Origin of the sequence: Pantoea vagans (assembly GCF_004792415.1) — a bacterium.
Lineage (GTDB): Bacteria > Pseudomonadota > Gammaproteobacteria > Enterobacterales > Enterobacteriaceae > Pantoea > Pantoea vagans.
On the sequence record NZ_CP038855.1, the window covers coordinates 115,343 to 173,013 of the forward strand.

At 51.5% G+C, this 57,671-nt stretch carries 48 protein-coding genes and 1 pseudogene (1 of these 49 cut by a window edge); 28 read left to right on the plus strand and 21 right to left on the minus strand.

All coding sequences use genetic code 11. The features are described from left to right. The 6 genes from EGO56_RS21985 to EGO56_RS22010 all read left to right on the plus strand — a co-directional run. Positions 1–1,447, plus strand: the 3' portion of a protein-coding gene (locus tag EGO56_RS21985; RefSeq protein ID WP_135911174.1) for an MFS transporter. The gene continues 14 nt to the left of window position 1, outside the view; 1,447 of the gene's 1,461 nt are visible here — the last part of the coding sequence; its start codon lies off the left edge, out of view; the stop codon is at positions 1,445–1,447. Next, complete coding sequence (locus EGO56_RS21990) at positions 1,440–2,651, plus strand: acyl-CoA dehydrogenase family protein (protein ID WP_135911136.1); 1,212 nt, start codon at positions 1,440–1,442, stop codon at positions 2,649–2,651. The genes EGO56_RS21985 and EGO56_RS21990 overlap by 8 nt, the downstream gene beginning before the upstream one ends. A 1,245-nt stretch (positions 2,652–3,896) precedes the next feature. Further along, positions 3,897–5,627 (plus strand): type I secretion system permease/ATPase, encoded by a 1,731-nt coding sequence (locus EGO56_RS21995; RefSeq protein WP_135911137.1) that lies wholly within the window; start codon positions 3,897–3,899, stop codon positions 5,625–5,627. After that, entirely contained in the window at positions 5,614–6,933 is a 1,320-nt protein-coding gene (locus EGO56_RS22000) for an HlyD family type I secretion periplasmic adaptor subunit (protein ID WP_238349053.1), read from the plus strand. The genes EGO56_RS21995 and EGO56_RS22000 overlap by 14 nt, the downstream gene beginning before the upstream one ends. Before the next feature lie 2 nt (positions 6,934–6,935). After that, on the plus strand, positions 6,936–8,294 hold the full coding sequence (locus EGO56_RS22005; RefSeq protein WP_135911138.1) for a TolC family outer membrane protein: 1,359 nt from the start codon (positions 6,936–6,938) through the stop codon (positions 8,292–8,294). Positions 8,295–8,322: 28 nt separating this feature from the next. Next, positions 8,323–10,056 (plus strand): polyurethane esterase, encoded by a 1,734-nt coding sequence (locus EGO56_RS22010; protein WP_135911139.1) that lies wholly within the window; start codon positions 8,323–8,325, stop codon positions 10,054–10,056. 57 nt (positions 10,057–10,113) lie between these two features. On the opposite strand, the gene EGO56_RS22015 is transcribed toward EGO56_RS22010, so the two are convergent. Further along, complete coding sequence (locus EGO56_RS22015) at positions 10,114–10,587, minus strand: SgcJ/EcaC family oxidoreductase (RefSeq protein WP_135911140.1); 474 nt, start codon at positions 10,585–10,587, stop codon at positions 10,114–10,116. Positions 10,588–11,474: 887 nt separating this feature from the next. Between EGO56_RS22015 and EGO56_RS22020 the strand changes: the two genes are divergently transcribed. After that, entirely contained in the window at positions 11,475–12,512 is a 1,038-nt protein-coding gene (locus EGO56_RS22020) for a tyrosine-type recombinase/integrase (protein WP_135911141.1), read from the plus strand. Between the two features lie 356 nt (positions 12,513–12,868). Here the strand turns inward: EGO56_RS22020 and feoB are convergent, their stop codons facing one another. Beyond that, complete coding sequence (gene feoB / locus EGO56_RS22025; protein WP_135911142.1) at positions 12,869–15,196, minus strand: Fe(2+) transporter permease subunit FeoB; 2,328 nt, start codon at positions 15,194–15,196, stop codon at positions 12,869–12,871. Continuing rightward, positions 15,196–15,420 (minus strand): FeoA domain-containing protein, encoded by a 225-nt coding sequence (locus tag EGO56_RS22030; protein WP_135911143.1) that lies wholly within the window; start codon positions 15,418–15,420, stop codon positions 15,196–15,198. Before EGO56_RS22030 ends, feoB begins: the two co-directional genes overlap by 1 nt. A 607-nt stretch (positions 15,421–16,027) precedes the next feature. Between EGO56_RS22030 and EGO56_RS22035 the strand changes: the two genes are divergently transcribed. Beyond that, on the plus strand, positions 16,028–16,309 hold the full coding sequence (locus tag EGO56_RS22035) for a hypothetical protein (protein WP_135911144.1): 282 nt from the start codon (positions 16,028–16,030) through the stop codon (positions 16,307–16,309). Positions 16,310–17,020: 711 nt separating this feature from the next. Here the strand turns inward: EGO56_RS22035 and EGO56_RS22040 are convergent. Then, a complete protein-coding gene (locus tag EGO56_RS22040; protein WP_135911145.1) occupies positions 17,021–17,401 on the minus strand; it encodes a YgiW/YdeI family stress tolerance OB fold protein in 381 nt (126 codons plus the stop codon). 656 nt (positions 17,402–18,057) lie between these two features. Beyond that, on the minus strand, positions 18,058–18,483 hold the full coding sequence (locus tag EGO56_RS22045) for a DUF1090 family protein (RefSeq protein WP_135911146.1): 426 nt from the start codon (positions 18,481–18,483) through the stop codon (positions 18,058–18,060). Between the two features lie 376 nt (positions 18,484–18,859). On the opposite strand from EGO56_RS22045, the gene EGO56_RS22050 reads away from it, so the two are divergent. The 3 genes from EGO56_RS22050 (at position 18,860) to EGO56_RS22060 (ending at position 20,118) form a co-directional block, all read left to right on the plus strand. Further along, positions 18,860–19,096: a YgdI/YgdR family lipoprotein gene (locus tag EGO56_RS22050; RefSeq protein ID WP_081939994.1), complete on the plus strand. Its 237-nt coding sequence runs from the start codon at positions 18,860–18,862 to the stop codon at positions 19,094–19,096. Positions 19,097–19,159: 63 nt separating this feature from the next. Next, on the plus strand, positions 19,160–19,702 hold the full coding sequence (locus tag EGO56_RS22055) for a YfaZ family outer membrane protein (protein WP_135911147.1): 543 nt from the start codon (positions 19,160–19,162) through the stop codon (positions 19,700–19,702). 110 nt (positions 19,703–19,812) lie between these two features. Further along, a complete protein-coding gene (locus EGO56_RS22060; protein ID WP_033735082.1) occupies positions 19,813–20,118 on the plus strand; it encodes a hypothetical protein in 306 nt (101 codons plus the stop codon). Between the two features lie 44 nt (positions 20,119–20,162). On the opposite strand, the gene EGO56_RS22065 is transcribed toward EGO56_RS22060, so the two are convergent. Next, complete coding sequence (locus EGO56_RS22065; protein WP_135911148.1) at positions 20,163–20,348, minus strand: DUF2256 domain-containing protein; 186 nt, start codon at positions 20,346–20,348, stop codon at positions 20,163–20,165. Positions 20,349–21,559: 1,211 nt separating this feature from the next. On the opposite strand from EGO56_RS22065, the gene EGO56_RS22070 reads away from it, so the two are divergent. Next, positions 21,560–21,961, plus strand: a complete 402-nt coding sequence (locus EGO56_RS22070) for an H-NS family histone-like protein (protein ID WP_098049800.1) — start codon at positions 21,560–21,562, stop codon at positions 21,959–21,961. A 217-nt stretch (positions 21,962–22,178) separates the two neighbouring features. Here the strand turns inward: EGO56_RS22070 and EGO56_RS22580 are convergent. Both EGO56_RS22580 and EGO56_RS22080 read right to left on the minus strand, forming a co-directional pair. Next, positions 22,179–22,614: pseudogene (locus EGO56_RS22580) on the minus strand (VOC family protein). Between the two features lie 57 nt (positions 22,615–22,671). Next, the gene (locus EGO56_RS22080) at positions 22,672–24,243 is read right to left on the minus strand and encodes a sensor domain-containing diguanylate cyclase (protein ID WP_135911149.1); all 1,572 of its coding nucleotides are present in this window, start codon (positions 24,241–24,243) and stop codon (positions 22,672–22,674) included. A 274-nt stretch (positions 24,244–24,517) separates the two neighbouring features. On the opposite strand from EGO56_RS22080, the gene EGO56_RS22085 reads away from it, so the two are divergent. Then, complete coding sequence (locus EGO56_RS22085; RefSeq protein WP_135911150.1) at positions 24,518–24,919, plus strand: H-NS family histone-like protein; 402 nt, start codon at positions 24,518–24,520, stop codon at positions 24,917–24,919. Between the two features lie 91 nt (positions 24,920–25,010). Here EGO56_RS22085 and EGO56_RS22090 read toward each other — a convergent pair whose 3' ends face one another. From EGO56_RS22090 to EGO56_RS22110, 5 genes are all read right to left on the minus strand, one after another. After that, positions 25,011–25,994 carry a GlxA family transcriptional regulator gene (locus EGO56_RS22090; RefSeq protein ID WP_135911151.1) on the minus strand — a complete coding sequence of 328 codons (984 nt, stop codon included), beginning with the start codon at positions 25,992–25,994 and terminating at the stop codon, positions 25,011–25,013. Positions 25,995–26,065: 71 nt separating this feature from the next. Further along, entirely contained in the window at positions 26,066–26,845 is a 780-nt protein-coding gene (locus EGO56_RS22095; RefSeq protein WP_135911152.1) for an MBL fold metallo-hydrolase, read from the minus strand. A gap of 272 nt (positions 26,846–27,117) precedes the next feature. After that, entirely contained in the window at positions 27,118–28,134 is a 1,017-nt protein-coding gene (gene ahr / locus EGO56_RS22100; RefSeq protein WP_135911153.1) for an NADPH-dependent aldehyde reductase Ahr, read from the minus strand. A 104-nt stretch (positions 28,135–28,238) separates the two neighbouring features. Then, complete coding sequence (locus EGO56_RS22105) at positions 28,239–30,212, minus strand: methyl-accepting chemotaxis protein (protein WP_135911154.1); 1,974 nt, start codon at positions 30,210–30,212, stop codon at positions 28,239–28,241. A 435-nt stretch (positions 30,213–30,647) separates the two neighbouring features. After that, on the minus strand, positions 30,648–30,941 hold the full coding sequence (locus EGO56_RS22110) for a hypothetical protein (RefSeq protein WP_135911155.1): 294 nt from the start codon (positions 30,939–30,941) through the stop codon (positions 30,648–30,650). A gap of 201 nt (positions 30,942–31,142) precedes the next feature. On the opposite strand from EGO56_RS22110, the gene EGO56_RS22115 reads away from it, so the two are divergent. After that, positions 31,143–31,319 (plus strand): con-10 family general stress protein, encoded by a 177-nt coding sequence (locus EGO56_RS22115; protein ID WP_009093122.1) that lies wholly within the window; start codon positions 31,143–31,145, stop codon positions 31,317–31,319. 227 nt (positions 31,320–31,546) lie between these two features. On the opposite strand, the gene EGO56_RS22120 is transcribed toward EGO56_RS22115, so the two are convergent. Beyond that, a complete protein-coding gene (locus tag EGO56_RS22120) occupies positions 31,547–34,651 on the minus strand; it encodes an efflux RND transporter permease subunit (protein WP_135911156.1) in 3,105 nt (1,034 codons plus the stop codon). A gap of 77 nt (positions 34,652–34,728) precedes the next feature. Then, on the minus strand, positions 34,729–34,893 hold the full coding sequence (locus EGO56_RS22400; protein WP_167493469.1) for a hypothetical protein: 165 nt from the start codon (positions 34,891–34,893) through the stop codon (positions 34,729–34,731). Positions 34,894–34,936: 43 nt separating this feature from the next. On the opposite strand from EGO56_RS22400, the gene EGO56_RS22405 reads away from it, so the two are divergent. From EGO56_RS22405 to yajD, 3 genes are all read left to right on the plus strand, one after another. Next, positions 34,937–35,104: a hypothetical protein gene (locus tag EGO56_RS22405; RefSeq protein ID WP_167493470.1), complete on the plus strand. Its 168-nt coding sequence runs from the start codon at positions 34,937–34,939 to the stop codon at positions 35,102–35,104. A 170-nt stretch (positions 35,105–35,274) separates the two neighbouring features. Further along, entirely contained in the window at positions 35,275–35,556 is a 282-nt protein-coding gene (locus EGO56_RS22125; protein WP_185948894.1) for a helix-turn-helix domain-containing protein, read from the plus strand. A 117-nt stretch (positions 35,557–35,673) separates the two neighbouring features. Next, complete coding sequence (yajD, locus tag EGO56_RS22130) at positions 35,674–36,021, plus strand: HNH nuclease YajD (protein WP_013356513.1); 348 nt, start codon at positions 35,674–35,676, stop codon at positions 36,019–36,021. 44 nt (positions 36,022–36,065) lie between these two features. Here the strand turns inward: yajD and EGO56_RS22135 are convergent, their stop codons facing one another. Then, on the minus strand, positions 36,066–36,803 hold the full coding sequence (locus EGO56_RS22135; protein WP_135911157.1) for a 2-phosphosulfolactate phosphatase: 738 nt from the start codon (positions 36,801–36,803) through the stop codon (positions 36,066–36,068). Between the two features lie 201 nt (positions 36,804–37,004). On the opposite strand from EGO56_RS22135, the gene EGO56_RS22140 reads away from it, so the two are divergent. From EGO56_RS22140 to EGO56_RS22155, 4 genes are all read left to right on the plus strand, one after another. Beyond that, positions 37,005–37,343, plus strand: coding sequence for a cupin domain-containing protein (locus tag EGO56_RS22140; RefSeq protein ID WP_033785317.1), 339 nt, complete (start codon positions 37,005–37,007; stop codon positions 37,341–37,343). Positions 37,344–37,871: 528 nt separating this feature from the next. Next, positions 37,872–40,199, plus strand: a complete 2,328-nt coding sequence (locus EGO56_RS22145; RefSeq protein WP_135911158.1) for an FdhF/YdeP family oxidoreductase — start codon at positions 37,872–37,874, stop codon at positions 40,197–40,199. A gap of 238 nt (positions 40,200–40,437) precedes the next feature. Continuing rightward, positions 40,438–41,553, plus strand: a complete 1,116-nt coding sequence (locus EGO56_RS22150; RefSeq protein ID WP_135911159.1) for a metallophosphoesterase — start codon at positions 40,438–40,440, stop codon at positions 41,551–41,553. A gap of 75 nt (positions 41,554–41,628) precedes the next feature. Beyond that, complete coding sequence (locus EGO56_RS22155; RefSeq protein WP_135911160.1) at positions 41,629–42,429, plus strand: MBL fold metallo-hydrolase; 801 nt, start codon at positions 41,629–41,631, stop codon at positions 42,427–42,429. Positions 42,430–42,481: 52 nt separating this feature from the next. Here the strand turns inward: EGO56_RS22155 and EGO56_RS22160 are convergent, their stop codons facing one another. Continuing rightward, complete coding sequence (locus EGO56_RS22160; protein WP_135911161.1) at positions 42,482–44,407, minus strand: methyl-accepting chemotaxis protein; 1,926 nt, start codon at positions 44,405–44,407, stop codon at positions 42,482–42,484. A 615-nt stretch (positions 44,408–45,022) separates the two neighbouring features. Next, entirely contained in the window at positions 45,023–46,681 is a 1,659-nt protein-coding gene (locus EGO56_RS22165; RefSeq protein WP_135911162.1) for a methyl-accepting chemotaxis protein, read from the minus strand. A 630-nt stretch (positions 46,682–47,311) separates the two neighbouring features. Between EGO56_RS22165 and EGO56_RS22170 the strand changes: the two genes are divergently transcribed. Then, positions 47,312–47,641, plus strand: a complete 330-nt coding sequence (locus EGO56_RS22170) for a hypothetical protein (protein WP_135911163.1) — start codon at positions 47,312–47,314, stop codon at positions 47,639–47,641. Between the two features lie 80 nt (positions 47,642–47,721). On the opposite strand, the gene EGO56_RS22175 is transcribed toward EGO56_RS22170, so the two are convergent. Continuing rightward, entirely contained in the window at positions 47,722–47,955 is a 234-nt protein-coding gene (locus EGO56_RS22175) for a DNA polymerase V subunit (RefSeq protein WP_095708319.1), read from the minus strand. Between the two features lie 941 nt (positions 47,956–48,896). Between EGO56_RS22175 and EGO56_RS22180 the strand changes: the two genes are divergently transcribed. The 3 genes from EGO56_RS22180 (at position 48,897) to EGO56_RS22190 (ending at position 51,460) form a co-directional block, all read left to right on the plus strand. Continuing rightward, positions 48,897–50,111, plus strand: a complete 1,215-nt coding sequence (locus EGO56_RS22180; RefSeq protein WP_135911164.1) for a diguanylate phosphodiesterase — start codon at positions 48,897–48,899, stop codon at positions 50,109–50,111. A 173-nt stretch (positions 50,112–50,284) separates the two neighbouring features. Beyond that, on the plus strand, positions 50,285–50,494 hold the full coding sequence (locus EGO56_RS22185) for a CsbD family protein (RefSeq protein WP_010256969.1): 210 nt from the start codon (positions 50,285–50,287) through the stop codon (positions 50,492–50,494). Between the two features lie 201 nt (positions 50,495–50,695). Further along, on the plus strand, positions 50,696–51,460 hold the full coding sequence (locus EGO56_RS22190; protein ID WP_135911165.1) for a MerR family transcriptional regulator: 765 nt from the start codon (positions 50,696–50,698) through the stop codon (positions 51,458–51,460). Positions 51,461–51,532: 72 nt separating this feature from the next. On the opposite strand, the gene EGO56_RS22195 is transcribed toward EGO56_RS22190, so the two are convergent. After that, positions 51,533–52,021, minus strand: coding sequence for an Hsp20 family protein (locus EGO56_RS22195; RefSeq protein ID WP_135911166.1), 489 nt, complete (start codon positions 52,019–52,021; stop codon positions 51,533–51,535). A gap of 175 nt (positions 52,022–52,196) precedes the next feature. Then, the gene (locus tag EGO56_RS22200; protein WP_013356499.1) at positions 52,197–52,436 is read right to left on the minus strand and encodes a hypothetical protein; all 240 of its coding nucleotides are present in this window, start codon (positions 52,434–52,436) and stop codon (positions 52,197–52,199) included. 371 nt (positions 52,437–52,807) lie between these two features. On the opposite strand from EGO56_RS22200, the gene EGO56_RS22205 reads away from it, so the two are divergent. The 3 genes from EGO56_RS22205 to EGO56_RS22215 all read left to right on the plus strand — a co-directional run bounded on the left by EGO56_RS22205 (position 52,808) and on the right by EGO56_RS22215 (position 56,820). Further along, positions 52,808–53,032, plus strand: a complete 225-nt coding sequence (locus tag EGO56_RS22205) for a DUF3606 domain-containing protein (protein ID WP_013356498.1) — start codon at positions 52,808–52,810, stop codon at positions 53,030–53,032. 509 nt (positions 53,033–53,541) lie between these two features. Continuing rightward, entirely contained in the window at positions 53,542–55,326 is a 1,785-nt protein-coding gene (locus tag EGO56_RS22210) for a GGDEF domain-containing phosphodiesterase (protein ID WP_135911167.1), read from the plus strand. A gap of 306 nt (positions 55,327–55,632) precedes the next feature. Beyond that, positions 55,633–56,820 (plus strand): diguanylate phosphodiesterase, encoded by a 1,188-nt coding sequence (locus EGO56_RS22215; RefSeq protein WP_135911168.1) that lies wholly within the window; start codon positions 55,633–55,635, stop codon positions 56,818–56,820. The last annotated feature ends 851 nt before the right edge of the window (positions 56,821–57,671 follow it).

Sequence of the window (57,671 nt, forward strand, 5' to 3'; positions counted from 1 at the left end):
GATTGACAACACCCTGACCACTCCGCCGCCCCACTCCACGCCGGTTCGTTCGGTGAGTGATGTGGCCCGGCTAATCAACAGTAATACCGAGAAAAACAGCTACGCCCGCTGGATTGTGTTCCTGGCGCTGGGCGGTGTATTTCTTGATGCCTACGATCTCACCACGCTCTCCTATGGTATTGACGATGTGGTGAAAGAGTTTGGCTTAACCCCGGTGCTGACCGGGCTGGTGACCTCTTCAATTATGATCGGCACCATCGTCGGCAATCTGGTCGGCGGCTGGCTCACCGACAAATATGGCCGCTACTCGGTGTTTATGGCGGACATGCTGTTCTTCGTGGTCTCGGCGATAGCTGCCGGTCTGGCGCCCAACGTCTGGGTATTGATTGGCGCGCGTTTTCTGATGGGGGTCGGGGTCGGGATCGATCTGCCGGTTGCCATGGCCTACCTGGCGGAGTTCTCTAAGTTCTCCGGCAAAGGCAATAAAGCGTCGCGCCTCGCGGCCTGGTGCCCGATGTGGTATGCCGCGTCATCTGCCTGCTTCTTTATTATTTTTGCGCTCTATTTCCTGCTGCCTGCCGAACACATCGACTGGTTGTGGCGCGCCTCGCTGCTGTTTGGCGCGGTACCGGCTCTGCTCATTATCGCGGTGCGCAGCAAGTTCATGAATGAGTCACCGCTGTGGGCCGCCAATCAGGGAGACCTGAGCGGTGCAGTTCGTATCCTGCGCGACTCCTACGGCATTATTGCGCATGAAGAGCAGCCCGAAAAAACCGAAACCGTGAAAGCGGCCCCGAAAGTGAGTTTCCGCGTGCTGTTTCAGAAGCCTTACCTCGAACGCACGATCGTCAGCGCAGTAATGAACGTCTGTATCGCATTTGAGTACACCGCCATTGCTTTCTTCCTGCCCTCTATCCTGGCGCAGTTCCTGGGCGCGGGCGTGTTTGAAACCATCTCCGCCTCACTGGGGCTGAACGCGCTGTTCGCCTTTACCGGCGGTCTGCTGGGGATGCGGCTGGCATGGAAGTTCCCTTCCAGGCATGTGGCGATTGCGGGTTTTGCCCTGCAGTTTATTGCGCTTATCTCGCTGGCGCTGATCGGTCATCCACAGGCCACTGCTGGCGTGGTGTTTGCCGTGCTGATGCTGGGACTCTGGCTGTTTGCCGAAGGGTTCGGCCCCGGCGCGCAGTTGATGATCTATCCGGCGCTTTCTTATCCGACCCACATTCGCGCGACCGGTGTTGGCTTCAGTCGCTCGCTCTCTGGTATCGGCAGTGCGCTGGCGCTGTTTATCCTGCCCATTCTGCAGGCCCGTTATGGCACCAACATGTTCTGGATCGTCTCTCTCGCCGCCCTTATTCCGATTATTTTCCTGTTGATTATCCGGTTTGAACCGACCCGACAGGACATTGATGAACAACCTGCAACAGGAGAAGATCATGTCTGAATTAACCCGTACTGAATTTGCCGCGCTGACCGAACAGTTCCGGCCACTCTTTAACCGTATTGCTGAAGGCGCCGCCGCGCGTGAAATCGATCGCACTCTGCTGCATGAGCCGATCCGCTGGCTGAAAGAGGCGCGGTTCGGCACCCTGCGCATCCCCAAAGAAGAAGGTGGCTTCGGCGTCTCGCTGCCGCAGCTCTTTTCCCTGCTGATCGCGCTGGCCGAAGCGGATTCGAATCTGCCGCAGGCGCTGCGCGCGCACTTTGCCTTTATCGAGGATCGCCTGAACCAGCCGGAGAGTGAGGATCGGCGGCGCTGGTTCCGCCGTTTTGTGGATGGCGAGCTGGTGGGCAGTGGCTGGAGTGAAATCGGGGCGGTTAAGCTGGGAGAGGTCAACACTCAGGTCTCACCCGATGCGGGAGAATGGCGGATCAGCGGTGAGAAGTTTTACAGCACCGGCACGCTCTATGCGGACTGGATTGATGTCTATGCGCAGCGCACGGACAACGGCCGCGACGTCATCGCGCTGGTGAACACACATCAGAATGAGGTGGAACGTGACGACGACTGGGATGGTTTCGGGCAGCGGCTGACCGGCAGTGGCACCACACGCTTTCATAATGCCCGTGTGGAGCAGCCACACGTTTATGATTTCAGTGAGCGCTTTCGCTATCAGACTGCATTTTATCAGCATGTGTTATTAGCCACGCTGGCGGGTATAGGCCGGGCCGTGGTGCGCGATGCGTCACAGGGGGTTGCGCAGCGTAAACGGATTTACAGCCACGGCAATGCGCCTCAGGTTAAGCAGGATGTGCAGGTGCTGCAGGTGGTCGGTCAGATCAGCAGCTGGACCTGGGCCGCTGAAGCCGCCGTTGATCGGGCGACCCACTCACTGCAGCGGGCATTTGAACTGCAACTGAGCGGTGCCAATGAAGCGGAGCTTCACGCAGCGAACGTTCAGGCAGAGGTGGAGTCTGCCCGGGCGCAGGTAGTCGCGGTGGAGTTAGTGACGCGAGCTGCCACGGAGTTCTTCAATGCGCTGGGCGCGTCCGATACCCGCGTCAGCAAGGCGCTGGACCGACACTGGCGCAACGCCCGCACGGTGTCATCGCATAACCCGGTGATCTACAAAATCCGCAATGTGGGTGACTGGGAGGTAAATGGCAACGATCCGACGTTTATCTGGCAGATCGGCAACGGCACCTGAAGCGTTTAGCAAATCTGGCTGGGTCATTCCGGCCAGACTCAGATTTTCCCGGTTATGTCTGGCTGGGTACGTACTGGCCTGGTTTCCGCAGAAGGAAAATCAGGGTTTATTCCGTTTTTGAATTCAGGCGCTGAAGGGGTTTTAATAGCTGTTCTGACCTGTCAGGCGCTTAAACCTGAATTACGCCAGACAGCTTTAATTACTGTGTTATAAACGGTTACTTTCAGGTAATCACCAGTGGGTTACAGGCAGCGTCAAACCTGAAGATCCTGTCGTCAATATTCATGACATGTGCGGGAATAAAAGATAAGGCTGGCTCTGCGGATTGAAATGATTGCTGACAATGACTTCTTTATGCGCAATTTTTTATTGGGCCTGACAAAAGAGTGAAAGATGTCATGCGCGGTGTTGTTCCTGAAAAAGGAGCCGTTTCTGCTTATTAATGGTGAATCCAGAAAGCTGAGTGGCTTAATCCATGTATGACAGATCCTGCACGTTTTACTACAGACGTAAGAAAAAGTCGTATTTTTTTAAGAGTGGATTAAAAAGGCAGGCAATCCTCCTTTGCTTAATGAGTCAGAGATAAGTGTAATCCCGGAATGCATGTTGAATACAAATATGTCACTGCTCCGGTTATTCATTTGTCGGGTGCTCGCGGATTTTTTATGAGGTTTTACTTCCTGATGCCGTCGTCAGGTGTTCTTTTCAGAAAACGTTATCTCTGCCAGCAGTGAATGATAAGTAAACTGACAGGCTATCCTGGGTTCCATACCCGCGGCAAATTCAGTAACGGATACCAGCTGACACCACACTGGCCCTGTGACCTTAAGCTATGGACACGTATACTGATAATCCCTGGTTTAACACTCTCTGGCTGTCTTAAACGCTAAGCCTTACTGGCTTCGTCTGAATTATAGGATGGCTCATTTTAAATGGCAGTATGCTGACTTTAATGTCAGCCTGATCATTCGTTCTCATTATGCTTTGTAAGTAGATTAATTGTTAATTCCCTTGGGCCAGGTTAATGCGCTAACAGCGGCAAGTAACTTGTCAATGTGCTGCTTTTTGTAATATATTCCCACGCCAATTAAGGGCTGTCAGCTTCCCGTTCAGTATATTAATGGTTCGGGGCGATAGTTGAAAATAACATTGCCATCTTAACTCTGAAAGTGCGGGTATAACACGCTGCGCTGTCAGGTTTGAGCATTATTTAATTGCGGTACTTGTTGTGTCGGGGATAGGGAAATGAAAGCGCCCGGAAATATTATTAATACCTTTATTCGTAAAAATATGCGCGTTTTTACGATGGTTGCCCTGTTTTCATCGGTCATAAATTTGCTGATGCTCTCGCCCTCGCTTTACATGTTGCAGGTCTACGACAGAGCGCTCACTTCGGGAAACATCACAACGCTGCTGATGCTGACATTACTGGTGCTGTTCATGTTCAGTGTCATGTCATTAATGGATTATGCGCGAAGCATGGTAGTGATCCGGTTAGGCAATCAGTTTGATCAGGCGATATCCCCCGCGCTCTATACGGCCGCCTGCGAAAGTCATCTTCATCAAAAAAGCCTGAACGCTGGTCAGGAGATCGGTGATTTAACGACCGTACGGCAGTTTGTGACCGGCACGGCGCTGTTTGCGCTGTTCGATGCAGTCTGGTTTCCGGTTTATATCGGCGTCATTTTTCTTTTCAATCCCTGGCTCGGTTGTTTCTCTCTGATGGGCGCTCTGTTATTGCTTGGGCTGGCGGTGATCAACGAGAAGATTACCCGGCAGTGGCTCAGCGAGGCGGGGAGCCTGGCCATGTTCTCTCATCATCAGGCCAGCAACACACTGCAGCGCGCTGATGTATTACGGGCGCTGGGAATGATCGATAACGTCAGGGCGCGCTGGTCACGGCTGCATCAACAATTTTTGCAGCGTCAGAGCGCTGCCAGTGAACGGGCTGCCCTGATGTCCGCCATCACTAAATCTGCTCGTATGGCGCTTCAGTCGCTGATGCTTGGCCTTGGCTGCTGGCTGGCAATAAGAGGCGATATATCACCCGGTAGGATGATCGCGGGTTCCATATTGCTGGGAAGAGCGCTGTCGCCTGTTGAACAGCTTATCGGTATCGCGCGCAGCTACCGGACAGCGCGTCAGGCGTGGCAACGTATCAATTGCCTGCTTACCGATTTTCCCGCGCCGGAAGCTGGCCTTACTCTGCCACCCGCTAAAGGGCTGCTGACCGTGGATAACCTGGTGCTATTTTCCCCGGATAACCGACAGAAGCCATTACTGAAAAACATCAGCCTGCAGGTTAATCCCGGCGAGGTTCTGGGCATTATGGGAGCCAGCGCTTCAGGTAAATCCTCACTGGCTAAGGTGCTGTGCGGCATCTGGCCCGCTTCAAAAGGTGATGTCCGACTGGATGGTGCAGATATTTACCACTGGACACGACAGACTACCGGGCCAGCTATCGGCTATCTTCCGCAGGATACTGCTCTTTTCAGCGGCACCATTGCGGAAAACATTGGGCACTTTGGCGACGTTGATGCGGAAAAGGTGGTCGCCGCGGCTGAGATGGCGGGTATTCACGGGATGATCCTGCGGATGTCTGGCGGCTACAACACCCTGATTGGTGAACAGGGCTCCACGCTGTCTGGAGGGCAGAAGCAGCGCATCGGACTCGCACGCGCACTGTATAGCAATCCGGCTTTGCTGGTGCTTGATGAGCCAAACGCCAGCCTTGATGACGTTGGTGAGCAGGCGTTGCAGCAGACGATTCATCATCTCCGGCAACAGAAAAAAAGTGTGGTCATTATCTCGCATCGTCCCAGGATTTTGCCGCTGACGACACATCTTCTGCTGCTTGAAGAAGGCAACTGCCGTGTCTTTGGCCCGACGGCTCAGGTGTTAAAGGAGATATCGCGCCAGGCCGCCCCGGGTAAACAAACGACTGTACGCCAGGACGGTGTGAATGATGCCAAATAATCGTGATCTGACCGCGCCGGATATGAATGTCCGCCCTTTTCTGCGTCTGGGCTTGATTGTGCTGCTGGCTGGGCTGGGCAGTTTTCTGCTCTGGTCGGCATTCGCCCCGCTGGAAAAAGGCGTGATCTCAGCCGGAACGGTGATGGTTGATGGTTACCGGAAGGTCATTCAGTCACCTTCTGAGGGTGTGGTGGCAAAGATAGCGGTGAAGGAGGGACAGCAGGTCATGAAAGGCGACACCCTGGTGCTGCTGAGCCAGCGGAGCCAGCTGGCCTTACTTGAGGCTGCCCGCCAGCGTTATCTTGCTGCGCTCATCAGCGAACGGCGATTACAGGCGGAGCTGGCAGGCAACACCAGCGTGACGCCGCCAGAAAGTCTGTCTGACGCAGAGAACGCCGGGGAAGAGCTGAGTCTGACGTTGCTCCGGCAAAATCAGCTGCTTCAGGCCCGACAGCAGGCGTTGCAACAGGCTCAGGAAAATGACACACGAACCATTGCCGGACTCATCCGCCAGCGCGAATCACTGCTTTCAGTCAGCCAGAGTAAACAAAAAAGCCTGTCCCTGCTTAGACGCCAGTTAACCGATCTCAGGCCGTTGATGCAGGAAGGCTATTATCCCCGTAATCGTTACCTTGATGCTGAACGGCAGCTGGCCTCGCTGAGCGCAGAGAACGGTGAAATGCGAAGTCGTATTGTTGATCTGGACAACCAGATCGGGCAGTTACAGCGAACGGTGCAGCAGCGTCTGGTGGATAACCGCAAGGATATCGAAACGCAGCTTGACGCATTGCGCCTGCAAATCAGCGAAAGTAAAAAGCAACTGACGCTTTCCGAGGTTGATTTAGCTCTGACCCGCATCACAGCACCACAGGATGGTGTGGTGATGAATCTGGCACTGGTTAATGAAGAGGCGGTAGTCCGCGCCGGAGAACAGCTCATGGAGGTTGTTCCGCAAACGCCAGCTCTGATTGTTGAGTCGCGGCTTGATGTTGCCATGATCGACCGGGTAAGCGCGGGTATGCCTGTCACATTGATGTTTACCGCACTGAATCAGCAGCAGACGCCCAAAATTCCGGGTGCTGTGACGCTGGTATCTGCCGATCGTCAGACCGATCCCTCAACCCGTCAGCCCTACTACAAGATACAGGTTGCTGTTACTCCACAGGGCATGGCGATGCTGAAAAATAAAGAGATAAAACCGGGTATGCCCGTGGAGGTCTTTATCCGGGATGGTGAGCGTTCACTGCTGAACTATCTGTTAAAACCGATTGTGGATCGTGCATCGCGGTCATTCACGGAGGAGTAACCATGCTATCAGGACGATTAACGGCGGTGCTGTGTGGTCTGATTTTACTGCTGCCGCTACCCGCCGGTGCGTTAACACTGGCGCAGGCATGGTTTATGGCACTGGATAACGATCCTGTCTATCTTGCCGCCGTCAAAGAACAGCTGGCGGGTGAAGAATATATTCCGATAGGGCGAGCCGGCTTGTTACCTAAAGTCAGTGTGAGTTATCAGCGGGCGCCACGTAACTGGCAAAGACAGCAGTACAGTCAGAGAACGGCTTCAGGGGAAAAGACTGACATTATTCAGCATCAGCAATATGACAGCTATTCAGGCTCTGTAATGCTGACTCAGCCACTTTTTGACTATGAAGCGTATGCACGATATCGCATTGGCATTATGCAAAAACTGCAATCAGATCAACATTATCGAAGCAGCCTGATGGATCTTCAGAATCGTCTGGTGAATGCCTGGCTGGAACTGACTGAGGCACAGCAGAAGCTCAGGCTTGCTACTCTGCACATGAACGCTCTGGAAGCGCAAAAGACGTTGACTCAGCGGCAATTTGAAGCAGGAGAGATGTCGATCACCGACATTACTGAAACGAAATCGGCACTGAATATGGCCACGTCAGATGTTTTAGATGCACGTGACACGCTCGACTCAGCAATTATCGCGCTATCTGCTATTACCGGCACAACCCTTTCTGATACAGATGCACTGCCGACCCTGACGGATAACGCGTTAAAGCTGCCACTGGCCTCAAAAGATTATCGATACTGGGAAAAGAAAGCCACTGCACATAATCCTGACATTCTGGCTGCAGGGCATAATGTTGAATTAAAGCATTATGAAGTCGAAAGTAGCCGCGCAGGCGCTTACCCCCGGGTGCAGCTCTATGCCATGCACTCTGAAAACGATTCCGGTAATGATAATACAGTAAATCAGAAATACCGTACTCAGAGCGTTGGCCTGCGTGTAAGTATGGATATCTTTTCTGGTGGCGGTGTTTCAGCGTCAACGCGACAGGCCGCCGCCAGATATGAACAGGCTCAATATCTGCATGATGCACAACGCCTGAAAACCTTCAGTGAAATAAAAAAGTCGTTGAATACATGTCTGCATGGGCCTGAACGGATTAACGCCTATCGCTCAGCGGTAGAATCAGCAAAGCTAAATATTATATCAACCCGGAAAAGCATTCTGGCAGGTCAGCGTATGACAGTGGATATGTTAAACGCGGAACAGGATTTTTATAAAACCGAAGTTGAGCTTACTGCAGTTAAACATGCCGTCATTAAGGCATGGTTCAGTTTGCTCGCGCAGGCTGGTGAGATAAACAATGACAACTTCTTGTTACTTGATTCCTATTTCTCCAGGTAAATTGTTAATGTAATAAAAGGAAGATATTATGCCGGTTTTTGATTATCAGGGTGAAAAAAATACTCAGCTGATTACGGATGCCCTGAATATTGAAAGTATAAATTTTGGGGCCGCGACCTACGCTGACTATACTTACAGTGAAGTGGACGGCTGGAAGATTCTGGATGGTTCAGTACTTAACTATGATGGCTGTGCTAATCCTTACGGCGCCTTCTACGGAGAGTCATTGTTGTTTGGAGGCGCGGAATGCAATGTGCTGGGAAAATATGATGCACAGGGAAACCTGGTTAATATCGGTGTGAGTTTCTGGGGGACAGGTACTTATGCTAATGCGTCGTTAATTGAATCTGTAGTCAATTCCGGACTCGATATTGTCAACGATCTCTCCGCGGCTTTGTTTGGCAGATTTGCTGATGACTATGTCATGAATGCGTATAAAAACCTGATGAGTTCCGTTGCTGCATTCGCCACATCCAATGGCCTGACGGGAAGTGACGTTATTGTTAGCGGACATAGCCTGGGTGGTCTGGCAGTCAACAGTCTTGCTACCTTGTCCGCAGAGGGAGAGTGGGATGGATTTTTCCAGGATTCCAGCTATGTTGCTTTTGCATCTCCAACGCAAAATCAACTTAACGACAATGTACTGAATATTGGGTATGAAAACGATCCTGTTTTCCGGGTTCTTAACGGCGATAAGCTGAGCGTAGACAGTTTATTCAATCATGACACTCCACTGGAAACCTGTACTAATAACATTGTGACGTTTAACGACTATTATGCAGGCCTGACAAATAGCTGGGATCTCTTTTCCATTCTGAATCTCTCTTCATGGGCAGGACATTCGGGGCCCGGCTATACCGATGGTGTTTTGCGTATAATGAACTCAGAGATTTATGATTTGACCCATCAGAACTCCAACATAATTGTCTCTAATCTCTCTGAGTCATACCGGGCTACCACCTGGGTTTCAGATCTCAATAAATCTGTCACTCACACGGGCTCAACATTTATTGTTGGTACCGAAACTAATGACTTACTGCAGGGTGGACAAGGCAATGATTATCTCTGCGGCGGAGCCGGCGACGACAGCTTTAAAGATCACAACGGTTACAATGTAATTTACGGCGGTTCAGGAACGAATACTTACGTGACTGAATGTAATGTTTCTGATTTTAACTTCAGCCATGATGCAGATGGTAATCTGTTCTTCAAATTCTCAACGGGTGATGTCACTCGTGCAGAGGATATTCAGTATGTCAATGCTGACTATACCCTGTTTAGTTTCCTGGGTATTGATTTTAACTCAAATCAGACATGGTCAGTCACTGATAATGGGCTGGAGAATGGCAATAATATCGTGAGTTACGCAGACAGCTATTACGCAGACAGCGTGAACAATTTTACCATTTCTACAGCGAGCAACGACAGCTGGTTCTATTCCGGTGCCAATGATAGTGATATCAGTGTCATGGGGAATAACAACAACATCGTTTCTGGTTACGGTAATGACATTATTAATCTTAGCGGTAATGACAATACGCTCATGTTCTACGGTGATTTTGGAAATGATATCGTCTATAACCTCACCAGCAGCGATAGCCTGATATTCATGGCTAATCAGTTCATTGCTGAAAACGACAACTATCTGAACCACCTCTCCTTTGACGGTGATAGCGCCTTGCTGACATATGGTGATAGCAGCGTCACGCTGGTTGGCGTCAGTGCAGACACACTTTCAGAAATGCATATTGCGGTAGCATAAGAAAACCCCGCAGCGAAGGCTGCGGGGTTTTTTATCGGTCATGCGTAACGCGTCAGATTATTGTGGCTGGCTGACCGTTTCTGGCATAGCTGAAGAGTGATGGGTTGAGATTTTCCAGCCCTTGCCATCCCAGACGTAAGTGAAGGTATAACGTGCAGTGACGTGCGTATTATCTTTAAAGGTAAAGGTATAGACGCCGGCATCAATCGCTTTATTACAGCCAATCCGGATGGTGCGGGAATCAATTTTACCGCTAGGACCTTTTTTCAGGAAGTCTTTGAAATAGTCAATACGTTCCTGGTCTGTCAGGCGAACATGGTTTGAAATAGTAGGCAGCAGCACGGCATCGCTGACATATAATTCAGAGACTTTAGTGGCATCGCCGGTTGCCAGCGTATTATTCCAGGTATCAAACAGGCTGGCTACATCCTGCTCAGACGCTTTGACACAGGTAACCGGCTGTTGTGCCAGTGTAATAGCCGGCGCGCAGGAAAGACCTAAAAGACACAGCGATAATAAACTTTTCTTCATGAAAAAATCCTCTTTTTACCCTGATGAATGCCGGTGTGACTTCAGACGCCGGCATAAAAATGCGCATAATTAGTGAGTTCTCAATGATCCCAATATCATCTGATTCATTATTAATCTGCTTCGGTCAGTAAATTAACTGTCCATCTTATTTTGATTAAAAGCGGATAAAAGGGTGTCATTGCTACTCATATTCAGGAATGCAGGATAGCGGTTTGTCTTTGCTGGGTGATATTTAAATCTTTAAAATATTGATATTTAGTTTTTTGTTCTGATATATTCGTTCAGAACGCCTTTTGGTAGAGGGAATGAGAGGTTATCTGTTCGTGACAATAAAGACAATGGTGGGAGAATCTCCTCAACTTACAGGCTGGCAATAAATAATGTTCATTCACTGCCGGAACGTGAATGTCATTTGGGATCTTTTCTGGTTTATTTCAGGCGAGCTTCGTGTTTGATCATGCATAAACTATTAATGCGCGTCTTATCAATTCAATTCACTATTGTCATTATTTAAATGAGTCATTTTATTAAGCTGAAGTTGAGAAGCTTTATTCAGACGTCTGGTTCAAATCTCATGCTCTGCACAGCCTGAGCCCTTGAGCTATCGCAACCGGTAATGCGTGGTGATGATGACTCCCTGCCCCACCCGATTCTGCACCAGACCGGTCGGCAAAGATCTTGCCGAAAGGCTATGGATTTATAACTTCGTATAATTGTTCTTATACGAAGTCATGACACAGGAAAGTTGGCGGGTTATGATAATGGGCAGCAAAGATGATGCTGCAAAGTGGCAACGCTACGTAAATTCTGACCGGTAATCCCCCTGCTGAGTTCTCAGAATTCACGTAGCGCGATCATCGCGTTTTCTGATTAATAAGCGAGCAAAGATGAGTGAGATAGTGCCGTTAACCCGTCTGACGGTGACCCGGAACAGTGATATCACCGAACGGCTCAGACAGTTCGTCCAGGACAAAGAGGCCTTTTCCCCCAATACCTGGCGACAGCTGCTTAGCGTCATGCGAATCTGCAATCAGTGGTCAGAAGATAACCAGCGTACATTTCTGCCGATGAGCGCAGAGGATTTGCGTGACTATCTCTCTTTTCTGGCTGAAAGCGGACGGGCTTCTTCGACCGTCACGTCCCATGCAGCGTTGATTTCGATGTTACACCGTAACGCCGGGTTGCCTGTGCCGAATGTTTCTCCGCTGGTTTTCCGTACCATGAAGAAGATTAACCGGGTTGCCGTTGTGAATGGCGAGCGTGCAGGCCAGGCCGTGCCCTTCAGGCTGACAGACCTGATGGTGCTGGATAAACAGTGGTCTGGTTCTGGTAATCTCCAGGTGCTTCGTGATCTGGCTTTTTTGCATGTCGCCTATGCAACGCTACTGCGTATCAGTGAACTGTCACGGTTGCGGGTGCGTGATGTGATGCGTGCCGGTGATGGTCGTATCATTCTGGATGTGGCGTGGACAAAAACGATTGTGCAGACCGGCGGATTGATCAAAGCGCTCAGCGCTCATTCAACCCGGCGACTTGAAGAGTGGATTGAGGCGTCCGGCCTTTCCGGTCAGCCTGATGCCCGGCTGTTCAATGCCGTACACCGCTCAGGGCGGGTACTGATTACAGAAAAACCAATGAGTACCCGGGCACTGGAACAGATTTTTAATCGTGCCTGGCGAACGGCTGGAAAAGGCAGCGCAATAAAGGCCAACAAGAATCGCTATACCGGCTGGAGTGGCCACAGTGCCAGGGTGGGCGCAGCTCAGGATATGGCTGATAAAGGCTATCCTGTCGCCCGGATCATGCAGGAAGGGACCTGGAAAAAACCGGAGACACTGATGCGTTATATCCGTCATGTGGATGCGCATAAAGGCGCTATGGTGGAGTTCATGGAACAATATGCTGAACCCGATATTCCCGGCTGATGGCTTCATCAAGCGCGAGTGTGGTCGGTTTTCAGGCCAGAGTTATCCACAGAAAAAGTGGACAGCCTGTGTGTAAGCCGGTACGGATTATCGCTGATGTAAGTCTGTGTCGGGTGCAGGCGGCTGATTTCATTGCTTTCTTGGTGCTGCCATACCACCGGCTGCGAATCTGTCTCTCTGACACAGCAGCTGCCAGTTTAAAAGGAAGGGCCGAAACGCGCGGTGTGCCTGGCGATGTTAACCAATGTCTTTCACTGATGTTTCTGATTTATCACTGTCAGCAACAGGCCGTCGCGTGACTATCCGCTGCGGCGCTGATAAATCAGCATCGCAACGGATACCATTGGTGCTTATCGTTACTGCGCGAAGCCTTTCTGTTTATCACAGCTTCCGTGGCAGCCGCGACAACCCCTCTTTTCCTCGGTGAGCATAACCGGTATTGCCTGCACCCTGTTTCCCACTTTACGCAGTGTCAGCAGGATGATTCCATTCAGCAACAGAACGCTTATCAGGCAGACTGCACTGAATGCTGGATGCTCATTAAACGTGACGATCTGATAAAAGAGTGTCGCCATGGTATAGGCGATATTAAGCCCCCAGAAGAATGAGAACATCATCCATTTTTTCCCGGCCTCTCGCGCGATCGCACCCATGACTGAGACACAGGGAACGTAGAGCAGGACAAAGATTAAGTAGCTGTAAGCGGCAAAGCCGCTGCCAAATTTGGCTGACATCACGCCCATCGAACCGGATGCCATCTCACCATCGCCTTTGCTGGCATCGATGGGATGGGCCAGCGCATCAATTCTGAATGCAGCCGTCAGGCCCGCCCAGGTCTCCGTCAGCGCCTCTTTCAATTCGTCCGCCAGGCTGAAAGCCTGCGGATCAAACACACTGCTCTGAATCGCCTCCGTGGTGTAAAGGCTGTTAAGCGTACCAACCACGACCTCTTTTGCCATAATGCCGCTCACCAGCCCCACTGTCGCCTGCCAGTTATCCTGCGTCACTCCAATTGGCAGAAGCACAGGCGTGATAGCTTTACTGGTTGCCGCCAGCGCAGAGTGGTTTATGTCATCAACCAGCTGGCCATTGAATGCAAAGCTGCTCAGCACACCAATCAGCATACTTACCAGGATGATGACCTGACCGGCACGCACCACAAACATTTTCAACCGTTGCCAGGTCTGCAGCAGCAGGCTTTTAAGATGAGGCCGGTGATAGACCGGCAACTCCATGATAAACGGCGAAGCTTCGCCACCCAGCAGGGTATGCTTGAGCACCAGTCCGGTCGCAATCGCCACTACAATGCCCAGCAGATAGAGGGAGAATACCAGGCTGGAACTGTGAGCATCGAAGAATGCCGCGGCGAATACCGCAAAGATTGCCAGCCGCGCGCCGCAGGACATAAAAGGCGCTATCAGAACTGTAAGCAGACGCTCACGTGGCGTGTCCAGCGTCCTTGTACCCATCACCGCCGGCACATTACAGCCAAAGCCGACAATCAGGGGTACAAAAGATTTTCCCGGCAGGCCCAGTGACTGCATCAGCCGATCCATCACAAAGGCGGCGCGCGCCATATAACCTGAATCCTCAAGGAAAGAGAGGAACAGGAACATCAGGCCAATCTGTGGAATGATTGGCAGTACGGTATTAATGCCGGCGCCGAGACCCTGCGCCAGAAACACCGTCAGCCAGGCCGGGAAGTGACAGACATATCCCAGCCATTGTGCGCCGTGAATGAATATCGCCACCGAACTGCCGTCGAACAGCGGCTGAAGTGCGGCTCCAATATTAATTGAGAGCACGAACATTACATACATCACTGCCAGTAATATCGGAATGCCCAGCCAGCGGTCCAGCACAATGTTATCAATCTGGCGGGTAAGACTGGCCGGGATGGCCTGATGAATGTTACTGACGGCTGCGCAGACCGCGTTAATGGCACGATAGCGATAATCGGCAATCTGTACACCCGTATCGCCACCCGCCCGCTGCATAATCTCAGGCAGGTATGGAAGCAGTTCCGGGCAAAGTTTCTGGCTGTTGATATCGCCTTCAAGCAACTGCAATGCCAGCCAGTATCTTTTCTGCGGAGCCAGCGTCGCGGACATCTGCAGGCTGAGCTGCTCAATCGCAGTTTCAATCGCGGCGGGATATTGCACCCTTTCCGGAGCGCGATAAATATGCGGCTGGTCAATCAGTGCTTTTAGCTGAGCGATACCGTCGCCTTTGGTTGAGGTCAGTGAAACCACCGGACATCCCAGGCGGGCTGACAGCGCTGCGGCATCAATAGTGATGTTCTGACTTGCGGCAATATCCTGCATGTTCAGGGCGACAACACAGGGTACCCCGAGCTCAAGCAGCTGAAAGGTCAGGAACAGGTTACTTTCCAGACTGGAGGCATCAACGACGTTAATCACCACATCGGCGTGATCCTGATAGAGATACTGACAGGCGATGCTCTCATCAATCGAGCTTTCAGCGGATAGCGTAGTCAGAGAGCGAGTGCCAGGCAGGTCGATGAGCCGGACGTCAGACTGTGCAGTAAAGAACTGGCCCTCTTTACGTTCAACCGTGACGCCAGCCCAGTTACCGACCCGCTGGCGGGCACCGGTCAGCTGATTAAACAGCGTGGTTTTGCCGGTATTGGGGTTACCAATCAATCCGATGGTAATCTTTTTCATCAGACGATTTCCTCCAGAATGATGTCGGCCAGATCACGCTGTCGCACCGCCAGGCTGACACGGCGGGTACGAATATGAACCGGATCGCTCATAGGTGCCACGCGAATAACCTCCACCACAGCCCCAGGCAGCATGCCCATTGTCAGTAATTTCTGCCGCCAGGCGGAATTTACCGATGGCTGATAACCAAGAATCCGGTAAGTGCTACCCATGTTAATTGCCATACGACGCTCTGCCTCTGATAAAGAAGCTATGATTTTATAAATGATAAGCGTTTCGATTCTTGATCTGGGATCGCACAGGCAGGGGAAAACCGCAGTTATGGTCAACAGCAACTCAACAGGTCATTAAATCGTGGATGACATACAGGGGCTCAGTAAAGAAAGGTAGGCTGAATGCCTCCGTCGCCCCTTTTTGTCAGGTGATTATGAGATGGTCACAAATGTGGCTTCATAATGTCACCGCTCTCGAAAAATGACTTCGTGGTCTGACACCTTGCCTGCTCGCAGGATACAATCGCTGATTAAAAGAAAGCAGCTCAGCAGAAAAGATGTCTTCCGCATGCCCGGTTGGAATAGCCTTGCAGCAGAGGCTATTAGGCTAAAACAAATACTCAGAACCAGGCATGACGTTAAGCACCGCTGTGCAGCTATATAGCGAAAATCGCTTTAAATGCTATAGAAATAAATTCATTTTTTTACCCGAGATATTACTATCTTAAAGTCATATGATAATGATAATTTTCCATCACGCTATCTGCACGCGCAGGAATATATTGTTAGAATTACCGCAGTTTCATTACTATAACTTAACGTATTACAAGGAGTTGAAATGCGTCAATTAAATGCAGCAGAATTGAATGCAGTTAGCGGTGCTGATATTGGTTACTCTGATCTTCTGGGAATGTGGAATGATGCTGGCCTGAACTCTCAGGGTTACTTTGACTATAATCGGGCTGCCAAAGATATTAATGCCAAAGGTTTTGCCAGCGCTACAGAGAACAAGGACTGGAATAACTCATCCATTGGAGAAGCCGGCTGGATGATTAACGGTGCGGGCGAAAAAATTACCTGGTTCAACAACGGTGTCTTAATGGCGTTCAAAATTGGCTGATTTTTACGCGGACTACGCGGTCAATTGACTAACGTTAACCGCAAAAGATAAAGGTTTCTGAGGCAGACTTGCTTCGGAAACCTTTCTAACTCTGACCTTCACTTCTTACTTTCCAGGTTTGCATAGTAGTAATATTCCCCTCCGGGTTACGCTTAATACTCTCTGAATCATCTATATCGAACAGCAGGTAATGTAGTTGCACTGTGTGAGCAATATTCGTTTCTGAAGCATGAGCATTACCTGTAAATAAAAATATCCCCTCCTGTATTGCGTAAAGCACATTTTTTAACAACACAGTGAAATTAATCAGTCATTGCTTAGTTACATCATTCATCTGTGTTGAATAACAACTACGGCCCTTCGGGCCGTGCGGGGCGGCTTGTCAATGAGCACTCGGATTTTCAGAACGGCTCGGTTAGATTTGGCCAAAAACCTGCACATTTTACAGGGAGGTCCCCAGTTCAGCTATTCACGCGCAAGTGTGTTGTAACTAATTTATATCTGTTTCAGGACTGATTCAGCACCATCATTTTACGTTGTGAATGCACTGCCTCATCCGGTGTTAAGCCTTGAATTTTTATCATCGCTATCTTGCCAGACAGGCTCCGTGAATATTTATCGCTAACCTTAGAATATCCATCAGGATACGTACCAATAAAAAATGGCAGTGGCCCGGCTTCAGGTCACTGCCATTTCAGTGGTAAATACTGGTTACTTCAGAACACGGACAGTTTTCACATCAATTTCAACACTGTTCCAGTCTTTATCGACTTCACCTTCGATACGGACTTTATCTGTCGGTGACAGAGATTGGCCCATCCAGCGCTTGTCGTCGATATCGACGTAAATCGTTCCGGTGGCATCTTTAAATTCATAAAGTTCATGACCTACCTGTCTGATAATATTACCTTCCAGAACAACCCATGCATCATCCCGCAATGTTTTAGCCTGGGTCACTGAAGCGACACCCGGTGTCGGGCCTTTAAAACCGCCCTGTGAAGAACCCTGCCCTGCCGGAGCAACAAATCCCTCCTGCGCAGAAACGCCCAGACTCATACCTGCTAATAACACCGCCAACATAATCTTTTTCATATTTTTATCTCCGTTAAATTTCAAGGGTAATTTACATCGCAGATCTTAACGGGATCTTAAGAAGTTTTCTTGTCTGCACGTGTTTTGAAAATGTCATCAGTGATGACGCACGCACTATAAACACATCAAATAACAATCAAAGTAGAATGTATGTTAATAACCAAAAAAGCATAACAATAAAGTAAATCCCAATCATTGAAAATCACCTCATTAACACTCCTTGCAATATGGCAATGCCAATAATTAAAATCCACCTATTTCCGCACAAACTACTTAGCTTACCTGCATGTTGATAGTTATTATTTTCTGGCATAGATATATCCCAGTATTAAATTATTCTGTATCGCAGCTTTGCTCATGAAATATTTTGTATTATTTATAACCACTCGATTGAGTGGTTTTTTTTATGTCTGATATCAGCTGGTTAACTTAAACCTGTAACGCTGACTATACATACCCCGATTGCAGGAAGGGACTTTCTGGCGCAACGGAGATCGGGAATGGCAACAGGTACTGACTGCTCATCTGAACAAGCAGCTAACTGTTTTTTATAGCATTGCGACACTTATAAAAATGGTGTTGTGACTAATAACAAACAGGCAGAGATCATCAAAACGTTTTCAGGCTCACATAGTGAGCCTGAAAATAGTCGGGTATTAGTTCAGTCTCTGAGCATCTGCCTCAGCTTCTTTTAAATCCATTTTTGCAGATTCAAGCTTCAGCTTCTTCTCTTCTACCTTTGTCGTTTTTTTCCTGATTTTATCACTACGCCCATCGGCTTTGGCTTCAGCCAGTTCCTGCTGTGCTTCCTGAAGCTCAAGTTCCGCTTTTTTGACTTTCATCTCACGTTTACTGACATCATGAGAGGCACGTGTCGCCTGACGCTCATCAGTACAATAAGTTTCAATTTTTTCACGAGCAATATTGAGCCTTGCGATTTCTGAACTATTTCCCTGATTTTTAGCCATTTCTATTTTAGCTGAAATATCTGCCAGTTGATCTTTGCAGGAATCAGTTGCAGCGAATGTGGTTAATGGTGAAGAAACAAAAATCAAAGCGATAACTGTTTTTTTCATAGCCATATTAACTCCTTGTTGAATTACACTAGTCAGAATGATATTGCCGGCTCAATATAGCTAAAAGAAAAAAAGCCACAACATAAAATTTGAAACATTAAATTATCATGTCATTAAGGAGCTATTGTTAATTTCTTGCTTAGCACTTAATAACACCCTTCATGCATATCACTTCTGAAAACAGAAAGGTGCAATGAGTTTTTTATATACCTTATTTTTTAAACAATGCGTAATTGTTAACCCTCTTCTGAACATCCTGTGAAAATGATCCAGATCATTTTTTTACGCATTCTGCGCGGGACTCCCTGATTGTTATCATATCGTTTAACAAACACAGCGAATAATGCCGCATCTTCTTAAAGAACAACGACTGGAAAGTAAAATGACCTCTTTCAATCATGGCAGAAAATTCGCCTTCGCTTTTGTGATGATGGCTGCAGTTATGTCCATTTCCGCCTGCTCTGGCAATTATGTCATCTCGACCAATGACGGCCACATGATAACGACGCAGGGTAAACCCGTCAGAGATAAAGAAACCGGCATGCTCTCCTATAAAGATGCGGACGGAAACATACATCAGTTGCAGCAGCGCGATGTTAAAGAAATGGTGCAAAAGTAAATACTTTTAAGCAACGACACTGATTAATTTCCTGAAAATCTCCTGATGTGGAAGAAATAAGTAATGAAAATTTCCTTAATTAGCCTCGGCTTACTGCTGTGTGTCTCTTCATCTGCAATGGCCATTGGCCTGAATGCTGAACAGGGTAAAAACACCTCTGCGCTGGATGCTGAAATTGGCCGTTCATCCGGCGGACTCTATCTGGACAGCCAGTGGATCAAAAATACGGCAGATGGTGTGCAGATTGGTCAGGCCGGTACCGGCTATAACCTGGAAATCGGTCCGGTGATGCTGACCGCTGGCGTGAAAGCGACTTACATTGGTGGCAAAAAAGGGGATAACGGCGTCGCATTTCCTGTCGGCGGCGGTGTGAAACTCAATCTGCCTGACGATTTTGCGATTTATGGTGAAGGGTATTCCGCGCCGGAACAGCTGACCAACAGCGTTAAGAATTTTGTGGAAGCAAATGCTGGCGTCAGCTGGTCACCTCTGGGTCCGCTGGTCTTAAAAGTGGGCTACCGTTACGCGGGTGTCGACGGTAAAGACGGACGTCCGGGTCATACGCTGATCGATGGTCCTTACATTGGTGGCGGTCTGACATTTTAATGTCAGATAAACATTTCTTTTTTGCCGGTGGGGAAGCCCGTTCAGATAACCAGACTGGCTTCCTTACTGAACAACTTGCCTGAACGCTGGCGGATATCGCAGAGAAACAGATGATGAAACCTCTAATGCTGATGTTGTTCACACTTTGTCTGACCGGATGCGTGCAATACAAATGGGTCAAACCCGATGCATCTGAACAGCAGGAAACCGTAGCGGAAACAGCCTGTCAGGCTCAGGCGCTGCGGGATTTACCGCCTGATAATATCGTCAGTGGCAAATACACCTCGAAAGACAGTAAATATAAAACGACCGATACCGACTACTCAACCAGTGACGCCAATGAAAGTCAGCGCGAGATACTGGTGAAAGATTGTATGTTTAAAAAAGGCTGGCAACAGATTGAGGTTCAGCAATAGCGGTCTATGAGGTCAGGTCAAAACCTGGCCTTTTCCTGTGAGTTTTACTTGTTCCGCTCAGCGTTAATTTCTGCATCATCTTTATGCTGCGCAGAACGCTGACGCCGGCAACGTTCTGAGCAATACAAAACCTCATTCCAGCACTTCTCCCACTTTTTACGCCATGACATCGGTTTGTTACAGGTTTTACAGTAACGAACCGGTAATGACTTTTTATTACCTTTAAACACTTCAGACCTCTGCAGAAGTAATCATCGCGCTGACGTTAACGCATCTGTTGTTAAGTGTAGCTTAGCCTGCAATTATTCCCCCCCACGTTTGCATTAGCGACATGTACACCGTGTTCAGATCAGGTGATGCTGATGCCTGACCTTACCCGCCCCCCAAACGGATTTATAGTGCGAATTTATCATTAGCAACTATTTAAACTTGCGTTGCTCTGTAATCTCAGAATGAGCCCTGCGTAAGTGAGAATCCACAGGGTTAATTACACCAGGCAACAGTCCAGCGCCGTTCATACCTGCACTCGTCAATGCCGGTAATTCATTACTCTTTTCATCTATACGTTACGCGGTGGACTTGAAATGAGAAGAGGTTGCCAAACCACTCATCAAGCTGGCCGGGATTGTGCAACTAAACGCTGGGTTTAATGCACCTTAAGCAATAATCCTGGAGAAAAATGGCATTCAGACTTGAATCCACAGTATGTCATGGGCTTATTAGCTGCAGACGCTGATTGAACAAAGGGTAATTATTACCGTAAATAATCAGTTTAACGGCAGCGGGCAGGCGATGATTCTGCTTAACCCGTATCCAGCTGTGTGAGTGCACAGCACATTTCATGCATATTTAAACCAACCGGCAGACAATTTTGCAGCGCTGTTATGCGTTATGTTACGTTCCTGAAAACAGAGGCTGTATAAATAAACTAAATTATTATCATGAACTTACCACTATGATGCTGAATCAGCTTTTCTGACAATAAATTAGCGAAATAATTCATAGCAGGATCTTTACAGCAAAATTATGCACAGCATCATTGCTCCAGGCGGTAACGGTGTGTGAGCTTTGCAGCTGACGTTATCCTCTTTCTCAGGACAAGCATACGAATAGCGAAGCGACTCCGCTGCCACTGCAGAAAAATCAGCACGATTAATCCATAGCCCTGCTAAATTACCCCCCGCGTCTCAGGTGATACGGGTTTTAGCCATTTTGAGTGAAGTGAGTAAAAAAATGGCGTAAATTTACTTTTGTTTAACCAGCATGCGTTAAATAGAGTTTCAACTCTCTCAGAAACAGATTAATATGTTAAGGTTGAACTATTGGTTCTGTATTATGATTCTTCGAAGGCAAGCATTTTAAAAAAAGCAGGTCCGACGAAAAGCATCAGCGTGAACCCGCTCTGTATTTTTATTATCTGAACATGACTATGGTGACTTTGATGAGTGACACTCTCAACAGCTTGAATAATATCCGTACCCTCCGCGCAAATGCTCGCGAGCTTGACCTTGCTGCCCTGGAAGAAATGCTGGAAAAACTGTCGGTTGTGGTCAGTGAGCGACGTGAAGAAGCTCAGGCTTCTGAAGCGGCTAATCGTGAAAAAGCTGAGAAACTGGCAAAATACCGTGAATTACTGTTGCAGGAAGGTATCGATCCTAACGAACTGTTAAATGGTATGCCGACTGCGCCCGCTGAGAAGAAAAAACGTGCGCCTCGTCCGGCTAAATATCAGTATACCGACGAGAATGGTGACGTTAAGCAATGGACAGGTCAGGGCCGTACCCCTTCGGCGATTAAATCAGCGATCGATGCAGGTAAATCGCTGGACGATTTTCTGATCTAATTCAGGATACCTGGATGATAACCGCCTGGCGTTGCTCAGGCGGTTCTTTATCAGCAACAGACGAAAAACACCAGCTTCACACTTCCCCTGCCTGTACACACGCTGCTTATCCATCTTCATACACAATCATGCACAGACACTAACCTGAATGTAATAAGCAAATGCTCTGCGCAATATCGTTGCAGATAAAAGGTTTCATTCACTTACCTTAGCCGTTTTATCTATTCACCTCGGACCGTGACTGACGGGCCATGGTGATTTCAAATCTAATCTGCTGGCTAAATGAAAGTTCGGGCGTATTACCATCAGGATCGGCAAAGAATGCCCGGTAACTAACGGGTATTTCAGATTGCTGCGTAAAACACCCCCGCGCCGCGAAATTGCCACTTTTTCATCTGTCTCTTCGCGACGGCCGCAGGCTACGCCATTATGACCAAAAGACTCCAGCGGCGTACCGTTACTGTTATCAGATTGCACCAGTACCAGAGCAAAAAATCGGGTCAGTTCTGACAGCCATGCGACTTTCTGTACATCAGCAACGCCCGGTTCTCTCCTATGTATTACCTGTATCCGGCATAACACCGATAAACATCAACGCTTTTTACTCAATCGCGTACCAGTGCAAGATGAGTGGAACCGGTATCGTCAGACATGATTGCTCTCGGCTGGAGTTTAGCGATTACCGTGCCACAGGGCAGTTCAGAATTTCATCACGCGTGCTTAGCCGGACGCTCTTCACACATTACCCGGTTGCGCCCTGCCCGTTTCGCACGATACAAAGCCTCATCCGCACGCTCTATGAGCGCCTGTTTCCCCTGCTGTAAATCAGTAGCGAGATACATGGCACAGCCAGCGCTCAGGGTTACGTGCTTTTGCGGCAGCTCCGTGGCCATATGCGGAATAGCGAGCCGATTAACGGCTGCGATGATGGACTCCGCCAGGTCTACTGCAGCGGACAGCGGTTGTTCAGACAGAATGATGGCAAACTCTTCGCCGCCATAGCGGGCGGTGAGCTCGTTTTTGCGCCGGGCGGCGTGCTTCAGCACGGTGGCGACTGTTTTCAGACAGTCGTCACCGGCAACATGGCCGTAAGTGTCGTTGTAACGTTTGAAGTAGTCGATATCAAACAGAATCAGTGACACGGGCAGGCCACTCAGTTCCGCATTCAGCAGGCTTTCTGTCAGCATGTGGTCGAAATGGCGGCGGTTAGCCACTCCTGTCAGCCCGTCACTTTGTGCCTGATTTTCCAGGGAGCGATTCGCTGCAGTCAGCTCATCACGTAACCGTGTCAGCTCACGCTGATAACGCAGCGTATGGCGCGCCTGACGCAGCACAAACGTACCCAGTAAAATAATAACAACTAGCAGAGCGAGGCTCAGGATCAGATCCTGTACCCAGCTCTTTAGCCAGTGGTTAAACAGCGCACGTTTGTCGTAGCCCGCGGCAACCACCAGCGGATATCGCTGTGAACGGACAAAGCCGAAGATGCGCTTTTTACCATCAAGCGCAGCCGTCCATTGACCGCTGCCTTTATCCGAATTCGCCAGAATCTTCAGGAACAGCGGACTCACTGAAAGATTTTTGCCGATGTAGCTATCGGGCATCGGCCGGGCGTAAAGGACCGTACTGTCTGCCAGCATCAGCACCAGCACATCCCCATCGCTGAGTTCGTAGTAGCTATAGAAACGGCGAAAGTAATCCACTTTGATGGTGGCGAGCAAAACACCCTTAAAACCGTTGTAAGCATCGTTGACGCGCAGGGTAACCGGAATGACCAGTTCGTGCGTGGTGCGGCTGCGAATGACCGGGCCGATATGCAGGTTATTGCGCGGGCTGGCGCGATGATAATCGAAATATTCACGATCGGAATTATCAACGCCTGGCGGTATCCTGCTCATGGAGGTCGCTATCCACCGGCCCCGCTCATCATAGTAAAACAGACCGTGAAGTTGCGGCAGACGGCTCTGCAACAGATGCATTGTCTGACTCAGCGCCTTGCCCTCTGCACCGGTGGTGGCGAGCTGCTTTTCAAGCTCGCGTTGTACTTCGCGCAATGAAAGTTCGGTTTGCAGAAACGTATCGTCAGCCTGCCGCGCCTGCGACAGTGAGAGATTCACGGCCGTATCCTCAGCTTTACGGACGGTTTCATTCCAGTCTTCCCGCAGCGTCCACACATTTAATCCAATTACCGCCACGGTGAGCAATACGCCTGAGAGCATAATGCTTCTCAGCAGCGGCGAAATTTCTGACGCAGAACCATCATTTTTACGGCGAAACTTCATGCCTGTCCTTAATAAACCCTGTTGACTGATTTAAGCACAGTTAGTCAAAAGCAAGAATGCAAATCCCGCAATCCCGCTTCGATAATGACAATCCCTATTAAACCAGCAGAATTCGCTTAAATCTTCTCCTTAAATGGCTCAACCAGTATCCATAATGCAGGATTTATAGCGAATTAACCCACATTTAAGCTTCAATTATCAGGCAGGTAAATGTTACCCTTGCTGGCTGAATAATTTGCACTTTATTGATTAACTTGAGTATTTGAGGAATTTTATGACTAAGAACCTGAGCAGCCTGAATAATATCCGCACGCTTCGTGCAGAGGCGCGCAATATGGCTCTGGATATGCTCGAAGAGTTGCGCCAGAAATTAGAGACCGTGGTAAATGAGCGTCGTGATGAGGAAAACGCACGAGCGGCAGAAGCCCGTGAAAAAGCGGAGAAACTGGCTTTTTATCATGAGCTGTTGATGGAGGAAGGAATCAATCCTGCGGAACTGGTGAATAGCGATGCTCTCGCGGTATCCGGGAAAAAGAAACGTGCGAAACGTCCGGCCAAATACCGTTACACCGATGAAAATGGTCAGATTCGCGACTGGACGGGTCAGGGTCGAACTCCCTCCGTCATTAAGGCGGCGATTGAAAATGGCCAGTCGCTGGATGATTTCCTGCTTTAGTCGCAAGAATCCCTGCCGGCATAGTGACCGCTATTGCGGGGCACTATGCCGGCAGGGATATCTCCGCGATGCCGGTAGTCATCCCGCCGGATCACACATTAGTTTCCGCTACTCTCACGTTCGGCTGTGGACCGCGAAACGTCCGGCGCCACTCGCTTGGCGTGACGCCAAATCGGGATTTGAAACGCTGCCGGAATGAAACAGGCGAATCAAAACCAGCCCTTGCTGCAACGCTTTCAATACTGATACCGCTGGTTTCGAGTAGCTGCTGGCTATGCTGCAGACGCTCAGCCGTCAGCCACTCACCCAGTGACATGCCCGTTGCCTTATGAAAATGGCGCGTCAGCGTTCGCCTGCTCATACCAAGCGCCTGTGACAGAGTGTCGAGATCCTGCGGCTGATGGAGATTCTCTCGCAGGGATGCCAGCAGCGCATTGATCCTGCCGTCGCGGGTCGTTTCCGGAACCGGCCGCTCAATAAACTGCGCCTGTCCGCCTTCACGGTAAGGCGGCACCACCATACGTCTGGCCACCCGATTCGCCACGGCGCTGCCATAGTGCTGACGGATGATGTCCAGACAGCAGTCAATTCCTGCTGCGGTGCCGGCAGAGGTGATCAGACGATCGTCACGGGTATAAAGGGCATTGCTGTCGAGGTGAACCTGTGGAAAGCGTTCGCTGAAATCGCGCTCAAATTCCCAGTGAGTAGCAGCACGATGCTGATCCAGCAGGCCTGCATAAGCCAGTACATATGTACCCAGACAAAGCCCGACCACCTCTGCGCCACGCTGCCAGGCAGCTACCAGCTTATCCAGCAGCGCCTGCGACGGTTTTTCGTCCGGATTGTGCCAGTATGGCACGATAACGATATCAGCCTGATCGAGCAGGGTTAGCCCATGCGCCACCATGATTGACAGCCCCATCTCTGAGATCACCGGGCCTGTTTTTTCTGCGCAGATATCAATCTGAAACAGATCCCGCTGCGGGAGAGCAGAGCCGAACAGAATGCAGGGAACTGAAAAATGAAACGGACTAAAACCGGCCGTTGCCAGCACCGCGACGTTCAGAGCAGCCATCTTATCCCCTTTTTATGAAACGCATGATTGAGCTCTTACCGCGAAGCTGTACCGGTTCAGGACGACGATGCTCAGAATGTCATTGCTTCACCATCTTCCGGGATCAGTACCCGGTCAGCAATACCCTGTTCCAGGGTGTAAGCGCGCAGTTCAGCGCGTGTCAGCAGACAATGGTTAATCGCTTCCATGTGCGAAATCACCAGAGTCGCTTCAGGCAGAATATTGAGGGTGCGCAGCGTATCCTCCTTTCCCATAATAATGGGGCCATAGAGATCGTTAGTCGCATTGCCGGCATTGATTACCACGACCTGCGGCTGAAAACGTTGCAGCGTTCTGACATAAGGCTTAACCCAGACGGTATCCCCGGCAATGTAGAGCGTTTTTTCTGACGGATGGGTAAACACCAGACCGCAGGCATCGCCCATAATATCGCCCATGACTTTGTCGGCATACAACGCATTGCTGCCATGCTGGCCCTCCGTTTTGTGGATCGTCAGGCCGTCAACAAACGGATTTTCATCCTGCAGCACCCGAACGCGTGCAAAACCCTGCGAACGAATCAGCGCTGCATCACCTTCATTCTGGCTGTAGATCATCATCGTCTTTGGTATCAGCTGCTGCGCGGCCTCGTCCCAGTGATCCATATGTGTATGGGTGACAATCACTGCGTCTACCGCCAGCAGTGCCTCAACCGGGAGAGGCAGTTCAGTCATGGGATTGCGCAGATGGGGACGGGCATTACCGGCAAAGCCAGGCCACGCGTCTTTATCTGCCAGCATCGGATCGATCAGGAATGTGTTGCCAGCATACTCCAGCAGCAGTGTGGCATTACGAATCTGGGTCAGCTTCATTTTGTGCTCCGCAAAGGGTCTCTTTAACATCAGCCAGGCTTACAGGCTGCGATAAGTTCACTTTACGTTACTCCCTGACATGCACGTGACAGGCTCACAGGACAGTGTTCGATGGATTCGGGCCACTTTTGAATGTATCGCTGACCGGAGTCTGAGGGTGATGGAAGAATGGGCATGACCTGAGTGTGAAACGAATTTTCAGGATCAGGGCTGACAACATGAGGACAAAAAAATGCCGCAGCAGGCTGCGGCATGTTCATCTCAGGTTCGCATCAGAAATCGGCTTTCAGAACCACACGGTAATTGGCTTTACCGGCGCGGACGTGATCCAGCGCTTTATTGATGTCTGACATCGGGAAGAACTCAACCTGTGGCGCAATATCTGCTCGCGAAGCGAGTCGCAGCAGAGAACGCAGCTGGCCTGGTGAGCCGGTTGATGAACCGGTTACCGCTTTGTCACCCAGGATCAGCTCAAACGCGCTGACTTCAATCGGCTTCATCACGGCACCCACGGTGTGGAATTTACCCTGAGGCGCCAGCGCGGCGAAATAAGGTTTCCAGTCCAGGTCGACTGCCACGGTGCTGAGGATCAGATCAAAACGACCCGCCTGCTTCTTCAGGGCTTCAGGATCACGGCTGTTAACCACTTCATCCGCGCCCATATCCAGAATCGACTGCTTCTTATCCGGCGTTGAACTGAAGGCCACGACTTCGGCACCCATCGCGTGCAGGAGTTTGATCGCGATATGGCCCAGGCCGCCGATACCAATCACGCCAACACGGCTGGTCGCAGTGATATTGCTCATCAGCAGCGGTTTAAATACGGTAATACCGCCGCACAGCAGTGGGCCGGCGCTGGCCGCATCCAGTTTTTCCGGCAGCGGGATAACCCATTGCCAGTCGGCGCGCAGCTTCTCGGCAAAACCACCCTTATTCATGATGGTCGGGATGCTGCCCTGCTGACAGTTAACCTGCTCACCGTTGATACAGGCATCGCAATGCTGACAGCTTTTAGCTGTCCAGCCGATTCCTACACGCTGGCCGATTGACAGACCTTTGCTTTTAGCCGCTTCACCAAGGGCAGAGACGCGGCCAATCACTTCATGTCCTGCAATCACCGGGAACTGAGAGATGCCCCACTCGTTATCGATCATCGACAGATCTGAGTGGCAGACGCCACAATATTCGACCTGGACTTCGACTTCTTCGGCTGCCAGCTCGGCGGCATCGTACTCATAGAGTTCAAGGGCCTGGCCAGCCTGCATGGCTGCATAACTTTTGATTTTCATTAGTACCTCTGCGTGGTTAATCACCGACAAGTGTAACAACTGAAAGCCTGCCTTGCCTGGCCGTTACGCTTACACCGCATTTTTTTGTCTTTTATGCTGATAAATCAGCCTTTAACCTGCGCCCCGGAAAGCGTTTGTAACACTTTGAGCTGCGCGACCGCTTCCTGCATCGCATCCATTCCCTGCGTCAGTTCACGCAGGCTGCCGAGATGCTTCGCAATGTCGGCGCGCTCATGTCGGGTCTGCTGATTCATGGCCGCCAGCGTATCGGCCGCGCTGATACTGCGCTCCGCCATCTGTGCAGCCGTCTGCGCCGAGTCACTGGCCACCAGCCGGATACGTGAGATGGTGGTGACCGCCTCGCCAATGTTACTCGCCGTGGCTTCGGCCTGCTCTTTCGACGAATGTGCCAGACGACGAACTTCACCCGCGACCACCGCAAAGCCGCGGCCAGCCTCGCCTGCGCGTGCTGCTTCGACGGCGGCATTCAGCGCCAGGATGTTGGTCTGGAAAGCAATATTGCTGATGCCATGTGTAATCTCATTAATGCCATTCGAGATTTTTTCCAGATCGTCCAGCCCTTCATCCAGTCGGCCCTGCGCCTGCTGACTCTCAGTGGCGATATTGCTGATATTACGTATACTGCTTTCTGCAAGGCTCAGCGTTTCGCCCTGGCTATGCGTCGCCGTTTCGAGTACCGGTAGCGCCTCCATCAGCGGCGTCAGCGCCTGCTGATAGTTGATAACCCGATCCAGCACCCGCGTCTGAATGGTGTTCAGCGCTTCCCAGCGGCGTAACGCGCGCTGCGCGTAGTGGGCCGCATAGCCGGCATACTCCACCGGGAACTGGCTCATCGCTTTGACGTCATGATTGAAAAACACCAGCGCAGAAAGCGTCTGGTTGATAGGCACGCCCAGGATTTCACCAAAGCTGGAAAAACCGGCGGCGGCAATCCCTTTGAAGAAATGAGCATTGTGCAGCTTATCGGCATTACCGACACGACGCAGGATACAGTCGTTCATCAGAATCGCCGCGGGTTTGCCGTGCCGGGCGGTAAAAGCCTGCCATTCCTGCTGTGTCGCCTGTTTAAAGTCTTTTTCTTCCATCAGGAACAGCCGATCGCCAAACTCAAGGTCACAGAAAAACTGCACGCCACCCGCTTCAATTTTGGCGATTGAGCGAATAAAGTATTCGCCGCCGACTTTGACACCAAAGGTCAGCCCCTTCAGGCGTTCAGTCAGCTGCGCCTCGGTGCAGTTAAGATGCTCACACAGCGACGCCACAAACGGCTGCTGCTGTCCCTGGCGGTTAAACACGGAGGTGACCGTACGCGCAATCGGATCGGCTTCAGCAATCAGCCAGCTCTGCTCGCGTGGCGTGAAGTTCTGGCTTTTAAACGGTGCAAAGGATTTTCCTGCTGCCATCTGGCAGAACACGATGACGGCCTTGCCCTGCAGTACTCTGCCACCCGCACCAATCCAGGTGCCATCAAAGCTAATTTTGCCACCGGCTGAACCGCCAATCGCCAGGCAGGGGAAGCGCCCGCTGTTATACCAGGCCTGCATCAGAAAGCCTTCTGACGCCGACAGGCCGTCGCAGTAAATCATCGCAAAAGTCCGATCGGCCGACAGCGGCATCCGCACCTGCAACCGCATCAGCTCCTGCTGGATGGCGGTGATACGCTGACTGGCGGTCTGCGTATCGGCAACATGCAGATCGACAATGTGCGTTTCATGGCTGGCGATCAACGTGTCGGGCAGCCAGAGATAGCTTCCTTCCGGGCCATTGCCATCACAGTAGGTGCTTTGCGATCGGCTGCTGCTCAGCGCACCATTGGAGGAAAGCGTCAGTACCGTCAGATCGGGGGTGTTAAAGCGCTGCCAGGCCTGACTGACCCGCTGAAAATCGGCTTCAGGCGGAACAAATGTCATCAGAATGCCGCCCGCGCGCGAGCTTAAACCCATGGAGGAGAGTGAATCTGGCAATGCACGACAATCCCAGGTGCCATTCGCTGGCTGGCTGCTACGCCTGAGACGGGCAACAGGCAGGCGTCTTTTGATCGCCTTAATAATCGACATATTATTATTTTCACTTTTATATGAGTAATTTACGCTTAAATTCGCGCTTACTGGTGTGTAGAAGGAGGGCTAAATGCAGGTCCGTTCGCGTTCAGAACTCGTCGCTGAGTGCCGGGTTCATCATTGAGTGGCGCGCTCAACGCCATTGGGTTATCGCCACCAGCGGGAAAACCTTTAGCGATTGCTGCGGTTGGTTTAATGAATGAAGTTGTTACATTTTAGCAGCATAAAATAAGCCGGGACAGGACTCTGGCGGGCAGATGTAAAGCTGTGCTGGTGACTGAAGATTACTTTTTGCGATGCAGACTCACCCGTTTTTAATGACCTGGTTCTCTTTTATTGTGGCTGTCGGAAAAAGAGAGCGCTCAGAGGGTTATTCTGCCGCTTCAAGGCGCCTCTCTTAATCAGGCTAAAAAAGGAGCAGCGCTCTACTCATTATGCACTCTGCTCCTGCCAGTGCCGCTCGCAGCGCTCCCGTGCTTCGGCAGGCAAATCGCGTAAATCAGGCAGCGTATCGCCGGAACCGTAGCCCATTGATGCCGTTGCTTCCTGCTGTTCATCCTGCGCGGCGAAGCTGATTTTCTCCTCCAGTTTCTGCCAGCCGTCGCCCTGCTGCCGGGAGATCACAGCAAAAGTGGGCGTCTGTGCATCATCGCCGTAGATTTCATATTTCTGCTTCTGCTCGTCAGAACCAAACTCAAGCGTGTCGATTAACGTCGCGTCGCTCATAGCATTCTCCTTTTTCGTCAGGCCTTTAAGCGTAGTTCATCGGTCTTTGCCCTGCTGTGGCGAACAGGCAGCCGAAGTTTAATCTCTGCCTTATCAAGGCCTTTACGCCGGGCATTTGCATAAACGAAGCGGGCGACTATGCTTCCTGGTGTGACTAGCTAGTCCTTTTTATCTAATGGAACATTGATATGAGGTCTTCCTATGACACAACAGAAATACAGAGGTGGTGCCGGTAATTTTGCCAACGATCCGGAACGTGCGAGTGAAGCTGGCAGTGCAGGAGGCAAGGTCAGTGGGGGCAATTTCAAAAACGATCATGAAAAAGCCAGGGAAGCCGGTCGGAAAGGAGGCAAGATTAGTCGCCGTCCTTCTAAGTAATTCTGAATAAAGCGCTTTAGGACGTTTTACGCCATGGAGTGGCATCTCTCCCGAGTGAATCCACGCCGATGTTCGTCCCTCCTCTCTCCACCATAAAATACTTTTACGCTATTTCACCTCTCTGGTATTCGCAACCCGGATAGCAGGTCTGACGGCACGCTTTATTTCCAGTCGCAGGAACCGTGATTTCAGCCCGCCTGTCCTGTCCGACAGACGAGCTGAGAGCGTTATTTTGCGTCACGATGCCGGGTCAGGTAGTGCTTCACCAGCACAAAGAACAGCGGAACGAAGAACAGAGCCAGCACGGTACCCGCCAGCGTGCCGCCAATGATACCGGTGCCGATAGCGATGCGGCTGTTGGCACCGGCACCGGTCGCCACCGCCAGCGGGATCACCCCGGCGATAAAGGCCAGTGAGGTCATCATAATCGGTCGCAGGCGGGTTCGCGCCGCCAGCAACGCCGCAGCACTCAGCGAACTGCCCCGACGCACCGCATCCTCGGCAAATTCGATAATCAGTATCGCATTTTTGGACGTCAGCCCGACCGTGGTCAGTAACGCCACCTGGAAGTAGATATCGTTGCTTAATCCGCGCAGCGCCACGGCCAGCACCGTACCCAGTACACCGAGTGGCACCGCTAACAGCACGGAGAACGGCACCGACCAGCTCTCATACAGCGCCGCCAGGCAGAGGAAAACCACCAGAATCGAGATCGCATAAAGCGTGGTCGACTGCCCGCCTGCCTGCTTCTCCTGCAGTGAAAGTCCGCTCCACGCACCCGTCGTACCGGCCGGTAGTTCATTCGCCAGCCGCTCAATGGTGTTCATGGCATCACCGGAACTGAAGCCTTCGGCGTTTTGTCCCTGGATTTCATAGGAGGCAGAACCGTTGTAGCGGTTAAGACTTTCCGGCCCCATGGTCCAGCGGGTCGAGGCAAATGCGGAGAACGGCGTCATGGTGCCTTCACTGTTACGGATGTACCACTTATCCAGATCCGATGGCGCAGAGCGATACTGACCATCGCCCTGCAGATAAACGCGTTTCACCCGGCCACGATCGATAAAATCATTGATGTACGCTCCACCCCAGGCGCTGGTCAGCGTGTCGGTCACATCATCCAGCTGGAGTCCCAATGCCACCGCTTTGCTGGTATCGATATCAATCTGCAGCTGCGGGGTTTGTGGCAGGATATTTGCCCGCACACCGATCAGATCCGGGCTTTGTGCGGCGCTCTGTAACAGCTGATCGCGCAGGCTACCCAGCTGCTCACGGGTAGTGCCACCACTGGCCAGCAGCTCATAGGTGAAGCCATTATTCTGCCCCAGCCCCGGCACCGACGGCGGCGTCAGCGCAAAGATCTGTGCATCCCGAATCGACGCAAGCGCATAGGTGGCACGTCCGGCAATCGCTTCAGCAGAGTTCTCACTGCCGGGTCGCTGGTCCCAGTTTTTAAGCTTGATAAACGCCATACCGGCATTCTGCGCCGCACCGCTGAAGTTAAAGCCGTTGATGGTAAAGACCACATCAATGTTCTGTTTCTCCTCCGTCAGAAACCAGTCAACGATCTGCTTATTAACGGCCTCGGTGCGGCTGGCCGTGGCGCCCGCCGGCAACGTCGCCTGAAGCATAATGCTGCCCTGATCTTCGGTCGGCAGGAAACTACCCGGCAGTCGGGTGAACATCACAAACAGTACCACGCCCATTGCGGCGTAAAGTGACACCATGATGAGCGGACGACGCAACGTGCTCACCACTTTGTAACGATACTGACGCTCGGTGGCAGCATAAAAGCGGTTAAATCCGCCGAAGAAGCCTTTACGATGGGGTGCTGTTGGCCGCAGCAGCATGCCACACAGCGCAGGCGTCAGGGTCAGCGCCACCACCACAGAGAAGGTCATGGCGGCTATGATAGTGACGGAGAACTGCCGGTAGATCACGCCAGTTGAGCCGGCGAAAAAGGCCATAGGCAGAAAGACAGCGGAAAGCACCAGCGCGATAGCCACCAGCGCACCGGAGATCTCTTTCATCGACTTTTCCGTTGCCTCACGCGCCGGCAGACCTTCGTCATGCATAATGCGCTCGACGTTTTCCACCACCACGATCGCATCATCCACCAGCAGGCCGATGGCCAGCACCATCGCAAACAGCGTCAGGGTATTAATGGTATAGCCGCACAGCGCCAGCACGCCAAAGGTGCCAAGCAGCACGACCGGCACCGCCAGCGCCGGGATCAGCGTGGCGCGGATGTTCTGCAGGAACAGGTACATCACCACCACCACCAGTGCGATCGCCTCGATCAGGGTGATGACCACATCCTCAACGGAGATTTTGATGAAATCAGTACTGTCGAGGGCATAGGCCACTTCGTAACCTTCCGGCATAGAATGGCGATATTCTTCAACTTTGTTTTTGACCAGCGTCGCCGTGGCCAGCGCATTCGCACCTGGTGCCAGCATTACGCCGACCCCCGCCGCAGGATGCCCGTTGAGTCGGGTGGTCATGTCATAAGATTCGCCGCCCAGCTCCACCCGCGCCACATCCCCTACCCGCACGATGGCACCGCTTTTATCACTTTTAACAATGATGTTGCGGAATTGCTCAGGTGTCTGCAGTCGCGACTGCGCTCTGACCGTGGCGGTAAGTTGCTGATTGTCGGGTGATGGCAGACCACCGATTTTGCCGGCTGAAACCTGAATGTTCTGCGAGCGTATCGCTGCCGACACGTCGGAGGGCTGCAACGCATAAGAGTTTAGCTTGAAGGGATCGAGCCAGATGCGCATCGCGTACTGTCCGCCGAACACCTGGATGTCACCGACGCCTTCGGTCCTGGCCAGCGGCTCCTGCATATTGCTGACCAGCCAGTCACCAATATCGGTGCTGTTGCTTTTGCCTGTCGTGTCATACAGTCCCATCACCAGCAGGAAGTTCGACTGCGATTTGGTCACGGTGACGCCAAGCTGCTGCACCTCGCTGGGCAGACGCGAGAGCGCCTGCTGCACCTTGTTCTGCACCTGCACCTGTGCGGTATCCGGATCGGTGCCCTGACTGAAGGTGACGGTGACCGACACATTCCCCTGCGAGCTGCTGCTGGAGGTAAAATAGAGCAGATTATCCAGCCCGGTCAGCTGCTGCTCAATCACCTGAGTGACGCTGTTCTCCAGCGTCTCCGCAGAGGCACCGGTGTAAGTTGCACTGATATTCACCGAGGGCGGTGCAACATCGGGATATTGTTCAACCGGCAGCAGCGTAATAGAGAGCGCGCCAAGCAACATAATTAAAATGGCAACAACCCATGCGAAGACGGGGCGATAAATAAAAAAACGAGAAAACATCAGCGGGATCTCTTCCTTTGGGGCGGGAGCAAGACCTGCATTCCTGCAGGTCAACAAACTGCGTTGATTATAGGTTGTTACATCCGGTTAAACATCCTGACGTTATCTTTTCCTGTACAGGGCCGATTGCGACGCTGTGCCGCCAGTTCGCTTTGTAGCAGCCAGAACGGGTCACTTCCGGCGTGGTTGCCAAAAACCTTGGTGTGGAACGCATCTGATGATGCACTGAGCAAAATGGTCATCCCTGACTATCCTGAAATAAAGGATATTAACCAGGAGAGAACAATGAAATTTTTCTACTTCGTTTCGCTTATCGCCTCTGCACTCTATTTACTGATCTTCCTGCCCAAACTCCGCACCCGCCGTGAACCTATTGCCTACTGGGGATGCTGGATTTATCTGGGAGCTAACGCGATTTTCTGGGCGGTTTATGGCGTGCGGCACTACATTTAGCGTGGAATTTTAAGCAAAGCGGTAAATAGTGGTCTTCATGATTATATCATTCTGATTATTAATAATATTTATTTTGTGATTTCTTCATAGCTATGGAAGTTTTATTATCTGGAATAATATAATAACCACAGTAAAATCGTCGTTTTTTCCCCAACTGGAGGAGATGATCGATGGCGCATAAAACATTGGCTGAGATGAAAGCCAGACTCATGCAAAGAGATGATTTTCAGGCTGCCTATGAAGCTGAAGCACGCAAAGAGCGACTACAGGCCTTGTTAGCCGAGTGGCGCAGTCATGCCGGATTAAAGAGTGCTGATGTAGCAGCCAGAATGGGCATTGCCCCCTCTACGCTCTCACGTATGGAAAAAAACATTACATCAGCCAGCGTCGAGAATCTCTCCAGATATGCGAGAGCGTGTGGCGTTAAAGCAGCTACTCTATTTTTCAGCTAATACCCTGGTTTCATGGCTTCTCTGCATACAGAACAGGAGGATTTCTCCTCGGGTTCCGTTGTGGGATATAGTGACTGCACTATCGTGAACACCTCTGCAAAACAGGTAATAACTGCAATGGCTCTGATCCCCAAAAACTATTCGCGGCTGGAAAGCGGCTACCGTGAAAAAGCACTTAAAATCTATCCGTGGGTGTGTGGGCGCTGCTCACGAGAATTTGTTTATTCAAATCTGCGCGAGCTGACGGTTCACCATATCGATCACGACCACACTAATAATCCGGAAGATGGCAGCAACTGGGAGTTGTTGTGTCTCTATTGTCACGATCACGAGCACTCAAAGTACACTGAGGCTGACCAGTATGGCACCCGCGTGGTGGCTGGCGAGGATGCACAAAAAGATGTGGGTGAAGCGACCTACAATCCGTTTGCCGATCTGAAGTCGATGCTGAATAAGAAGAAGTAACCGCTGAATGTTGAGCCTGTCAGGACAACAACGAGCTGACAGGCTCAGCCCCGTTCCGTACCTGCCGCATAAAAATCCCCCTGCAACTGGCAGGCCCGCGTTGCGCTATCCAGATCCAGACAGAGATCGACATCCTCCTGAAATCCGCGCTGGTGAAGTTCCAGGGCTGAAGCGCATTCGCGAAGAGATAACAGATTCAGCTGCCGCCAGGCGGCAACCGCGCCTGCTGCTTCAGGGGAGCAACGGTCATGCCCGATGGCTGCAATAATGCCACCGGCTGCAGCATAGTCCTCTATGGCCGGGCGAAGCGTGCCATCGGGCCAGCGCTCTCCACAGGGGATAACCAGAATACGCCCGAAGTTGCGACAGGCCTTTGCTGTCTGCGTGAGATTCCTGAAACAGCCGCTGAATACAGTGACGCCCGCAGCCATATCACGGGCCAGGAATGAAATCGTTGATCCATTGGGAGACGGCAGAACCAGCTTCTCGCCCTGTTCTATTGTCCGAATCGAGGCCGGAGAGAGACTAAAACCGCCTGCGTCAGACAGTCTGTCGTAGCTGGCGAGTCGTGCGCCGATGTTGTTTGCAAAACCGATGGCAGATGCATTTTTCCATGGATAAGGATAAACCTGTGCGCCATTATCGACCGCCAGGCTGACACAGGTAGAGAAGGACATCACATCGACGATAATGATGCACTCCACATCTTTTGCCGCGTAGCGGACGGCAGCATCGCCCCACTCAAGACGAACGTTAAATCTCTCCTGATCCCACCATTGCATATCTCATCCTCCGTTACAGCCTGTCAGGTGTGCGCCGCTCAATCCACGACACGCCATTGGCGGATCATCCCCGATTAAGTTATCAGCACAGTCAAAGTACATTGAAGTTATTACCGACACTAAAAATTGAGGGCCAGTAACCTGGCCTTGTATAGTTAGTCAGGGCTTCAGACTTTTCAATAATAACCAGAGCGCAGAATGATGATTTCAAAAGAGAATGCAGAACACTATAGCTGGGGTGACGGGTGTGATGGCTGGTATCTGATGAACCGCAAAGATATGTTAGTCATTCATGAAAAAATGCCGCCCGGCACCCGTGAAAAAAGACACTATCATGCTTCATCCCGGCAGTTTTTCTTTGTTCTTCAGGGCGTGCTGTCGATGGAGCTGGAGGGCGAAGTGCATGATATCAGTGCGCAACAGGGAATCGAAATTCCGCCACACGCTAAACACCAGGCCAGAAATAACAGCGATGCGCCAGTAGAATTTATTGTAATTTCTCATCCGACAACACGAGGCGATCGTACTGACCTCTCCTGATCGGCCAGCAGCGTCGGGCAATGGCGCTGTCTCATGATGTGGACAGATACCGGCTGAACGATAGTTTAAATACCAGAACGGCTTATTAATTTGTGCGGTAATAACGACCCGTTATATTTCCCCGACTCCCGTTACGCTAATAATACCGTTGTGAATATTCTTTTTGTTTTAGCGTACAGATGGGAATATTAACCGTAATGACTTTACCTGCAAGAAATCATATTAATTAAATATCACAGACGTGAAATCGCATCATTATGTTTTTATATCAATGCGTTACTTGCGATCACCTCATTGCCAGCCATAACCGCCTTACTGTTCCTGATAAATTCCCCATGAGATAAAACACGGCCGTCTCGTTTATTATTGCGTCACCCTCACGCTTATTTCATACCAGAAAAACAGAGCGCACGGCCCTACCGAAACATTTTGAGAAAAAATTTCGCTGAATAATAGCCAGAATCCACGTTGCTGTTCCCTTTTATGTACCAGGCTTAGCCAATAACAATAGAGACAATGTGGAGCATTATGAAAGAGCAAAATCGCACAAATGGCATCGCCCCTTATGGCGGTGCTGCCGGTGGCTGGGGCGCACTTAAGGCGGTTGCCGATGCTATCCGTGGCCAGATGTCTGTAAAGCAGGATGTGATCGCCCTGTTTAAAGTCAACCAGCCACAGGGCTTTGACTGTCCGGGCTGTGCCTGGCCCGACCCACAGCATGCCTCATCCTTCGAGTTCTGCGAAAACGGCGCAAAAGCCGTCTCGTGGGAAGCCACCAGCAAGCGCACCACGCCGGAATTTTTTGCTGCTCATACCGTGACCGAACTGTGGGAGCGCAGCGCACTGCATCTGGAGGGCGAAGGACGTCTGACCCATCCCATGAAGTACGATCCTGCTACCGACACCTATCAGCCCATCGAGTGGGAGACGGCGTTCCGGGAGATTGGTGAGCATCTGCGCAGCTATGAGGATCCCGATAGTGTGGAATTCTACACGTCGGGCCGCGCCTCAAATGAAGCGGCGTTCCTGTGGCAGCTCTTCGCCCGCGAATATGGCACCAACAATTTCCCCGATTGCTCAAACATGTGTCATGAGCCAACCAGCGTCGGGCTGCCGGAGTCGATTGGCGTCGGCAAAGGTACGGTAGAGCTGGAGGATTTTGACCACTGCGATCTGGTGCTCTGCATCGGTCATAACCCTGGAACCAACCATCCACGCATGCTCGGCACGCTGCGGGAAGTCTCTAAGCGCGGAGCCACTATTGTGGCGATCAACCCGCTGCGTGAGCGCGGGCTGGAACGCTTTACCTCGCCGCAGAGTCCGATTGAGATGCTGTCAATGAGCTCTACTGAGCTGGCTTCGACCTATTACAAAGTGCGGGTGGGCGGCGACGCGGCGATGCTCAAAGGCGTGATGAAGATCCTGCTCACCATGCACGAAGAGGCGCTGAGTAAAGGAAAACCCGGCGTCATCGATGAAGCGTTTATTTCCGAGCACACCGAAGGCTTTGATGCCCTGAAAGCTGACCTGGAGAGCACCGACTGGCCGCACATCCTCAAAGTCTCCGGCATGGCGCGTGAGGAGATCCAGCATATCGCCCGGCTCTACGCCAGCGCTGAACGGACCATCATCTGTTATGGCATGGGAATTACCCAGCACCAGTACGGTACGCAGAATGTCCAGCAAATCGCGAACCTGCTGCTGATGCGCGGCAACATCGGTAAGCCGGGCGCGGGGATCTGTCCGTTACGCGGTCACTCTAATGTCCAGGGTGACCGCACAGTGGGCATCACTGAGATCCCGCCGCAGTCGCTGCTGGATAGCATTGAAAAGGTCTTTGGTTTCCGTCCGCCACAGGAACATGGTCACGGCGCTGTCGAGGCAATCAAGGCGATGCGCGATGGTAAAGCCAAAGCGCTGCTCTGCCTGGGCGGTAACCTGGCAGAGGCAATCTCCGATCCCCAGGTGACATTCCCGGCGATGCGCAAGCTGGATCTGGTGGTGCATATGGCCACCAAGCTTAATCGCTCACACCTGTTACTCGGAAAACATAACTATCTGCTGCCGGTGCTGGGCCGGACTGAGACCGATGTTCAGGCGACAGGCGCGCAGAGTGTGACCGTTGAAGATTCGATGTCAATGGTGCATGCCTCTCGCGGTTCGCTGAACCCGGCCTCACCCCATCTTAAATCTGAACCGGCGCTGGTCGCCTCACTCGCTAAGGCAACCCTGCCCGACAGCGTGGTTGACTGGTCAGCCATGGTCGCCGATTACAGCCGTATCCGTGATGCCATTGAAGCCGTGTTCCCGGCGTTCGAAAACTTCAACGAGCGGATTAAGCATCCGGGAGGTTTCCGGCTCCATAACGCCGCATCAGAACGCGTCTGGCTCACGCCTTCCGGTCGTGCGCAGTTTAAAGTAATGCAGGGCATCAACGAAGATCCCCGCTCGCTGAAGTGCCATGATCTGGTGCTCACCACCCTGCGCAGTCACGATCAGTACAACACCACGCTGTATGGACTGAACGACCGTTATCGTGGGGTGACGGGCCGCCGCGATGTGCTGTTTATCAATGCGGAAGAGGCGGAGAAACGAGAGCTGCGCGTGGGTGACCGTGTCGATCTCATGGCGCTGGATCCGGAGGGTAATCCCACCTCGCGTCAGATGAAAAACCTGACCATCGTGATTATTGATATGGCACCTGGTTCAGTCGGCGCTTACTACCCGGAGGCTAATGTGATGGTTCCGCTCGACAGCCACGATACCAAAAGCGGCATTCCCGCCTATAAAAGTATTCCGATCGCGATGACGCGCGTAACCGACGAGACGCACACCACCTCAGGTATTCTTCGCTAGTCTGACCTGCCCAGTTAATATTGCCAGCGTGGCCGGTGTTCCGGTCACGCTGTTTTTGCTTTTGCGGCCTGCTGGCATCCTTTTTTCGGCCCTCCAGCTGTTTTATCACCCGTAAAGCACCCCGCGCGAAGTAACCCGAACGGCAGCATCGTATACACTCATGTGCTGAAAACAGCTCTATAAACGATCGTCTCTTATTTGCCTGCGCGGATATTCAGCGCCCTACCGGAAGACTGCTATGTTTCACCTGATTTTCAGCTTACCCAGCTGGTATGTTATTGCGCGCGTCATCATTCCCTTATCCCTGCCACTGGCCGTCAAGATCCTGCTCTCCGCACTGGTTTTACTGGCCTCACAATATCTGCTGGTAAGCCGCTTTACGTCGGGCGGTATTTTCTCCGCCGAAATGCCTCGCATTATTATCATCCTGTTTAACTGGGCGTATAGCACCGTGCTGCTGCTGGCGCTGCTCCAGATGCTGATGGATGCGGTCATGCTGATCGCGCTGCTGTTGCGGCATCCGCTGGAGCTGGTGCCCGGTGTTCGCTACCTGGCTGTGATGCTGGCGATGGTGCTGGCTGCCGTTGGGGTACAGCAGGCGATACGCGTGCCGCCAGTCAAAGAGGTAACACTGGTCCTGCCTGACCTGCCCGCTGAGTTCGAGGGCTATCAGCTGCTGCAGCTGACCGACCTGCATATCACCCGGTTGTTTAATGCGGCCTGGACCGCCGCGATGGTTGAGCGAGCGATGTCTCTCAACGCCGATCTGATTGTGGTAACGGGCGATGTGATCGATGGCAGCCTGGAACACAGGCGGCATGACGTCGCGCCGCTGCGTGGGCTGGCAGCCCCTGATGGCGTATGGGCGATTACCGGTAACCACGAATATTTCTTCCATCAGGCAGTCTGGACGGCTCATCTGGCGTCACTGGGGTTGCAGCCGCTGCTCAACAGTCATACCGTCATCCAGCGCGGCGCGGCAAAGCTGGTGATTGCCGGTCTGCCGGACGCCTCCGCACCCGGCAGAAATGCAACCGGCCCCGACCTGGCCCGCGCGCTGGCGCAGGCACCTGAAAACGCACCGGTGATCCTGCTGGATCATCAGCCGCGCAATGCCCGCCAGAACGCGGCGCAGGGCGTGGATGTGCAGCTTTCAGGGCATACGCATGGCGGGCTGATTATCGGACTGGACCGGCTGTTTGCTAAACCCAACGCCGGGTTTGTGTCCGGGCTTTATCAGGTTGGCGGAATGCAGCTCTATGTGAATAACGGCACGGCACTCTGGCCAGGCATGGCGGTCAGGCTGGGCCGTCCCTCGGAACTGACGCGGATTACGCTGCGCCGCCAGCGGTGATCGTCTGCGAATTATGTCAGCAAAGTGCGGTTTTCGCAGGTATGCATAAGCTTGTTTGAGACAAAGGAGATCACCATGACGATGTTATGTACCGCCTGCGGGACGGCTTACCCCTGTGATGCCCCGAATCAGCACTGTAAAATCTGTGAGGATGAACGTCAGTACGTTCCTGCCACGGGCCAGGGCTGGATCGCGTTTGACGTGCTGCGCGCCAGCCACGCCAATAAGTGGACGGCCCACAGCGATGCGCTGTTGAGCCTTAAAACCGTGCCTGAATTTGCCATTAATCAGCGAGCCTTTCTGCTGCGTACGCCGCACGGCAACGTGCTCTGGGACTGCATCGCTAACCTTGATGACGCCACGTACACGCTAATCGCGGCGCTGGGCGGCATTGATGCTATCGCAATTTCTCATCCGCACTACTACACCACCATGCAGGAGTGGGCTGAGGCGTTTCACGCGCCCCTGCATCTGCACGCCCGCGATCGGCAATGGATTGTCCGGGAAAGCCCGCATATCCGGTTCTGGGAGGGGGATTCACTGGCGCTGATGCCGGGTGTGACGCTGTTACGGCTGGGCGGCCACTTTCCCGGTGGCAGCGTGCTGCACTGGGACGAGGGCGAAGGGGTGATGCTGGCGGGTGATATCATTCAGGTCACGCCGGGTGCGCATGGCGTGTCGTTTATGTGGAGCTACCCAAATATGCTGCCACTGTCAGCTGCCACAGTAGGCGACATCCTGCATCGGCTTGATGACGTAGCATTCGGGCAGCTTTATGGCGCGTTTGAAGGTCAGGATATTCGTGAGCAGGCGAAAACGAAAGTGATGCGGTCAGGAGAAACCTATCTGGCCTGTCTGAGCGATCACCAGGCGTAACAGGCGTTGAGAGAATAACAGCCGCCCACAGGTGGCGGCTGTTTTACCACCATTATGCCGTCTGGAACACCGCAACCATGGTACGTAACTGCCCTGCGCGTGCAGCAAGTTCATCCGCAGAGGAGGCCGACTCTTCCACCAGCACGGCGTTCTGCTGCGTCACCTGATCCATCTGGTTCACCGCAATATTGACCTGCGAAATACCACTGCTCTGCTCCTCAGATGAAGAAGAGATATCCCGCATCAGCTGAGAAGTCTGTTCAATAGCACTGACGCTCTGCTTCACTTTGTCGCCTGCGTTCTGCGCCATCGCAATCCCTTCCTGCGCATGACCGACCGACTGCTCAATCAGGCTCTTGATCTCTTTTGCTGCACTGGCTGAACGTTGTGCCAGCGCACGCACTTCGGATGCGACAACCGCAAAACCTTTGCCCTGCTCACCGGCGCGCGCCGCTTCAACCGCTGCGTTCAGTGCCAGAATATTGGTCTGGAAAGCGATGCTGTCGATCACAGAGGTGATCTCTTCAATCTGACCCGAACTGCCGCGGATTTTGTGCATGGTCTGCATCACGGAATCCATCGCCGCGCCGCTTAATAGTGCCGCCTGCGTCGCTGATTCAGCGCGATCAGAGGCAAAGCGGGTGTTATCCGCATTCTGCTGAATGATTGAGGCCAGCTGTTCCATACTGGCCGCTGTTTCAGCCAGTGAAGCCGCCTGCTGTTCGGTGCGCGACGAAAGATCACCATTGCCTCGGGCAATCTCTTCCGAAGAGTTGGCAATGGTGGCGGCGTTACCTTTGATATCCGAAACCAGCTGGGCAAGACGCTGCTGCATCCGCATCAGCGCATTCAGCAGTTCAGCCATTTCATTACTACCGGAAATCGTCAGCTGTGCTGTCAGATCGCCCGCCGCGACGCGACTGGCCACTTCGACCGCTTCTTTGACCGGGCGGGTCACAGAGCGGGTGATCATTACCGCCACCAAAACGGCCAGCAGAGCGACGGCCAGCAGACCAGCCAGCAGCAGATACTGCGCCTGACGCCTTTTATCAATCTGTCCTTCCATCATCTGTTGCAGACGGGTACTGGTTTGATCGCCCAGCTCCGCATAGCGGTTGATCGCCTGAGTAAACACCCGTACATATTCAACCGGTGCCACGCTGGCGTGCCCGCTCACAAATATACTATCAGCCAGTTGCAATGCGCCTTGAGCCTGCTGATTCGCATCCTCTGCCAGACCGGAGAACGTGGTTTTCAGATCCGGCTCAATGAAGAACACCTTGTCCATATTTTTGCTGAACTGTGCCAGAGCCGTTCTGCCGTTATCAATCTGGAATGCCAGACGACTGCGATCGGACTCAGAAATATTTCCACTGGCAATCAGCGACGTACCATTGGCACGGATCTGACCCAGCGTTTCAGTCAGCAGCGGCAGGCGACTATAGATGCTGACGATCAGCTGGTAGGTATTTAAATCCGCATCCAGCGAAAGCTGATAAAAATCCAGCACATCCTGATTGGTGTCCAGTAACGCCTGAATCAGATGGGCGTGACGCGTCAGGCTGGTTGCCAGCGTGAGTTTGCCAGCGTTGATGTCATCCTGCAGCTGACCCCACTCCTGATTAACCCGCTGCAGCGATTTCAGCGGTTGTGCCTGCTCGTCATCCTTGCGCAGATCGTCAGCAATCGTTCCGGATAACGTATTGATTTGCGAGACGAGCGCCAGACGTGGTGCGTTATCAGGCTTGTTAAGGGAGATGGCGATAGCGCTCTCTGCACGATGACGTTGTAACAGGTTAAGGAGTTTCAGGACTTTTTTCTCAACCGGTATGCCAGATAGCTCTACATTCTTGGTATCTATAAGCTGGTTGCCTGTCTGAATAAACAGAAAGGTAGGTAAAATAAACAGCACCAGTGCAAAGGATCCCAGTAACAGGAATTTTGCTGGCAAATTAATCCGGTCGAGTATTTTTTTCATTCTTTTCCGCTCTGATGTGTGGGGCGTGCAGGTGAGTAGTGCACAAAATTGCTCGTGTCATATTATTTTTACCCTTTCTTTTACATAGCCAGAGACGCCTCATGCAGCGCAATATCGCCATGAAGAAAGGGGTTGGGTATAAAAATTCAGAAATGCATATCGCAACAGAAAGGAGTATAGATTGCGGTACGTTATTTTACAGTGAATAAAATGACGATATTTACTGCAAGTTTCACCTAAGCTAAATCTGAAAATAGTAATATATATCAATAATATAAAATAACAATGCACACATCAGCCTTTTTAGTCGTAAGCCTGACTTCAGCATCACCATTATGAAAATAAAGAAATTCAAGTTAATGCATTCGTCGCCGATAACAGACATCCGCACTGTATCGAATCAATTTCCATTACGCTATTAACCCTGACGAACTCTTTTCTTATAAATATCGACACAGTCTCACCTCACTCTAAAGAGTTAATTCCGGCAGGACAATTTAATAATGAAATCGATTTCATTTCATTTTTATTTAAATAAAAATTATTCTTATTTCGCTTATAAATGATAAAAAAAAGCCCCCACAGTGTGGAGGCCAGGATTTTACTGCTCAGCTATCAGAAACTTTCCCAGTTCGCCTGAGTCATGTCGACGGTGTGGCGCTCAGGCTGCTTCGCCTGCAATACCGGACGGCGTACACCAGCGGGCTGTTGCGACTGCACGGCACGCTGGTTGCTCTCCAGTGTAAAGGTCGCTACCAGCCCTGACAGCGTCTCTGCCTGCTCCTGCAGGGATTTAGAGGCGGATGAAGCCTCTTCTACCAGCGAGGCGTTCTGTTGCGTCACCTCATCCATCTGGCCAATCGCCTGATGAACCTGCTCAATGCCTTTGCTCTGCTCAGAGGTCGCCGCGGCGATTTCATTGACCAGATCGGCTACCTGCTGAATCGCCTGACGGACATTTTCACTGTTTGATCCCACGCCGCTGGCCTGCTCTAAGCCGTGCTCCACCTGTGAAACCGACGTTGAGATAAGGTCTTTGATTTCACGTGCGGCAGACGAGGAACGCTGCGCCAGATTACGCACTTCAGACGCGACCACAGCAAAGCCGCGACCATGTTCACCTGCACGTGCTGCTTCGACTGCCGCATTCAGTGCCAGGATATTGGTCTGGAAGGCGATGCCTTCGATCAACCCGGTAATCTCAGAAATTTTGGCTGAGCTGGCGCGGATTTCATCCATGGTGTTGAGCATCTGCTTCACTGACGTGCCATTCTGGATCGACATGTGATTGGCGTTATTCGCCAGGCTGCTGGCCTGATGCGCGCCTTCTGAGTTCTGACGAACTGTTTCGCTCAGCGTCGCCATGCTGGCTGCTGTCTGCTCAAGAGATGCCGCCTGCTCTTCAGTACGCGCGGAAAGATCTTCGTTACCTGCAGCAATCTGCGTGGATCCGGCACTGACCGATTGCGCGGCGTGACTGACCGAAAGCAGCGTGCCGGAAACGCGTGACAGCAACTGGTTAAACGCCATCGCCGTTTTGCCGATCTCATCCTTACTGCTGACTTCCGCGGTATGAGTCAGGTCAAGCGTATGACTCACCTGCGTCATGGTGTTGACAATGCCTGAGAGGCTCCTTTTAATGCCGAGGATCACCTTAGCGGAGAAACCGGCCAGCAGCAGAACAAGCAGCAGCGAACCACCAGACATCGCCCACAGGGTCTGCGAATAAATGCGCTTGTTCTCAGCCCTGAGCTGTTCGCCAATATCAATATTCAGCTGAATCTGACGGGTAAAATCCGCTTCCATTTTACGGGCAGCAGCCCCTACGCCATTATCACTCTGAAGTAACGGTAACGCGACAGCATCATTCTGAGCGCGTGACGCGGCAAGAAATTCCGGCAATGCGCTGCGAACCGCATCCAGATTTTTATAGGCCTGCTCGGTCATCACTTTATCTTCATCACTGGAGATGTCATTCGCCATGTAATAATCATTCAGTGATTTAACCTGCTGAAGCAGATTTTCAATGCGCTCTTCCGCAGCAGGGAATTTTGTCGCATCGGTAGTGCTCTGGTGGCGATAAAGAGCTATCCCTAACTGATTGGTGACACTGATCGATTTGTTGAGATCACGAATGCTGGGTATCGCATTCATCTGTACGTATTCAAAACGGGATTGAAAGCCCGAAATCACTGATAAAGAAATAATCACCAGCGCAATCAGTGACATTGCAAGCAGTGAGAAAATCAATACCAGACGCTGTGTAATAGTCATAAACGTCCCCTGGAGAGAAAATAAGTGTGAACATAGTTTGAACTGGATTATTTTTATCGGCTTTCGTCTGCAGGGCTTTAATCAATCGTGGAGGATATATTTTTTTATTTTTCCTTGCGTCTGTAACAGAGTGAACTACCTCACGATGTTCTCAGTGAGTGATCTCATTTCAACTTTTCCCTTTAACAACGCATCCCGACGAAAATCCGCCTGCCTGTTTACACGATATTTACACAACCCGATGGTCATGATCAGGCCTGAGATGCTGTCCGTTGGGATCTGATGATTAGCATGCTAATTCAACAGGATCGCTGATGATAATTGTTATTAAGAGGCACATTAACACCATGAAAGAGGGCAACAGATCCTGCAACGTCAGTGCGGCGAATAGCAGGCGTTGCCGGGGACGAACATTCGAAATGTGGGCGAGTTATCAGATTAACTGATACGTGTAAACATGGCCGGATGAACCCTGGCGGTACACCTCTGAGATTTTAGCCATTTGTGTCAGGGCCAGATTAAATCAGGGAATTCACTGGCGGAATGCTGATTGTGGTCTATGCTCACTGGCCCGACCAGGCTTAAGTCTGTCGCGCAGCAATAACGCTTACAATAAAAAAGGTAGTTCTCATGGATTTAGCCACATTTGAAACCAGAACCGGTCTTTGGCCACACATGCAGTTTACGGATGTTGAATATGAAGAGTGCAGTGCAGGCTTTGAAATCTACGCCATTGATGTCAGCCGCCAGACGAAGAGCAAGCTGTTTATCTGTCGCGTCACAACTGAACAGCAGGCAGCGTCGCTGACGGCGCAGTTCAAAGAGTGGCTGCCAAAGTTAAAGCTTAAAAAGCGTAAAGTTGCGCTCAATCTGGCACGCATGGCCTGCGAGAAGAGCTATCCTGCTAATCCTAACTATCAGGATCGGTCAGATATGGGTCGTCATTCGTCCAGGCTCTGAAGCCATTCAGTCAGCATCGGCCAGAGCAGCGTGGCTGAAATACCTGCACTGTAGTGTTATTTTCAGGTCTGCGGCGCGTGTTAACTGCGCGCCGCAGGCATCTGAAACAACCGACACTCACCAGGCTCAACAGAGATATCACTGAAGGTCGTGATATGCATCTCGATCCAGGTATTTGCGGCTCGCAGTGTATGTGGTGCGTTGCGCTGTTGCAGCTCCGCCACAAAATCCCGCGTGCTGACGGTAAACTGACCGGCATCATCCTGTCTTGTCGCCTCTCTGAACGCATGCCAGATCTCATCATCCTGTGACATCACATTGACTCCACAACGGCTTTTGTTTGAAATAGTACTGTATTTATGAACAGTATAATTAATCCGTCAGGCGGTCAAGTCTGCATTCACATGCTTTGGATGCCTGAATTATGGCCATTAATAGCCGTAGCCGCAGGCAGATCAGGACTTTAATCCTAATCTTAGTAATCGTTTTCATATCCAATTAACTGACTGATCCTGCTCATTATTCTATATTGTAAGCATTTTAATTATTTGATATCTAACTAAAAAAAGGGTTAACCGCAGCGGAAATAACTGCGGTTTTGCCCTATCTTTAAATGGCTCTGCAACGAAATCCACTTCTGTTTCAGAGTGATCTGACTCCTACCCTTGCCCCCTTTTGCAGGGGGCACTTTTTCAGATAACGCAGATGTCGACACGCAGTTACCTCTGAAGACCGGTGATGTTTAAGCGTGCCGGGTAAACCTGCTAAAGACGTTAAGATTGCGACTGGAAAAGTGGTGGATTTGTAACCTGATAATTCAATGGCTGCGCTGATGTTATTAAAAGCCCAAACCAGTTGATTGAATATCAGGACAATTTTCTGAAATATCAGAGAAACTGATTTTTACCCGCTTAATAATCCCGCCAGAACAACATGGTAAGGAGAATATAAAGCGCGTAATAATCAGGCACAATCCGAATGACCGGCGCCTCACCAGGGATGTCGTGACGTTATAATAATGCGCTATATCCGCTCTTCGCCCCCGCTTTTGCGGGGGCTTTTCTTTTATCTCTGCTTATTCGCCAGTTTATTATCGAAACGTCAGCTGACATGTGTGTGCTTAATGCCTGAAACCCTGCCCTGTGCCCGCTTTAATGCCGCAAGCAGAACGATATATAGGCCGCAGTTATGCCCTTAACCATCAATAATTCTGTGGTATGGTTAGTCAGTAACTTCCTGCCATGTGAGTTTGCTTATGCTCTCCACCCTGATTTACCGTAGCCAGCTTGCGGGTTCGGTCTCCCCAGAGAAGCTTAAAGCGCTGGTGGAGCGCGCCAGTATCAAAAACGCTGAAGCTGAAGTCACCGGGATACTGCTCTATGACGGGCAGCACTTTTTTCAGGTGCTTGAAGGGAGCGTCGAGAATGTCCACACGGTTTTTCAGCGTATCAGTCGGGATGATCGGCATTTTAATCTGATTGAACTGATGCGAGATTACGCCCCTTCACGTCGCTTTGGTCATGCCGGCATGGCCTTGTTTGATTTACGTGACTATCAGAAACATACCGTCGTAGAAGCCCTGCTTAAACGGGTCACCCTGACTGATGAGCGAATCAGACATGACCGGGTAGTGAAGTTCCTGCGTTCTTTTGTCGAAGGCAGAGATAAAGAGACGTTTATCGGGATTGCCCCTGCCAGCGAGTGGACACTGACTACGCCCCTTACCGTGAGTGCTGTGCCACCCCTGCAGCCTGCAGCGGATCAGCGCTGTGAATTTGCGCTTCAGCCTATCGTAGACGCAGCGAATCGCCGGATTGTCTCCTGCGAAGCCCTGATACGCGGTCTTCAGGGCACACCACCCGCAGACTATTTTTCACAGCTGCCGGAAGGCGAACGTTATCAGGCGGATCTCCATTCCAAAACCTATGCGTTTCAGCTGGCCAGACATCTCGGCCTGCGGGAGCAGACGATCTCCGTCAACCTGCTGCCTATGTCGCTGGTAATGATCGACGATGCGGTTGAACATCTCATTCAGCAGATCAGGCAACAGGGATTGCGCCCTGAGCAGGTGGTGGTTGAGGTGACTGAAGATGAGGTCATCTCCCGCTTCGATGCCTTTCAGTTTGCCGTGCGGCAGCTGAAAGCAGCCGGAATCAGCCTGGCCCTTGATGATTTCGGTGCCGGTTTCGCAGGCCTGTCGCTGCTGGCCGATTTCCAGCCCGACAAAGTTAAGATCGATCGCAAGCTGATCACCGATATTCATCGCAGCGGCCCGCGTCAGGCGATTGTGCTGGCCATCCTTAAATGCTGTCAGGCGCTGGAAATTACGGTCATTGCGGAAGGCGTCGAGAAAATTGAAGAGTGGCTCTGGCTGGAAGGTGCCGGGGTCCGCTATTACCAGGGCTTTCTGTTTGCCCGCCCTGCCCTTAACGCCCTGCCTGCTGTGAGCTGGCCTGCACGACGCCCGTGATTTCCCCGGCAGAAACACTCCCCTGCCTGCCCTTTTGCTCATAGTTTGAAGCGGCTCACACCGCTTCGCTGCAAAAAGCAAAAGCTGTGCCATGCTTGATCCATCTGACAGCCTTCTGGCAGGACAGATATTCATCAGGTCCCTGGATAACAACCGGAATTGGGAGAATCACCATGAACGAAGATCGCATTGGCGGCAACTGGAAGCAGTTCAAAGGTAAGGTCAAGGAAAAATGGGGTGATCTTACGGATGATGATATGACCGTTGTAGAAGGGAAGCGCGATCAGTTGGTCGGTAAAATTCAGGAACGCTACGGCTACGAGAAAGACCGTGCCGAAAAAGAAGTGAAAGAGTGGGAAGATTCCAACAAGTACCACTGGTAAAGCGTTCTTAATCGCCGGGCGTTTCTGCGCCCGGCACCTGCCCGTCAGCCTTTCTCTCCATCTGTTTATTTACTCTCTGACTTCTCTGTATCCGTCGCATGAACAGATTATGGAAATGATTGTTTCTTTATTTATTCCTGGCGCGCATACTGCGGCCATCTTCCCCGATCATGGGATTGCAACGCTTCACGGATATCAACTATGCCTCAGCACTCTACCGACACCGTATGTGGTCTCGTTGGTGTTCTTCCTGAAACCCTGCGTCGCTGGCGCCGGGCCGGGCTGATCACACCGCCTGGCCCTGCTGGCTACTCAGACCAGCAGCTCACGCGCGCGCTATGCGTTCGTGAAATGACATCAGGAGGCCATACGCTGTTTGATATCCATGCTGCCCTTAACTGGCCCAGCGTCACGCTGCCCGGCGGCTGGGCCTGCCGGGAAGAGGATATGTTGCAACTGCTGGCAAACAATCCGGACGCAGATGTTGAACGTGAACTGCAGATGATGAATACCGACTACTGTGGCGATGACTATGTTAATCGCTATCTGCGGCCGCTTAACCTCTGGCTGCGTTCTGACCTCAGCGAAGGAGCAGCCCAGCGTCAGCAGCGTTTTCATAGTGCCGTCATCGGCCAGTGGGAGCGCCTGTCGCTGGCCGCACGGCGACGCAGCACCGTACCGCTGTTTCTTGAAGCGGTCAGCGTAACGGATGAAACTGAAATCTGGATGGAGGCGATACGGCTCAACGGACAGGGCTTCCGGGTTGAAGTCGCAGCGGCCGCATGCGGTGTTCCCGCCGTGGCGCATCGCCGTTTTGAGCATCATCTGATGTGGTGTGGCGATGGTATCAGTGCATCGATGAAGGCGGCATTTCACGCCAGCCTGGAGGCGGGTGATCCCGTTATGCTGACCGGAACAAATACCGAATTGCAAACCCCTGTCTGCGCTATGTCTGCCAGCGCCTGACGCGGTTGACCTTCTTCCCTGCCAGCAGTTAACAGGGCGGAAACAGCCTGAGCCGCTTCCGCCCTGTTCACATTACTGATGTTCCAGCGTTCGTGGTCCGCCGATCGCAATCGGGATACGACGCGGTTTCTCGCTCTCCGGTATTTCCTGGATCAAATCAATGCTGAGTAAACCGTCCGCCAGACTGGCACCGGTCACCTTCATGTGCTCCGGAATCGAAAAGCTTAGCTGAAAATCGTGCCGGGAAATGCCGCGATGGATCCAGCCGCTGTTCTCCTGCCGGGCCTCGCCGGACGACTCCCCGGATGCATCATCCCGGTGACCTGCCACCGAAAGCCGGCCGCCACGTAGTTCTATCTCCAGCTCATGCTCTTTCCAGCCGGGTACACTGACGGTCAGCGCGTAGCGGTTATCCTCAACCCGCTGCAGATCGTAAGCGGGAACTGACGTCACCGGCTTGTCGCCAGTCAGCTGGCTGAACAATTTATCGATACGGCTAAAACGGTCTGAAAAGACAGAATCCGTCAGCGAAGGAAAAACAGAAAACTGTTGTACAGACATGGTGATAATCTCCTGAACAGGTTCATCCAAAAGTTCATCTGACCGGTATCATATTCCCGATCATCGCTAAAATAGGGATCGGTTGTCAGCTTTCAAGTGGCTTAATAGAATTTTTTTTAACGTGACTGTACGGCCGGTTATCACAGAAATACATTTCAGGGTATTAACTGAGCCGTTACTTTTTACTCTGAGGCGCAAGAGTGAAATGGGGATGACAACCCGCCAGTAATAACAGCAGTTCATATTCACCCTGGCTGAGTAGCGTCGGGTTACCTGCCGCTTCTTTGGTTTGCCAGACTCTTAGGCTTAGGTCAAAACGCTCAGCGGCGCTCTGTTGTGAGAGGCCAGCGGCAAGACGAAGTTCACGCACATTACTCTGGACAACCACAGGCGGCTTGGGGGGACGATTAACCAAACAAACACTCCTTCAACATGATTAAAAACGCAAAAGCACAGCGCTTCGCCATCGATTAAAGCGAAGCGACCTGAAAGCGCTCAGAGCGAAAAGACCAGAGAATAATTGACTATTTTGCTTAAATGTCAAATTTCAGAATCAACAATTAAGCGAAATTTTTCTGTAAGCGAAGCGGCATATTTCGTCCTCACAGTACTTTTCCTATTTCCTTAGAATGCTTTATTTCTTCCGCCAGGAATTATCCTGTTATTTGACTTAAGGACCATTCAGGGATTAATCCGCTACCTCAATGCCGCTTTCTTCATCAGGATAGATGTTTAGCCTGAGGTTCCTGTTCAGGCTGCATCATTGAAACCAGAGGAGGATAATAAATGAAAAATCCCATCCAGCGTCGCTCACCCGACGATCTGTCGCATGTGGAAATTCGTGAACAGTGGCAAATCACCTACTGGACTCAGGAGCTGAGGACAACCCAGGAAAGGCTGACACGCGCGATCCGTGAAAGCGGCGCGCGGACTGAACAGGTGCGTGACTGGCTGGAACAGAACCCGCCCCCACGTCGCCCGGCTCAATCTCTGAATGGCATCAAACGTTAAGCTGATTGCTGACAGAAACGCTGTGTTAACGCCGGCATTGCGGTGGATTGGCCTGCATCAGCCCGGAACACGCTGACAGGTCATCTCTGCCGGTCCGGATTCCTGCCCGGCTTTTGCGTTGTGTTTGAAGAAGTTATCCCGCAGAGTAGCCTGCGCATAACGATCCTGCCTCCGGCATCATGACAGTTCCCCCAAAAAAACCGACTTAGAAATAATAGTAACCATCCTGAATGCTTATTGGTTTTCTGCCTGAAAATAAACCTTAACAGCGCTGGAACGCCGGGCTGAAAATATAAAAGGTAAATAATCAGGCACCGCTTCGATTAAATTTTCGAATCGTAAATATTGCCTTTATGCGTTAAAGAAAATATTAAGAGACACCCGCCGCATAGTCCCTTATCATCAGGATGAAAATAAAAAATACGCTATATTTCCTGCCGCCCGAGATTTCGCTCCGGACAGTTTTCTTTTTTCGCTCCGTAATCAGCCGGTGCGGAGGTTACACACACATGCTCAAGAATCTAAACGGCGACAATGAACGCCGAAGTCGTGCTTTGCAGGCACTGCGTGACCCTGACGAAAGTCGCGATGACGTTCTGCGAAAATTTGTCCGCTTAGCCAGTCAGGCCCTGGGCATCCCGGGAAGCTTTATCTCGGTGCTGGATGACGAGTTCCAGACCGTACGGGCGTCACATAACTTTGATCTGCAACGTTCAACGCGTGGGGATTCACTCTGCCGTCATGTGGTAGACAGCGACAGCGCAGTGATCGTCCCGGACACCTATCACGATGCGCGTTTCGTGACGCATCCGCTGATCACTGGCTCACCTTTTATTCGCTTTTATGCCGGTGTACCCCTGAAAACCCGCGACGGCATTATTCTGGGCACGCTCTGTGTTACCGACACCGAGCCGCATGCGTTTGCCGTTGAGCAGGTGACGACATTAACGCTGCTTTCCACGCTGGTCATGTCCTTTCTTGAAGCCTGGCATTCCGCTGGTTTTTGCGATCCGGTGACCGGATTGCCTAACCGTCAGCGCCTGATACGTGATTTGCAATATCTGACCGTGGCCGGCGACACCACGCCACGCCGTCTGGTGCTGATTGATTGCATCGACATGTCACGTGCTTATGAACTGGCCCGTACCATGGGAATGAATCCGGTTGAAAGCCTGCTGAAGGATATGGCTACCCTGCTGCCGCTACGCCTGCGCCCGGCGGTGGGTGAGATGATCTACACCGTGGCCACCGGGCGGTTTGCCATTCTGACGCGTGCTGATAGCCGGCTGAGTGCAGCCTGGGTCGCCGGTCGCCTGGAAGGTATCAGTGCAGACATGGATGAGGGGCTGTCAGTTGCACTGACACCTCATACCGGTGAGGCGGCCTTTGTTGCTGGCAGCATGTCAGCATCGGAAGTGTTGCGCCGCGCGGTCAGCGCGCTGAATGAAGCGGTCGGGCGCGGGCTGCCCTCTCAGCGTTTTGATATTGAGGCGGAAACACAGCGTTCAGAAGATTTCCTGCTGATGACCGATCTGAAAACCGCTTTGCGCGATAACATCGGGCTTTATATGGTCTATCAGCCCAAAATTTGCCTGCAGAGTGGCAAACCGGTGGGCCTGGAAGCGCTCATCCGCTGGCGACATCCCAGCAGAGGGGAGCTTTCACCTGCCGCCTTTATTCCGCTGGCTGAGCAGACCGATCTGCTCTCGGTGCTGACCGCCTGGATTATCGATCAGGCCGTTGAACGTCTCAGACGACTGCGGAATAACTGCATTCAGTTGCCACTGACCATCAACGTCAGCGTACGCGATTTTGCATGCGAGGGATTTGCATCCTCGCTGGAAAGCAAAATGCTGAAGGCTAAGCTTCCGACCTCACTGCTGGGCATCGAATGCCTGGAGACAGAGCGTATCCTGGAAAGCCCCACCGCCCTTCGCGGCCTGGAGATGCTCAGAGAACGGGGATTTACGATTTCACTTGATGATTTTGGCGCAGGCTACAGTAATATCAGCTATCTGCGCCGTATGCCGCTGGATGTTATCAAGCTGGATCGCTCTCTGATCAGTGAACTCTCTTCAGATACGGCTTCACGCATTATTGCCCGCAGCATCATCGCCATGCTCAAAGAGCTGGACTATACGGTAGTGGCAGAGGGCGTTGAGTGTCCTGACGCCGTAACATCCCTGACAGAATATGGCTGCGATCAGGCTCAGGGCTATTTCTATTCGAGGCCATTAAACGAAGAAGCGCTGGATCACTGGCTTCACTGGAAACTGCGTGGTGAGTGTCATTAAACCTGCACGCTATACCTGTGTTGTACATTGCGCTTATGTCACTACTGAGCTGCGGATTAAGTTTCCGCTAAAGCCACAAGGCCGCCCTGATGGCGTTTTTATTTATGGTGCACTGAGATGAGTTTACCTGTAGCGATCCAGAAGCGTTATTACCGTTACGGTAACTGAATTCAGATCTGCCAATTTGCCGCTTCGCTTAGTGCCACCTGCTCTGGTGCAGTCTGTGCGACAGTAGCCAAGTAAAGGTGAAACATTTTTTGAACAATGTTAGCGTGTCCGCAACAATCACATAAAACGGAGCTGCACATGCTTACCACCATAATCTATCGCAGCCATATTTCAGATGACTTTCCGGTCAGAACCCTTCCGGAAATGGTCGACAACGCCAGCAAAATCAATACTACCCACAATGTAACCGGTATTCTGTTATTTAACGGCACCCATTTCTTCCAGTTACTTGAAGGCCCGGAAGCGGGTATTCAGGCCGTTTATGAGCGAATCTGTGCCGATCGCCGGCATCATAATGTGGTGGAGTTAATGCGCGACTATGCGCCTTCCCGACGTTTTGGTAATGCGGGCATGTCGCTGTTTGATCTGCGCGAACACGATCGCTCATCACTGCTGCAGGCGGTGCTGGACAAAGGTACGTCTAAATATCGCCTGACCTATGATGATCGGGCACTGCAATTCCTGCGTACTTTTGTTGAGTCACGCGAGAAAGAGAACTACTACGAGGTTCTGCCGCCAGGTTACTGGGAGTTTATTTCAGAGCACACTAATGTGCCGGATTCCCGTCCGGAGACTGAAGGGGTGAGCTTCCGGCCGGTGGTCGATCCGCTGGCGCGTCAGGTGACTGCCATTGAAGCTGTCACCCTGCGTCCGGCGCTGACTGGTGAAATTTCCGGCGACCGGCTTTACGTTGACGATCTGGAAACCGTGAAAAAAACCTTTGCCCACGCTGGCCTGGTCTGTCCCGATGGTATGACGCTCTACGTGAGTCTGCTGCCAATGACGCTGGTTGTCATACCCGACGCCGTTGAGCACATTGTGGCAGCCATTCAGCAGGCGGGTCTGGTGCCGGAGCAGGTGGTTATTGGTGTGAGTGAAACCGGCGTGATTTCACAGCTGGATGCGTTCTCTGAAGCCGTACGCGCGCTAAAAGCGTTCGGGATCAGCCTGTCTATCGACAATTTTGGAGACGGCTCCGCGGGATTATCATTGCTGACTCATATTCAGCCCGATCGTATCCGTATTGATGCCGGTATCACCCGCGACGTTCATCGCAGTGGGCCAAAGCAGGCGGTGGTGCAGGCAATTATCAAGTGCTGCTCTGCGCTGGAGATCACCGTCATCGCGGCAGGGATCGTACAGGCTGAAGAGTGGATGTGGCTGGAAGCTGCAGGTGTGATCAATTTCCAGGGAACGCTGTTCGCATCTGCGGGCCGCTATGAGGCCCAATCGGTCGCCTGGCCGGAATATCGCGAGGCGATGTAACGCACGCGGTCTCAATAATCTTGAAGCGGTACGCCAGCGAGCGGCCGCTTTTTTCATTTATGGCCCTGCCGGCTCTCAGTAAAAGGCGCTATTAACAGGCATCCCCTGCGTTCCCTTATTTCTCCGCGCATTATGTGCTTCTTCCACAAACACCCCGGACGCGATACTGACACTTTTGAACAAGCTTCTGGCGCGTATCGATCAGGCTTTTGCTGATAACCACTATAGCGAGTAACGCTGACGGGTTAACCACTATAGCGAGTAAATCGGAGACGGAATCGCGCTATCCAGGCTGTGGAATGTGACGAATATCCACTATAGCGAGTAAAAGTGCGCTGGGAGCGTTACTGTCAACCACTGTAGCGAGTAAGTTGCGCACTAATCATCCGAATCATAGCGATAAACCAATCAGGCAGACAATAAACGCTCAGATAACCACTGTAGCGAGTGCCTGCTTACCTCTGTTCTCAGATGATAACCACTATATCGAGTAAGTCATCCAGACAGAGGAGTCTGAGATTATCTGTGCTCAACAGGGCACCACGCACGATTTCCATGCAGCATAACCACTGTAGCGAGTAAAAAGGTCGTGTGAAGAGGTGCATGTAGCAGGAACAGAGTGATAGCCCTGCCCTGTTATTCGCTAAAATAGCTTTGTTCTGTTGACGAAATCATTCTGCTCATCCTGTAACACAACCACTGTAGCGAGTGCCTGTCTGAACTTACCAGCTATGCTGATTTTTTGTTCTCATCATGCTGTGAGGGATACATATTGATAGTAAGCACTCACTTTAACGAACTGAATGTCATTATCAGGCAGAGTAAAATGATACTGCTAACCACTATAGCGA

Coding starts and splice junctions, on each gene's coding strand:
- EGO56_RS22015 (WP_135911140.1), bottom strand. CDS start 10,587: ATGAAGAAAAGTTTATTATCGCTGTGTCTTTTAGGTCTTTCCTGCGCG.
- EGO56_RS22125 (WP_185948894.1), top strand. CDS start 35,275: ATGGCGCATAAAACATTGGCTGAGATGAAAGCCAGACTCATGCAAAGA.
- EGO56_RS22195 (WP_135911166.1), bottom strand. CDS start 52,021: ATGTCTGTACAACAGTTTTCTGTTTTTCCTTCGCTGACGGATTCTGTC.
- EGO56_RS22175 (WP_095708319.1), bottom strand. CDS start 47,955: ATGTCACAGGATGATGAGATCTGGCATGCGTTCAGAGAGGCGACAAGA.
- EGO56_RS22145 (WP_135911158.1), top strand. CDS start 37,872: ATGAAAGAGCAAAATCGCACAAATGGCATCGCCCCTTATGGCGGTGCT.
- EGO56_RS22135 (WP_135911157.1), bottom strand. CDS start 36,803: ATGCAATGGTGGGATCAGGAGAGATTTAACGTTCGTCTTGAGTGGGGC.
- EGO56_RS22155 (WP_135911160.1), top strand. CDS start 41,629: ATGACGATGTTATGTACCGCCTGCGGGACGGCTTACCCCTGTGATGCC.
- EGO56_RS22005 (WP_135911138.1), top strand. CDS start 6,936: ATGCTATCAGGACGATTAACGGCGGTGCTGTGTGGTCTGATTTTACTG.
- EGO56_RS22035 (WP_135911144.1), top strand. CDS start 16,028: ATGCGTCAATTAAATGCAGCAGAATTGAATGCAGTTAGCGGTGCTGAT.
- EGO56_RS22010 (WP_135911139.1), top strand. CDS start 8,323: ATGCCGGTTTTTGATTATCAGGGTGAAAAAAATACTCAGCTGATTACG.
- EGO56_RS22185 (WP_010256969.1), top strand. CDS start 50,285: ATGAACGAAGATCGCATTGGCGGCAACTGGAAGCAGTTCAAAGGTAAG.
- EGO56_RS22050 (WP_081939994.1), top strand. CDS start 18,860: ATGACCTCTTTCAATCATGGCAGAAAATTCGCCTTCGCTTTTGTGATG.
- EGO56_RS22165 (WP_135911162.1), bottom strand. CDS start 46,681: ATGACTATTACACAGCGTCTGGTATTGATTTTCTCACTGCTTGCAATG.
- EGO56_RS22180 (WP_135911164.1), top strand. CDS start 48,897: ATGCTCTCCACCCTGATTTACCGTAGCCAGCTTGCGGGTTCGGTCTCC.
- EGO56_RS22405 (WP_167493470.1), top strand. CDS start 34,937: ATGAAATTTTTCTACTTCGTTTCGCTTATCGCCTCTGCACTCTATTTA.
- EGO56_RS22060 (WP_033735082.1), top strand. CDS start 19,813: ATGATGAAACCTCTAATGCTGATGTTGTTCACACTTTGTCTGACCGGA.
- EGO56_RS22215 (WP_135911168.1), top strand. CDS start 55,633: ATGCTTACCACCATAATCTATCGCAGCCATATTTCAGATGACTTTCCG.
- EGO56_RS21995 (WP_135911137.1), top strand. CDS start 3,897: ATGAAAGCGCCCGGAAATATTATTAATACCTTTATTCGTAAAAATATG.
- EGO56_RS22205 (WP_013356498.1), top strand. CDS start 52,808: ATGAAAAATCCCATCCAGCGTCGCTCACCCGACGATCTGTCGCATGTG.
- EGO56_RS22090 (WP_135911151.1), bottom strand. CDS start 25,994: ATGGCTGCTCTGAACGTCGCGGTGCTGGCAACGGCCGGTTTTAGTCCG.
- EGO56_RS22040 (WP_135911145.1), bottom strand. CDS start 17,401: ATGAAAAAGATTATGTTGGCGGTGTTATTAGCAGGTATGAGTCTGGGC.
- EGO56_RS22110 (WP_135911155.1), bottom strand. CDS start 30,941: ATGAGCGACGCGACGTTAATCGACACGCTTGAGTTTGGTTCTGACGAG.
- ahr (WP_135911153.1), bottom strand. CDS start 28,134: ATGAAAATCAAAAGTTATGCAGCCATGCAGGCTGGCCAGGCCCTTGAA.
- EGO56_RS22080 (WP_135911149.1), bottom strand. CDS start 24,243: ATGAAGTTTCGCCGTAAAAATGATGGTTCTGCGTCAGAAATTTCGCCG.
- EGO56_RS22160 (WP_135911161.1), bottom strand. CDS start 44,407: ATGAAAAAAATACTCGACCGGATTAATTTGCCAGCAAAATTCCTGTTA.
- EGO56_RS22000 (WP_238349053.1), top strand. CDS start 5,614: ATGATGCCAAATAATCGTGATCTGACCGCGCCGGATATGAATGTCCGC.
- EGO56_RS22140 (WP_033785317.1), top strand. CDS start 37,005: ATGATTTCAAAAGAGAATGCAGAACACTATAGCTGGGGTGACGGGTGT.
- EGO56_RS22085 (WP_135911150.1), top strand. CDS start 24,518: ATGACTAAGAACCTGAGCAGCCTGAATAATATCCGCACGCTTCGTGCA.
- EGO56_RS22190 (WP_135911165.1), top strand. CDS start 50,696: ATGCCTCAGCACTCTACCGACACCGTATGTGGTCTCGTTGGTGTTCTT.
- EGO56_RS22020 (WP_135911141.1), top strand. CDS start 11,475: ATGAGTGAGATAGTGCCGTTAACCCGTCTGACGGTGACCCGGAACAGT.
- EGO56_RS22210 (WP_135911167.1), top strand. CDS start 53,542: ATGCTCAAGAATCTAAACGGCGACAATGAACGCCGAAGTCGTGCTTTG.
- EGO56_RS22105 (WP_135911154.1), bottom strand. CDS start 30,212: ATGTCGATTATTAAGGCGATCAAAAGACGCCTGCCTGTTGCCCGTCTC.
- EGO56_RS22400 (WP_167493469.1), bottom strand. CDS start 34,893: ATGACCATTTTGCTCAGTGCATCATCAGATGCGTTCCACACCAAGGTT.
- EGO56_RS22055 (WP_135911147.1), top strand. CDS start 19,160: ATGAAAATTTCCTTAATTAGCCTCGGCTTACTGCTGTGTGTCTCTTCA.
- EGO56_RS22070 (WP_098049800.1), top strand. CDS start 21,560: ATGAGTGACACTCTCAACAGCTTGAATAATATCCGTACCCTCCGCGCA.
- EGO56_RS22095 (WP_135911152.1), bottom strand. CDS start 26,845: ATGAAGCTGACCCAGATTCGTAATGCCACACTGCTGCTGGAGTATGCT.
- yajD (WP_013356513.1), top strand. CDS start 35,674: ATGGCTCTGATCCCCAAAAACTATTCGCGGCTGGAAAGCGGCTACCGT.
- EGO56_RS22030 (WP_135911143.1), bottom strand. CDS start 15,420: ATGGCAATTAACATGGGTAGCACTTACCGGATTCTTGGTTATCAGCCA.
- EGO56_RS22150 (WP_135911159.1), top strand. CDS start 40,438: ATGTTTCACCTGATTTTCAGCTTACCCAGCTGGTATGTTATTGCGCGC.
- EGO56_RS22120 (WP_135911156.1), bottom strand. CDS start 34,651: ATGTTTTCTCGTTTTTTTATTTATCGCCCCGTCTTCGCATGGGTTGTT.
- feoB (WP_135911142.1), bottom strand. CDS start 15,196: ATGAAAAAGATTACCATCGGATTGATTGGTAACCCCAATACCGGCAAA.
- EGO56_RS22170 (WP_135911163.1), top strand. CDS start 47,312: ATGGATTTAGCCACATTTGAAACCAGAACCGGTCTTTGGCCACACATG.
- EGO56_RS21990 (WP_135911136.1), top strand. CDS start 1,440: ATGTCTGAATTAACCCGTACTGAATTTGCCGCGCTGACCGAACAGTTC.
- EGO56_RS22115 (WP_009093122.1), top strand. CDS start 31,143: ATGACACAACAGAAATACAGAGGTGGTGCCGGTAATTTTGCCAACGAT.
- EGO56_RS22045 (WP_135911146.1), bottom strand. CDS start 18,483: ATGGCTATGAAAAAAACAGTTATCGCTTTGATTTTTGTTTCTTCACCA.